Genomic DNA, 57,671 nt, shown 5'->3' on the forward strand with positions numbered 1-57,671 from the left:
ACGGACCTCGTCACCGACGCCCTGGCCGCAGCGGTCCGGACCCGCGGCAGCCTCGCCGGATCGATCATGCACACCGACCACGGAGCCCAGTACACGAGCAGGGCATTCGCCGAAACATGCAGGTCAGCAGGGGTCCGACGGAGCATGAGCGCGGTCGGCTCCAGCGCGGACAACGCTCTCGCGGAGTCCTTCAACGCGACCTTCAAACGCGAGATCCTCCAGGGCCGAAAGAGCTGGCCCAACGAGCGCCAGGCCCGACTCGACGCCTTCCGATGGCTCAACCGCTACAACACCCGACGCCGGCACTCCAGCCTCGGACACCGCAGCCCCATCGCCTACGAAACCGCACTCGCAACACAACCAACTACGCTGGTACCAGCCGCATAAACCGTGTTCAGGATTTCGGGGTCAAGGCCCGATCACCCGCTCGTAAATACCAGGCAGGTCGGAACTCGGCGCGGCCTGACAGCGGCCACGGGGACGAGGCCGGTCCGGCACGCACGACCCTGGATGGCAGCCGACAGGTCGACGCCAAGGCGCTACAGCCAGTCACGTTCGGGGCCGAGCCACCTGTATGGGCCGTCCGCCTGGCAGGTGGCGGCCCGGTCGGTCACCGTATGCAGTCGGGGCCAAAGAGGCCCCTTCCGCCGACGCGAGGAGATCAATGTGATCAGGAGAGCAGCACTGCTTGGCGTGGCAACAGCCGTCACGTTGCTGTTGCCCGCCGCAGCACAAGCGAGTGCGGCCGCTGTGACGAACGGTTGCACCGTGAGCGGCCAGCGCGTCACTTGCGTCAACTACGGCGGCATCAACCAGCAAAGCGACCTGCCGCGTTGGTCTGCCTACCAGTACAACCAGAACGGAATCAAGATCAACAGGTGCACTGCACGCTACCCCTGGAGAATTACCTGCATCAACTACTGAGCCTGAAAACGCACCGCGTGGCGCTGTCACATTGTCAGCGCCACGAACGTTTGACGAGAGGTTTCGGGGAACACAGATCGCGCTGGTTGACCTCGCCGGGCGGCAGGCCGGCGACGTCCTTTCGGGCAGGTGGTAGCTGATCCACGGGATCGGCCGAGTGCCCAGGACGCTGGTCCGGCACCTGGAAGCCACGATCGGCGATGGACGGGCGACAGCGACAACGAACAAGGCAGTGAAGTTCGTCCGGCTCCCACACATCCACCTCGTCGGCGGGACAGACTGCGCAGCCGAGGATGCCGGCTGTCGGCCACGCCGCGCCCTGAGCACGGCACGCGTCGACCGCACTGACGGCCGTCGGCCCGGCCGGAGTCACCTCGGCAGCAGTGGCCGGCTGGGTGGACTTGGTCGACCCACCGCCCGAGCAGGACCGGGTCTGCCTCGCCCACGCGGCCACCAACGCGGCCGTGGTGGCCTGTTACACCGCCTCCCTGCACGCCTCGGCGGCCACTCGGCGAAGGGGCGCGGCTGTTCACCGGCCGGCTTGCCGCGGCTGGTTTGACGAACGACCCCTCCGCGGGCACCACACCACCAAATGGGCCACGGCCCTGAGCGATCCGCCGGTCACCACCGCCCTCCACGCCATCCACCGCGACCCTTCAGCCCCATGGACAGTGGCGAAGCTCCCCGCGGACGCCAGGCTCTCCCCAGCACCCTTTGCCAAGCGCTTTGCGCGGCTGGTCGGCCCGCCTCCCCCCGGCCCACCTGACCTGGTGGCGGATGACCACGGCAGCACGACTGCTACGCACATCGGACGCTCCGCTGAAATCGGCCGCCGCCCAAGTGGGCTACGCATCCGAGTTCACCCTCGCCCACACGTTCAAACGCGCGCACGGGACCCAGCCGGGAACCTACTCCAGTAAGGGGCTGACCCGGAGCCGCCCCACCTGGGCACATTCAGGCGTACAGGGCCGGGACTCTCCTGTGCACGCCGACACCAGGCCGCACTCCACCTCGCCGCCATCCTCATCCGGGGTATGACAACGACCACGGAACCGGAACCTAGACCCGTTCCAGCGGGCGGTGCGGGGGTGGCGGGCACTCGACCTGGATGGAATCGTCGGGGCGGACGGTCCCCCCACGGCGGACCACGGCCATGACGCCACTCTTGAACGTGAACTCGCCGGACACGGGGTCCATGGCGAAGACCTCACCGAGTAGCCCCTTGCGAAAGTCGTTGATCTTCGAGCACGGGTTGCGCAGACCGGTCACCTCAAGCACCGCCTCCTCCCCGAGATGGAGCAGGGCCCCGGTGGGCAGGCCCAACAGGTCGATCCCGCGCGTGGTGACGTTCTCGCCGAGCTGACCTGCAGAGACCCTGAAACCCTTGAGCGCGAGTTCGTCGAAGAGTTCCTCGTGCATCAGGTGGACCTGGCGAAGGTTGGGCAGGTTCGGCTCGTAGGTCATGCGGAACTGGTGGCGGATCGTCTCACCCGCGTGAACGTCTCCTTCCACTCCAAGTCCCGTGAGCAGCCTGATGGAAACGCGGTTGGGCTTGCTGAACGAGTACCCCTCGTTGCGGCTCACCGCGGTCACCTGACCGGGCATCATGCCCTCCACTTGTCGTCTTTCTGCGGCCGGTCGATCCTAGCGGCGGTGCAAGAAGCCTGTGAGGGAGGGCGTGCAGTGAGCGGACCTCAACGGGCGGATGAGACGTGCCCGCATCCTGATCGACGCCATCCCGGCGCAGAATGCCGAAGAGACACACTCCAGCCCCGCAAGCCTGGGCGGGCACGTCGATGTCGACTTGCCCGCCGCTCCCTCTCCCCCTTTGGCTCTGAAGCCCGGGTACTGGCGGTCCCCTGAACGCTGTTCGGCCCCCCACTGCACCAGGGTGCGGCGGGGCCGAAGTCGGTCCAGCCCCCGGAGCGCTCTGGGCACAGGCCCTGACCCGCACACCCATGTCGGCACGGACTGAACCCTGAAGCCGCACCCGTGAACGGGCCACTGCTTTGTGCGGTGGCCGGGCTGTGGGAGTTGGCAGGTGCAAGGATGCCGCTATGACGATCATGACGAAGGGGGCCAACTCCCCTTTGCCCGGAGGCCCGTTCCGCATTGCCGTGGCGCGTGAGGCACGGCCGGACACACCTGCGGTGGCCGCCATGGCGGTGCTGCTGGGCGGCACGGGCCGGATCCGCGGGGTGGCTGACGTGGTGCTCGGGGACCGGACCCCGCACCCCTCACACTCGGTCCGCCACTGCGGCGGGGCGGCCGTCGGCGAGCGCCTCGCACAGGTGCTGGAGGTTGACGAGGAAGCGGTAGAGGCCGCCGTACTGCGGGTCCTGATCGTCGTCCTCGCGACGGGCGGGACGTTCGGCACGGTGCCGGGGCTGTCCATGGAGGTGTTCGTGGTGAGGGCCGGTCGGTGGCGCGGTACGAGGTCGCCGACGCGGGCGCGGAGAGCGCGCTGGTCCTCGGCGAGTTCTACCGCCGCGACGGGGCCCGGCGCTTTCGCGCGGTGGGCCAGAGTTACGACCACGGACCGGACGGGTTGGCCGCCGCACGGCATACCCGAGCACGCTCTTCCGGCAGCATCGGTGTCGGGCCCCGCGATGACCGAGGTCCGCAAGGACGACGCCGCACTCGATCGGAAACGAACCGGCCCGAGCTGGAGATGCCCATGAGCAGGTCGCGGGCCGGGTCCCAGCCGCGAGGCAGGCTTCTCTCGCGGTTTCCCTGGCGAAGTTCCTGAGGTCGGGGGTGGCGGGCCGGGACTCCCAGGCCGTGCCCACGTCCGACCCCGAGGTGTTCCACGAGATGCACGGCGAAGGTGACCGGGTCCTCTCCCGCGGCCGGCCGACCCCCAAGGGCCTTCTCATCATCGAGACGACCGTGCCCGGGGACGGGCGCTTCACCCTCACCGCCCTCGAACGTGACTGCTCGGACCGGGTCCTCATCGACACCACCACGCCCCTCCATCGGGCCGCACCCTGGCCGTCCGCGACGGGCGCGCCCTGCGGCTGCGCGTCACCGCGGAGGGCGCCTGGAGCCTGCGGGTCCTTCCGCTCGGGGCGGCCCGCCGGCTCGCCACCACCCTCTCGGGTACTGGCCCTGACGTCCTCCTCCTCGAAGGACCGGCCGCCGACCTGACCCTGGACCACCACGAGTCCCAGAAAGCTCCCTTCAAAGCGGCCATGGCCCGACCGGACCAGCTGGACCCCTGGTTGCGTACAGCGCTCACCGACGGCGACGGCCGGGCCGAGGCCACACACCAGATCCCGGCCGGGCCGCTGCTCGTCCTCATCTGCGCGCAAGGTGGTTGGAGTGCCGGGCTGACCCCCGCGCCCAGCCACCACCGCACCCCCCAAGAGGCCGACCGGGCGCACGCCTTGTCCCGGGCCACGGGTCTCTACGAAGGCCGCGGCACCCTGGAACTGATGGTGGCGAACCCGGAGCCCGGCAGACAGGCGGTGGTGGAGTTCGAGCGGATCCGGGTACCCGAGCGTCGCAGCCGGCTGTGGATTTGGCGGCTCGACGAGAAGGGCGAAGTCGATCAGCTGTGCATCCACTCCACCGCCCGGCACGCCCGGGGGCAACTGCTGGTCTTCCCGGCGGGCGAGCCCGGGGTACGGCTGAGGGTCGAAGGCTCCGGCGACTGGAGGCTACGGGTTCGGCCCATCAACACGGTCAGCGCTCTCGACGGGCATGCCGAGGGGCGCGGCCAGGCCGTGCTGCGCTACGAAGGCCCTCCCGCCCTCATCCGGGCCACGTGCGAGGACCCCGAGGACACCTTCGGCTACGTTCACACCGTGCAGGCGGACGGCGACTCGCAACGCGTCGGGCGGATCGGCCCGGCGCTTCCCATGACCGGTCCGCTCGCCGTGGGATCCGCAGGCTGGTGCCACGTCGTCGTCAAGCTCGACCACCAAGCCTCATGGAACCTCAACGTATTGCCCCTGGACCAGGCCCGCACCTTGGAGGAAAAGCTCAGCGGTCACGGCTGGGAGCTCGTGGAGATGACCCGCGGCGCGGAGGTGGAAGTCCGCATCGACCCGGGAAGCGAAAGCGAATCCATCGTTCTGACCACCCTCGACGCCCACCTGCGCCCCGAACGGCAACTGTGCGCACAGCCCGGCACCCACCGGGTCCCGCCCGGCCTGATCGCGATGCGCACCGCAGAGGAATGGCGCCTGAAAATCCGCCGATGGTCGTAAACGCGAGACCTGGCACGGGCCGGCCTTCAGGGAGGTGTGGCTCCCAGGTACCGACGCCTGATCCGGACCGCCCCATCCGGGAGTTACTCGCACCTGCTATGTCCCACTGTGGGAGGATCTGCCGGTCGGAACCAACGAAAGAGGCCACGATGCGACGAGCCCGTTTCCGCACAATCCTGACCGCGTCCGCCCTGGCAGCGGCGTCGGTGGCCGCGTCCCTGGTCGCGGCGCCGACCGCGCAAGCTGCCGGGAAGTCCTGGGGGCCGATCCACGCCCGCGTCTCCGCCGGGAACGTCGCCTCCGCCAACGGGGACTTCGCCAACAACGGCGGCGTTTACGCCACCGTCGGCGCGAACTGGCGTGACCTGCGGGCCGGGGATGGGGATCCGGTCTACGTGGAGGCCGAGTTCTTCTTCCTCAAGAACGGCAAGTGGGAGAGCGCCGGGTCCAGTCAGACCTTGCGTACCGACACCAGCGCGTCCGGTTCCCTCTCCCGGCGGTTGCGCCACGACGCGCACGGGGCGCGCGCGGTGATCAAGGTGTGTGTCGACCGGACGCGGTGGGCGGACCTGTGCTCGTCGGAGGCGGTCGTCTCGTTCAGCTACTGACTCCGGGAACGACGAAGCTCCCGCCGGCCGGCCGGCGCGGGGGTCTCATCGTGCGGCTGCCAATCGCAGGGGGCGCCACGACGGGGGCAGCGGGCGCGGGGCACCTCCCGGCACGGACGGATCCGCGGCGGACGGGTCCGGGGCGTAGCCGGTGCCCGGTTCCGACACGGCAGGCACAGGCGTGGGCGCTGGCGAGGCCGCTGGGCGGCGGGCGCGGTCCGCCTCCGTCCGGGCCGCTTCCAGGGCCCGCGGTTCGTGCTCTTCCGCCCCGCACAGCAGGGCGAGGCGGTCGACTACTACGAACTCCTCCGGGACGGTCGCGCCCGAGCAGTAGCGGTGGAGGGTGGACGCTCCGACGCTCAGCCGCCGGCCCAGCGCCTCGTCACTCCTCCCGTTCCGCGCCTTCAACGCGCGCAGGAGCCCCGCGAACTCCTCGACGGCGGCGTCCTTCGGCGTTCCACCCCCCTCGACCCCGCGTCCCACCCTTCACGTCCCTGCACGTCAGCGGGGGTGGAATGATTCCGGGACGGCTGATGAGCGTCTGATCGTTGCGGTCGGCGGGCGCCGGCCCCACGCTGGTCGAGCACCGACCGAACGAACGACCCGACGGGGGACCCACCACCATGAACAAGCTCCGCACCGCACTCGCCACCGCGGCCGCTGCCGCACTGGGCCTCGCGGCCCTCGCCACAGCCCCGGCGCAGGCCGCTGCCCAGCCCGCCTTCCTCGCCGCCTCCCAGATGCCGCCGTCGTCGACGCCGTGGACCGCCACCCAGGTCTTCAACGGCGTCCCGGAGAACGGCGGCGTCCTCTGCGCCCCCTACAAGATCCCGGCGCAGAACACCCGCTACCGCGAGTTCACAACCGAGCTCGACACCAACGGCGTCCAGGTCACCACTGTCGCCCGTACCGAGGCCGACGCCGTGAAGCTGGTCGACACCCTCCGCGGGGCCCTCGCCGGCTGCGGCCCCCTGCTGGAACAGCAGAACCCCGGCCTGCAGGCCGTCAGCGCCTCCCACGGCAAGCTCGCCGTCGAGGAAGGCGCCTGGGTCTACAGCCTGGACACCGCCGACCCGCAGATCGGTACCTCCGACATCCACCTGTTCTCCGTCGGCCGCGACGGCCGCACCGTCACCCTCATCCGCTGGGGCCGGATGGGCGACCTCAAGGACGCCCCGCTGACCGATTTCCGCACCACGACGAAGACCGCCGTCAACAAGCTCCACTGACCCGAGGGCTGACCACAGCTCGACAGCGGCGCGGCCGGAACCCGGCCGCGCCGCTGTCGTGCCCACCCGCCCCGCCGACGACGACCACCTTCCGGCCTTGGGTCACCTCCAACAGCTGCCCGTCCAGCGGACCGCCGAACAGCTTCACGTACGCGTGCCCGTCCTGCGGCCCCACCGGTCACCCGGGTCCGACCCGTACGCAGCCCGCCCCACCCACGCAACATCCACGCCCCGCAGCCCGCCACCCCACCAGGCCGCACCGGGCGGTGACGCCACGGGTCTGTCACCGCGGGACGTCTCGGCGTTCAAGCCGTGTGACGTACGCAGCCTGGTGCGCTCGACACGTGGGCGCCGACGCGGCTCACTGACCGACGAGCGGCTACCCCAGACCGTCGAGATGGTGCTCGACCCGGACGGCAGCCCCTTGGTGACCTACCTCGGGTACACGGTCCGCCGGGCATGAGTGACGCTCTCGACCTCGCATCGACCGCAGGGTCGGACCGGCGCGCTACCGGAGTCGTGACCGGCCACGGGCGACCTGCGCCATTTCGCGAAGGAGCGGGGAAGCAGGCGCGGCCGAGCGCGGGTGTCGATCAAATGCACCGAGCATCTCCCACACCGGCCGTTCAGTCGTTGCGGTTCAGGGAGCCCACCACCGTGACGGGGTCGGTGATCTCGTAGAGAAGCTGGTCGCTGCCCGAGCGCGTCAAGCGGATCTTCACCTCGGTGATGCAGGTGGAGTTCTTGGTGATCTCCTCCCGGATCTGGAGGCTCCCGGGCGATTCCTTGGTGAGGATCCAGTGACCGCTGCAGCCGAGGGACGGGTAATCGACCACCGCCACCTTCTCGCCGACCTTCCCACCGGTGTAGCTCACCTTCACCGTGTACTCCTGCGTTCCGCCCTGCCGCAGCAGCCCGCTCCACTGCCCCTCGTAGGCGAACAACTTCGCCGAGGGTGACCTCGTCGGCGCCGGCGAGCCGGGGTCGCTCGGAGGTGCCGACGCCGAGGCGGTGGCCGTTGGGGTCGGCGAGCCGGCGTCGCCGAGGGGTGACGCCGCCGAGGCGGTGGCCCTTCCAGGGTCAGCTGCCCGGTCGTCGTCCCGCCGGTTGTCATCCGGCTTCACGAGCATCAGGACGACAGCGAGTACCGCGATCGCGCTGATGGCAAGAAGTACTGGTACGAGCGCGCGGTGATGGCTGCCTCCGACGTTCGGAGGAACTACGGTCTGTCCCTGGCCGGGAGCCGGAACCGGAGTGGGCATCGGTACCGGGGCCGACATGGGGGGCGGGGGCGGCGTGAGCCGCTGCCGAGAAGGGCCGTACGCAGGAGTATGAGCCGTGGGCATGGCGTGCAACCCCTGCGGAGTGTCGACCTGGGTCCGCGGCGGGTTCTGCGGGTCGGCGAGATCGAGCAAGCGGGCACTCCGGCGCCCGATCTCCGCCGTGAGAGCCGGTGGGAGCCATGTGTTCCGCGGATCACCGGCCGTGGCCGCGGCCGCCACCTCGGCGATTTCACGCAACGGCGGGCGCTGTTCGGGGTCCTTCGCCAGACAGCGCCGCACAAGCCCGGCCACCGTCTCCGGCAGTCCCTCCAGGTCCGGATCGCCCTCAACGACACGCATCATCAGTCCGTAGCTGCTGCTCGAATCACCGAACGGATGCCGGCCCGTGGCGGAGAACGCGAGCACCGAACCGAAGCTGAAGACATCGCTGGCCTCGGTGACATGCAGTCCCCTGACCTGTTCGGGGGACATGTATCCCGGCGAACCGATCACCGCTCCGGTCCGGGTGGCGACGCTGGCGTCGGCGGCCCATGCCACCCCGAAGTCGATCACCCGGGGGCCGTCGAGGGTGAGCATCACGTTCGACGGCTTGAGATCGCGGTGCACCAACCCGCTGCCGTGGATGTTCTGCAGTGCTGCGACCAGCCCGGCGGCCAACGACCACACCGACTCCTCCGGCAGCCGCCCGCCGTGGCCCGTCACCGCTTCGTGCAGGGTGACGCCAGGAACGTAGCCCGTGGCGAGCCAGGGAATGGAGGACTCGGTGTCGAAGTCGAGGACGGGAGCCGTCCACGCACCGTCGACCCGCTGTGCCGACCGCACCTCGGCACGGAACCGCCGCCGGAACTCCTGATCATGGGCCAGCTGCGCATGGATCACCTTGACCGCGGCCATCCGACCCTGGGCGCCGCGCCCGAGGTACACCAGCCCCATGCCTCCCGCGCCGAGCCGGCCGAGCAGCAGGTAGTCGCCGATCCGTGACGGGTCCTCGGCCCTCAGTGTCTCCACGCTGATCCGCCCCCGAAACAATCGACCAATGAGCACCCACATTCTGGACCGTTGACCACCCCTGCGTACCCCACTCGGTCGTATCCGTGATCGTGGGGCGGCCTCATGGCAGACCCGCCCAGCCCCGAACGGGCCCGAGAAGGATGGTCGTTCGGCCCGAACTGACAAAGGAGCTGCTCGGCCGACGGGGCCCGGGTCGAGGGTTCCTGGAGGTACATGTCCCAGTAGGCGATGGCGCTGTCCGGCTCGGCGAAACGGCGGGTCACTGACTTGAGGGCTTCGCCAGGTCCCCGCACACGCGTCGCAGCAGCCGTCGCGTCGGCGGCGGCGAGGAAGAAGACGATGTCGTGGGCCACCTGAGCACGATGGCAGCGCGCCGAGCTCTCCGGCCACAACCACCACCACCGCAGTGAACAGGGCCGGAGCCACTCACCACAGCGATTGATGGACTCGCTTGGGCGGCGCCACCCGGGGGAAGTCGTTCTCATGCCGCCGCCCCTCCGCCGCCTTGGGCCTTGGCACGGACGGCGGCTACGGCTGGTTCTTCGCGACGTTGCGCAGGTAGGTGTGGGCGAGTGCCAGGGGGATGGTCAGTACGCCGAGGAGTATCCAGCCGCCGGAGTTGCCGGAGATGATGAGGAAGAGGGCGAGAGCCACGCCGAAGACGGCGGCGGTGGTGGCGATGGTGAGGTACCGCTTGATTCCGGCTCGCTGTTCCATCGTCCATCCGAGCCGGCTCACGGGGTCCGTGTCTTCCTGTGGCGCACGGCGGCCATGCCGATCGCGGGACCGACCAGGACAGCCGCAGGGGTGCCGAAGGCGGCTGCGGGTGTCGCGCCGGTCAGGAGCATGACGGTCGCGATGACGGCGTAGAGGGCCGCGAAGGCAAGGAGGAAGTTTCTCCATGGATGTGTGGAATGGGTGCTGCTGGTCCTGCTGGACATGTTTCTCCTTCCTTGACGCCGGTGGGGGCCGCGCTCCGCGGCCCCCACCGGGTCACTGCTTACGAGAGCCAGGCCTCGACGAGGCCGGCCGTGTTGGCGCCCGCGGCCGCGCATCCCGCCGTCGCCAGGAATCCGGTCGACGGTCCGACGGCCGCCTCGCAGGCCGCTCCGACCACGACGCCGGCCGAAAGGCTTGCGGCGCCCTGCGCGGCACCTGTTATGTCGCCGTTCACCAGATCGCGTCCGATGTCGACGACGTCGAGGGCATCACCCACGTATCCGAGTCCGTCGGCGATGCTGCCGAAGCTCAGCAGGCCGCTGGGGTCGATGCGGTTGACGGGGTCGCCCTCGGCGTAGAGGTAGGGGTTCTTCTCCTGCCCGGAGGGATCCTGCTGGGTGAAGCGGCCGAGGTTGGGGTCGTAGTAGCGGGCCTGGAGGTGATACAGACCGGTGGGGTCCTGGTAGCCGCCGGCGAACCGGTAGGGCTGGGAGACCTTCTCGGAAGTCGCCGCCCGCTGGACGCCGCGGGGGCTGTAGGAGTACGTGTTGGTCTTGGTTCCGGTGTCGTCGGCGAGGGCCACGACGCTGCCGAGCGCGTCGGTCAGGTAGTAGTAGGACTTCCCCCCGGTGGTCATGGAGTTGAGGGTGCCCCCGGGTTCCCGGTTGAATCCCATGTCGACTCCGCCGGTGGTCTTGGCGGACAGACCGAGCGGCCCGTTGTGGAAGAAGGTGTCCGCGAGCTTGATCCGCTCGCTCTGGTCGGTGGAGCCGTACTGGCCGTCGTACACCTTGCCGCCCACGGTCAGCGAGGTGAGCTGGGAGTGGTCGGACCACTTGCCGGCGGTGCGGGTTCCTTCCGGGGTGGAGGCGCCCGCCGTCTCGTTGCCGATCCTGTCGTAGGACCAGTTGGTCGAGGAGCCGTCCTTCGCCGTGATCTGCTGCGCGTCGTTGAGGCTGTAGGTGGTGCCCCTGGGGCAGCCGGGGTCCACGCCCTGGGACGTCAGGTTGCCGGCCTGGTCGTAGCAGTACTGCCAGGAGGAGTTGAGGGTGGCACCCTTCTCCTCCTTGGCGTACGAGAATCGGCCGGCGCTGTCGTAGGTGTAGGTCGTCCTGAGGCCCGCGACCGAGTCGGTGCTGGTGCGGATCTTCGCGCCGTCCTTGGTCCCGTTGAGGTAGGAGTAGGACAGGTCGACCAGGGTCCCCTTCGAGGAGGTCGCCTTGATCCTTTCCGGGCGGCCGGCCTTGTCCGGGGTCACCTCATGGACGGTACCTCCGGGGTACAGCGTCTTCTTGCGGAGGTCGTTCTCGTTGTACTCGTACTTGGTGACCTTGCCGGTCGGGTCCTTCAGCTCCTTGAGCTTGTTGACCTCGTTCCAGGTGTAGTCGATGGTGCCGGCGGGGTCCTGGTAGTAGTCGACGTTGCCCGCCGGTGTGTAGGCCAGTTTGGTCTGCGATCCGTTCTGGAGCGTGCGGATGGTCTCTCGGGACAGGGCGTCGAAGTCGTAGCGGGTCACGCCCGTACCGTCGGAGCGCTGCTTGAGATTGCCGTCGCCGTCGTATTCGTACGTGACGGTGGCGTAGTTGGAGCTGTCGATCTTCTTGATCCGGTCGCGGTTGTCGTAGGCGTACGTGATGGTGACACCGCGGCCGTCCTGTGTGCCGGCCAGTCGTCCGAGTTCGTCGTAGCGGTAGGTGGTGATGCCGAGCGGGGCGGGAGGGGTGACCCGATCCAGGTTGCCCTTGGCGTCGTAGCGGAACGACGTCGTGGCGGACTTGGTGTCGGTCAGCCGGGTCGTGGCCTTGCAACGCTGCCCTTCGAAGCCGCCGCAGGTGGCGGTGGCCGGGTTGTAGTCGAAGGACTTGTTGCCGCCGCCGGTGCCGGTGACCGCGACGGACTTGGTGTTGCCCGCCGAGTCGTAGGTGTAGTCCGTCTTCTCGTTGTCCGCGTTCGTCGACGTCTTCGGCAGGTCGGTGCCGGCCACGGTCTGGTAGCCGGCCGTCGCGGTGGCGCCGGTGGGCAGCTGCGCCGAGGTCGGGTTGTTGCGGCTGTCCCAGCCGTAGTCCGTGACGTTCGCACCGGATCCACCGACGCCCATGGCGTCGCTGGAGGTGTCGACGTTGTGGTTCGCGTCGAACGTCGTGGAGCGCTCGTGACCGAGGGCGTCGGTGACCTTGGTGACGTCCCCGTCACCGTTGTGCTCGTACCTGGTGGCATGCTGCTCAGGGTCGGTGACGGTCGTCGTCCCGGCGTCCGACCATCCCGCAGCACTGTACGAGTAGGTGTAGGTGGGGCCCGTGTGGCCGGAGCCGTTGGTGGTGGTGGCTCGGAGCATGGAGGTGACGCGGTTCTCGGCGTCGTAGGTGAAGGTGGTGACGCGCCCTTCGGGTGTGGTGATCTTTTCCAGCCGGTTGGAGGAGTCGTACCCGAACGTCGTGGCCTTGCCCTCGGTGTCCGTGGTCTTGGTGAGGTTGCCCGACGGGTCGAGGTCGAAGACCGCGGTGCGACCGGTGTTGTCCTTCGCCTGCCACTGTGACGGGTTCGTCCTGAGCAGGTCGATCGACCTGCCGGACCTGGTCTCGGTGAGCTTGAACCCCTTGTGTTCACCGCCCTCGTCGTGCTGGGTGACGGAGATGGCGCCGTTGTTGCGATCGGTGACCTTGGTCAGGGTCCCGTTCGCGTCGTAGGTGTCCTTCACGCCCGACTTGCGGTTGGTCAGGGTGTAGGTCCCGTCCGCGTTCTTCTTCAGATCCTTCGAGTAGCCGGCGGGCGTCTTGAACGTGCCGTCCGCATTCTTGGTGAACGTCAGACTGTCACCGGTCGCGTCGTAGACGACGACCTCACCGGTGAACACGTGGGCGTAGCGCTCGTACTCCTGCCACCAGCGTTGCGACACCTTGCCGTACGGCGCGTCGAACGAGTTGTAGGTACGCGCGAGCCTCAGTTTCTGACCCACGCCGGCGATTTCGAAGTCTGTCGAGGCCAACATCAGGTTGCCGGTCGAATAGTTGATTCTCGCCACCAGCGAGTCGGTGATCCGGAAGTCGGAGATCCGATGCCAGGGCACCGCACCCTGGCCTTCGGGAACATGGACCAACGGGGCCATGGCACGAGCGGTTCCTCCCTCCGACTGCGCCCGCCCCGCATCCGCGGCCGCCGACCGCACACGACGCTGTTGCGCCTGACGCCAATCGGCGCGCTCCTCGGACGGTTCACCCTCCACCTGCGCCTGGACCGGTCGATTCGCCCCGACCTGCACTGCCGGCATCGTCAGGGAGGCGCTCTGCTTTCCCCAGACCGAGGCGGGCCCGGGGCCATCGGCCGCCGGCAGGGCAAGGGCCGGAAGGGACGAGACACTCAATGCGGTCACCACCATCGCGGCGGTCAGGACGTGCCTGGTCTTGAAACGGACGCGCCGAGAAGGCGTGCCGGGAACACGCGAAGTCATGCTTCCCCCCACAGGAAGTCATCACAGCGGCCCCATCGGCCACTGGAGGCTTCGTACGCTTCCACGAGCAATGGGCCATGCCCGGAAACCAGTTCGATATCCCCGCCTGAATCGGCCAATCGGAAACTGTGTCGGTTCCTCGATCGGGCGCCCAGGGAGCAGGTTGTACGCACCGTGAGACGCCCCCGGCACCGCGGCGATCTGGCCGGAACCTTTTCCTGCATTTGACGTCCGACCCGATTCGAGAGGGCCGGAGTAGCCGACACGGCATCACGGGACACCACATGGCTCCCCGGCACGGTTCTCCCACACGCCGCAGCGGTAAGGGACCTGGCCATCCCCCTTCTGCGCAGGGCCCGCCCGTTCTGCGGGCCGGGGCGGTGGCGGGGGTCTAGGTCGGGGCAGGGTCGGGGTTGGGTCGGCGAATACCTCGGGGCCCGACTCGGTCCGCGGCTGCCGGAGAGGATGTTGCGGCTGTCGCTCGGCGGCATGGCGGCAACGGTCGGAAGCCTGTACGCGGTGCAGGACGCGACCGGCCTGTGACCGTCGGCCTGACCGGCCTGAGGATCCTTCGGGGCCTCGTAGGCTCGCGGGTGGGCATTCACACGATCGGTGAGACCGCCGACACGTTGGGAACCTCGATCGACACCGCCCGCCGTTGAGCCGACGCGGGCCGCTTCGTGTCCACGAAGGGGAACAAGCACCTGGACATCGGCCGTTCCGGCACCAGCCGCGAACTCCGGCCCGACCACGACGGACAGGAGCCCACGCCGGGCCGGGCACCGAGCCCCTCCTTCACGCGTCACACATCGACCAACGGGACTACCGTCGCCAGGAAGAACGACAAGGCCGCCGGTACGCGCACACGCACACGCACCTCGATACCGACCGGACTGCTCTGGCCGGCGCCTCCGCTCGGCTGGAGGAACGATCGCCCGGGTCCGTTGCCTGCGCTACCCGGCCCGCCGGGTGTTCCGACGCCGATGCGGACGTCCACGTCAGAGATACGGGGGATCGGCGTAGCCCGGGCCGGCTTGGGGCACGGCGCCGACCAGGACAGCGACGATGCCCAGCGTGCGGACAGCTCGGGTCAGCAATCCTTCGTCCGGTCCGCGACGATCCTCGTGATGAGCCAGGTGTCGCCCTCCAACGTCGCTTGGGACGTTACCGGGTACTTCAGACGCTGCTCAGCCGGCTGAACCGCCTTCCCGGAGTTCCTGTCGACGGGCTTCCAGTTGGTCGAGTCGAAGCAGTCGAAGAGCGTGGCGGTCCTGCTCTTGATGTCGACGGAGGTGACCTTGGGGCTCATCTCCGGCCGGCCGGTGAACTTGATGTTCTCCGACGTATTGACCAGGGCGGATCCCTTCAGGTCGGCTGCTGCGTCTCCCTTGGCGAACTTCGCCAATTCCTCGGTGCGCAGCTTCCCGTCGGCGGCCGTCTTGATCTGAATCTCGCGTGTGTTGGTGTAGGCGGCCAGGACCTCGTCCTTCGCGGCCTGGTCGGGGTCGCTGGGCAACGCCTTGGACGTCGACACGGAAGGAGTGGCCGATGCCGCGCTCGGCGCGTTGCCGGAGCTGCAGCCGGCCAGTGCTCCAGCGGCCACGGCGCACGTGAGCACAGTGCCGGCCATACGCAGGGCGTGGGTTCGGGTCATGGTGGACGGTGCCATCGGTGGATCCCCCTTGAGTGTCGGTTTCGGGCGCGAACGTGTGCGCCAAGAAGGCAGTGGGCGAGGGGGAGTTCCTCCAACGCGATCCGCCTGCCATGGACGGACTCGTCCGGCCAGGACCCGGCGAGCCTACAACCGCGTTCGCACGGCGCGCTGGGCGCGGTCCGCCGCGTGTGGCCTGGCCCGCCCCTTCCCCAGCATGGCGCCCGCCTCCAGGGCGATCGCCAGTGAACTCCACGGAGGCGTGTCCGGGGCGCTCCAGTGGGCGACGCCGAAGAACAAGCCGGGGATCACCAAGGCGACCCGGCTGCCCCACAGCTCCTCCAGCGCCTGCAGTGCCAGGCCGCGGAACATGAGCTCCTCCGTCACCGCGGCTGCGGCCTGCTCCACGACCGTCTTCGGCGTGGGTCAGGGCGTTGGCGAGGACGGTGTTCGGAGAGACGGGTTGGGTGGACACGGTTTCTCCCTCGGGATCGGTGGACCGTGCGCGGGGCAATGCTGTGGGTCAGCGGGCGTCGGCCTGACGAAGCGTCCGGTGGTCGTCAACGACCCATTCGATCCCGCCGCCCTAGGGGCGCAGGAACACCGCTTCGGGGATGAGCCTTCGCGTGCCGGGCGCGGTCCAGGAGTAGGAGGGCGTCGGCTCGGTACAGGCGGTGGCCGGGCTCGGTCAGGAGGGCGGCCGCCTGCTCGGCACGCCGTGCGGCGGGCTCGAAGTCGCCGTCCTCCAAGGAAGTCTCGGCCAGCAGGAGCAGCGCCCTGGCCTCGAAGAGCCCGTACCCTCTGCGACCTGCCGACTCCCGAGCCTCCTCCGCGCAACGTGCCGCGTCCGCCGGGCGCCCCAGCCGCAGGCTGCTGTCGGCCAGACCCAGCAGGGCCCGGAGCTCGGGGGTGCGGGCGTTGCAGCGCCGGGCCAGGGCGCGCGCCGTCTCGAAGTGGCTCAGGGCGACGCCGTGGTTGCCGACGCTTTGCGAGAGCAGGGCCCGCCCGACGTACAGATAGGACTCGGCGCGGGCTTCACCGGTCGCCATCTCGAAGCCTTGGTCGATGTGGTCGAGGGCGCCCGACCGGTCGCCCGACCGGATCATGGTCAGTGCGAGCCAGAAGTAGGTGTAGGGGATGTCGACCTGGTTGCCGAGCTGCTGCTGGATCATGACCGCCCGTTCCAGGGCCGCGCGGGCGCGCTCCGGGTGGCCGCTCTCGTGCAGCACCGCTCCGAGATTGCGCTCGGCGAGCGCCGCCGCCGTCAGGAAGCCCAGCTCGTCGTAGAGGACCAGTGCCCGGGTGAGCTGCTCCTCGGCCTCGGTCAGTCGGCCCATCTCGTGGAGGATCGCCCCTACGTTGCCCGCGGCGATGGCTTCGCCGGCGCGGAAGCCCGTGCTGCGGCCGAGTTCTCCGCACAGCTCGCCGTGGCGCAGGGCCTCGTTCAGATCTCCCACGTACCACGTGGCGAGGCACAGACTGTTGTGCGTGGCGTTCTGCCCCTGGGTCGATCCCGTAGTGCGGTACAGCGCCAGAGCGCGCCGGTCGTGGGACATGGACATGTCGTAGTCGCTCTGGTTCAGGTAGGCGCACGACAGGCTGCGGTGCGCCGCGGCCTGGCCGTTCAGGCTGCCGTCCGCCTCGGCCGCGGCGAGGCCCGCCGAGCCCACGGCGAGCCAATCGACAGCGTAGGACCGCCGCATCATGTACGGACGCAGGGCGTCGGCAAGCGTCCACGCGAACGTGCGCGGTCCTTGTTCCGCGGCGTGCTGCACCAGGGCCACGGCGTTTGACCGTTCCGCGTCCATCCAGTCCAGGGCTGTGGCGGCGTCGGCGAATCCGACGCCTTGGCCGTCGCACTCCACCGGGAGGCGCAGAGCTTCGGGTTGCAGCAGCCGCACCGCGTTGTCGGTGCTCCCCAGATACCACGAGTGCAGCCGCTCCAGGGCAGCCGGCTCCTCCTGCTGTTCCCGCACCCGCTCGGCGGCGTAGGCGCGCAGCAGGTCGTGGAAGGAGAACCGCCCGGGCGCGTGCTGCTCCAGCAGGTGGCTGCGGACCAGCTCGTCCAGCAGCGTCTCGGCGACCCGGAGGTCCAGACCCGCCAGGGCCGCGGCGGCCTTGAGCGGGAGGTCGCCGCCGGGAACCACCCCGAGGAGGCGGAACATCCGGGCAGCGGCGGGCGAGAGCGTGGCGAAGGACATGTCGAGCACGGCGCGGACAGCGGTCCCCTCGTCCCCCGGTAGCTGGAGCATCCCCAGCCGGTCCCCCGTCAGCCGGGCAGCCTGCTCGGCGAGGGAGCGACCGGGGTGGACTGCGAGGTCCGCCGCGGTGATCGCGACGGCGAGCGGCAGGTAGGCGCAGGCGGCGGTGAGGGCCGCGGCGGCCCCGGGCTCCGCACGGACCCGGTGCGTGCCGATGATGTTGAGGAGTACCTCTTCGGCTTCGCCGGGTTCCAGCACCCGCAGGGGCAGCGGCGTCGCGCCCTCCCGTGCGACGAGTCCTGCGAGCGAGTCCCGGCTGGTCACCAGGACCAGGCACTCCGAGCTGCCCGGAAAGAGCGGGCGCACCTGGTCGGCGCTGTGCGCGTTGTCCAGGACGACAAGCATCCGCCTGCCCGCGCACAGGGAGCGGTAGAGGGCCGCGGCCCGGTCGGCCTCGACGGGGATGTGCTGGGCGGCCACGCCGAAGGCCTGGAGGAAGCCGCCGAGCGCGTCGATGGCCCGCAGCGGCCGGCCGGCGTCGTGGCCGCGCAGGTTCACGTACAGCTGTCCGTCCGGAAAGGAGTCGCGCCGGCGGTGTCCCCAGTGGACCGCGAGGGCCGTCTTTCCCGCGCCGCCCTGTCCGGTGATCAGGGCGATCCGTACCACCCCGGTGGAGACGGTGCCGGTGGCGGGCAGCATCGCGTCGAGTCGGCGCAGCGCGTCGGCGCGCCCGGCGAACGCCTGGCTGGAACCCGGTAGTTGGGCCGGCGGAGGCTGGTCCGTGGCTGCCCCGGCCTGGCGACGCTCACCCCGCGGGTCCGCCTCGGTCCGTGGCACACGGACGTCCATGAGAGCGGGATCGCCGGCCAGGATGCGCCGGTGCAGCGCGGCCAGTTCGGGGCCGGGCTCAAGTCCCAGGTCGTGAACCAGCTGGGTGCGGGCCTGCTGGTAGGCGGTAAGGGCATCGCCTTGGCGTCCCGAGCGGTACAGGGCGAGCATCAGCTGGCCGTGGAGCCGCTCGCGCAGCGGGTGGCCCACGATCGCGGACCGGACCTCGCCGATGACATCGGCGTGCCGGCCCAGTCGGAGGTCCGCCTGGACCCGGTTCTCGAAGGCGACCATGCGCAACTCGTTCAGCCGGGGTGCCTCCACCTGCGTCAGCCGATCGGCGCGACTGCCTTCCAGTGCCTCCCCCTGCCACAGCGCCAGCGCCGCACGCAGCCGGGCCGACGCGGTCGCGTCGTCCCCGCGTTCCGACGCCTCCGTAGCGCCTCGGGTCAGCCCTTCGAACTCCCGCAGGTCCAGCACGCCGTGGTCGAGTCGGAGCACGTACCCGCCCGGCTCGGTGGCCAGCACGTCCCGACCGGTGCCGCAGTCGGCCAGGGCGTGCCGCAGCCGCTTCACGTAGTTCTGCAGGGTGGTGCGGGCCGTCGAGGGCGGCGCCCCGCCCCAGATCCCGTCGATCAGCTTTTCGGCGGGCACCGGGCGGTCGGCGTTCAGCAGGAGCAGGGCGAGCAGATCGCGCTCCTTCGGCGCCGTGATCGCCACGGGCTCCCCGGCGCGCTGGACGTCCAGCGGCCCCAGGACCCGATAGTGGAACACCCGCACCCCTCCCCTGCACCCGTTCGGGTGTAGGGAGTTTACGGGAACTCCCCTCTTGAGCCTCACTAGCGATCCGCTAGTGGCGCCTTCGCATGCTGGCCCCACGTTGACCACGCTGCAATGGAGTTGCCTTCATGACCACGTCCGCGTCCGATCAGAACAGGCTTCGCGTCGCCCTGGTGGAGCGCAGTCCGCTACTGCGGGCCGGCATCAGGGCCGCACTCGACGGCGCGGTGGGCATTGACGTCGTCGCGGAGACCGATGAGGCCGGCAACGTGGTCCCCATGGTCCTGGGGGCGGCTGCCGAAGTCGTCCTGATGGACCTGGACCTGCCCGGGTCCACCTCGGTGGAGCTGTGCAGAACCCTGGTCCGCGATGCCAAGGTGCGGGGGGTCCTGGGCATGACGGGCCGTTGCGACGATGCGGGGCTGCTGCGGTCCGCCCTGCTCGCCGGGGTGCGCGGGTACGTGTCCAAGTCGGCCGGGGCGCACGAGATGGTCGGGGCGGTGCACATGGTGGGGAACGGGTTCATGGTCGCCGGGGATGTCGCGGCCCAACTGGTGACCGGCCTGTTGCGGGTGCCCGGCCGGCCGGCGGAGCAGGATCCGGTGCCCATGCTGACCCGGCGGGAACGGGAGATCCTGGACCTGGTGGCCCGCGGATACGACAACCGCCGGATCGCCCGGGCCCTGACCCTGGCCGAGAAGACCGTACGCAACCACGTGTCGGCCGTCTTCACGAAGATCGGTGTCAACTGCCGTGCTCAGGCGGTGGTCTACGGGCGGGAGGCCGGCATGGGGCTGACGGGAGGGCCGGGGCCGGCAGGTCAGTGATAGCCGGCCGCCTGGAGGTCGAACAACGAGGCGTACAGGCCGTCGGCGGCCATGAGTTCCTCGTGCGCTCCCTGTTCGAGGACCCGGCCGCCGTCGAGCACCACGATGTGGTCTGCGGTGCGGACGGCGGAGAAGCGGTGCGCGACCAGCAGCGAGGTGGCCCCGGTGTGGACCCGGCGCAGGACTTCGAACACCTCCGCCTCGGCGGCGGCGTCGATGGCGGCCGTCGGCTCGTCGAGGATCATGACCGGTGCGCGGCGGAGCACCGCCCGGGCCAGGGCCACCTTCTGCCACTGTCCGCCCGAGAGTTGGTGGCCGCCGGCGAACCAGCGGCCGAGTTGGGCGTCCAGCCCGCGCGGGAGGGCGGCGAGGATCTCGCGGGCTCCGGCGGTGTCGGCTGCTTCCCACAGCAGCCGGTCGTCGTCCAGCGCGGACAGCTTGCCGAATCCGATGTTCTCCCGGACCGGCGCCTCGTACTGCTGGTAGTCCTGGAAGATCATCCCGATGTTCTCCCTGAGTTCCTCGATGTCGAAGTCGGCGAGGGGTCGGCCGTCGAGGAGGATGCTGCCGCCGGTGGGCTCGTAGAACCGGGTGAGGAGCTTGAGCAGGGTGGACTTCCCCGCACCGTTTCGGCCGACGAGCGCCACGCAGGATCCCGCCGGCACGGTGAAGGAGACCCCGTCGAGGACCGGCCGCTCGTCCCCCGGGTAGCAGAAGCGGACGTCGCGGAACTCGATGCCGCGGTGCAGCACGGGTGGGACGGGCAGCCGGCCTTCGGCCTCGGCCGGCCGCTCCTCCATGTCGAGGAACTCGAAGAGGTGGCCGAGGAAGAGGCAGTTGTCGTAGAACTGCACGCCGCCCGTGAACAGACTTCGCACCGATGCCTGGATCAGCGTCACGCCCGCGATGTACCCGGCGAGGACGCCCACCTCGCCGGTGGACAGCGCGGATCGGACGGCCAACAGGATTGCCGCCACCATGGTCCCCGCGCTGAGCAGGCCGAACAGCGCGCCGTAGGCAGCCCGGCGGTGCTCGATGCGCCGGTCCGCCTCGTAGAACTCTTCGACCAGCGCCCGCGACCGGCCGAGGAGCATGGGCACCAGGCCGAACAGCCTGGTCTCCTTGTAGGTCCGGTCGTTGGTGAGCAGATGCTCCAGGTAGGTGAGTCGCCTGCGACCGTCTGCCCGGGCATGCTCCACGGCGTGGGTGCGGCGGCTGAAGTACAGGTTCACCAACGCGGCGGGTACCGGTGCGAGGCAGATCGCCAAGGCCACCGGCACGCTCGTGCCGAGCAGCACGGCGCCGACCGCGAGGAAGGACACCGCGGCGGAACCGGTCGCGATCAGCTGGGTGAGGACCTGGAAGGGGCGGTACGCGGACTCGCGGGTGGCGCGCTGGAGGCGGTCGTAGGTGTCCGGGTCCTCGAACTGGCCCAGGGACAGTCGCGCCGACTTCTCCATGAGGGTGAGCCCGACCGCCTCCGGCAACCGGCTGCGCAGCAGGGCCTGCTGGTGGTCCTGGAGGACCGCGAGGAAGTGAGCCACGACGGCCGCGCCCGCCAGGCACCCGCCCGCCGTGAGCGCCGGCGCCGTTTCGGTCCCCTGGCCCACCGCGTCCACCACGGCCTGCACCATCCGGGCGGTGAAGTACACCTGGGCCGCGGGAAGGAGGGCGGAAGCCGCGGAGAGAAGGGACACCGAGAGCACCTGCCGGGGGCTGATCCCCCACAGCAGCCGCAGGGCTCTCCCTGCGAGCCGGATCACCGTCGTCCCTCGCGCGCGCCGGGGCGGCCCTGGACGGCGCGCAGCGCGAGCGCCCTCAGATGGTGGCTGCGGACCTCGCGATCCCTGTCGAGGCCCACGAGACGGATGCTCTGCATGTGGGCGAGGCTGTCGAGGATCCGCTTCTCCGTACCGATCAGACGGCCGGACTCGGCCAGGCTCCGGACGAGTCGCCCCGCGTCGGCGACCGCGTCCGCCTGCAGGGCGATGGCCGTGCCCAGTGCTTGCGCCCATTCCCGTGCGAGCGGGTCGGGGCGTTCGTCCCACGGCGCGATCAGATCGCACAGCGTGTGGCGCATGGTGCGGAACCACTCGCGGGTGGCTGCCGGGATCTCCTTGCCCGCGAGCCCGTGGCCTCCGGCGGGTGCGCTCCCCCATTGCTGGTGGAGCGCTTGGAGCGCGTACGTGTTGACGATGTCGGTGTCCATGCCGGGACGACTGCGGAGCAGGCCCAGCAGCGTGGTCGTCATATCGCTGCCCGCTTCGAAGACCGCTTCGACGGCGTCCATCACTAGCGGACCCCCGTACCGCTCGGTCTCCCGGTTGTAGGAGACGACCGCAAGGTCCGCGGCCGTCCCGACGTCGACCAGCCCCTTCGCCCAGCCGACGAGCCGGAGCAGCGGTGCCGAGGCGTCGGCCCCGGGAGCCCGCCTCACGCGTATCCGCAGGTGCGGGTGGGGGTCGCCGTAGCGGATGAAGAACCACCGGTCGATCAGGCCCTCCTCGCGCAGCCCCCGGATGAGCTCGGGAAGGCTGCCGCTGAGGATGTCCTCGTGCCGGGCGGCCGCCGCGTAGAGCTTCACGTGGGCCCAGTCGCCGCCGGCGACCTGCCGCTTGGCACGGGCGGGGTCGGCCGCTGGTTCGCGGGCCGCCGTGAGGGCGGCCGGTGGCAGGGCGCGGACCGGCTGCTCCACCGCCGTCTTCCTTGCCAGCAGCGGTACGACGATCTCGTTCGCGTACGAGTGTCCGTGCGCGTCGCGGAGCCAGGACGGCTGGGTGGGATCGGCCACGGATTCCTCCAGCACCAGAGCGCCGACGCCACCGGGTCCGTAGGCGGTCCGCAGCGCGCGCTGGACCTCGTCCACGCACAGCGGGTTCTCCAGGTCGAGAAGGATCCGGTGGTCGAACAGGGTCAGGTGGGCCCAGCGGGGCACCTGCCAGGTCTGTCGCCATTCCTGGAACGCGCCGAAGAACATCTCACGGTCCACGGAGGCGTCGGCACGACCCTGGGGGAAACCCGGGACGTCGGAGCCGAACCGCCATCGAGCGGGTTTGAGGACGATCCGTCCCCGGGTCACGCGCGGCAGGAACGGCGCCCGATCCAGGACGCCCCAGGTGAATTCGGCGAGCGGGGCCCAGCCGTCCTGCGAAGCCTCCAGCAGGAAGCGGCACACGTTGGGTGCGCTGACCCAGTTGGCCAGGTGGCTCTGCGTGACGCGCAGTTGCAGGCCGAGTCGGGCCGACCGCAGGTAGAAGCGGTCCTCGGTAGCCCCCACCAGCACGTCGGAAAGGTCGATCTGCTCCACGTCGTCCCCTGTGGGTGAGGCGTTGACACAGATCTCGTAGCGGCGGACCGACGGGTGAATGGCGACGTTTCCACGCCGCCCGTCCAACTGGGCGTAGTTGAGCTCGGCGAAGACGACGCCGGTGCCATCGGCGCCCTGGCAGAGTTCTTCCTCGGCCGTGGCGTACTCCTGCAGCAGCTTCTGGACGTTCTCGCCGAGCAGGTCGAAGAACCGACCCCCGTAGCAACCGCCGTCCCGCATGGAGGCCGGACTGAGGACGAATTTCCAGTCGCCGCCGTCCAGTCGCTCCTGGGACGACGCGACGATCTGCCCCATGATGTCCAGCGAGGGGCGGACGTCCGCGCCCGAGCCGCCCTCGTCCCGCGGCCGCCATGCCTTGAGGAAGGCATCCGTGATCTCCACCTCTCCTTTCCCTTGGTGCAGCGCTGCTGCGGCGAGGGACGCCAGTGCCGCCTCCTGCTCCCGTCGCTCCTTCGTCGGGGAGGGGACCAGGGGCAGTTCGCGCTGCGGAAACAGGTACGTCTCGGGTGCGTCGAGGCCGGTCTCGGGATCCAGCAGTTCCAGGACGGGGACCTCCGCCCCCACCCCGTAGCGCTCGCTGAACTCCGCGTGGTACGAGGTGAGATGGTGGAATCGAGGCCGCTGCTGCCCCAGTCGTAGCAGCACCTCGGCGGCGTCGGCCGCATCGGCGGCCACGTCGGCGGAGAGGGTGCTGCCGCTCAGGTCGAGCCGTGCGTCCGCGTGCAACGGGCTCTCCGCGTAGCCGGGCACCACCACCCGCTGGTGCGCGTGCAACTCCGCCAGCAGGCGGCTGCTTTCCTCAGCCGGGGCGTTGTCCGCCGCTGCCGCGAGCTGCCGGGTCCGGCGCAGGACTCGGCGGTAGCGGCCGGCGGCGGCAAGGCCTTCGATGTGGTCGAGGACCGCCTGTTCGGGACAGGGATGGGTCAGGGCGGGCCGGAGGTCACTTGTCAACATGCCCAGGTCCCACAGCTGGTTCACCAGCGCCTCGATCTTCTCCGGCGGCGCCGCCGGGAACTCCCCGGCCAGCGCGCCGGTCAGCTCGTTCCAGCGCGGCCGGGCGGCGGCCCTGGCCAGGACGACGTCGACGGCCCGGGTGGCGCGAATGCTGCTCGACTGCAGGTCCTCCGGAACCGATCCCCGGGCCACGGCCAGCGTGATGCGTCCGCCGGAGCGCTGGAGCAGCGGATTGACCCCGACCGTCAGCTCGCCCCGCAGCCCCGGGTCGTTCTCCATTTCGCCGACCAGCTCCATGAGCCAACCCATGTCCGCGCGGGTCCTGGTCGCCGCCGGTTGCTCACCGGCTCGGGCCAGCGTGCTGACTTCGCCGAACTCCCCTGCCTCCACCTGGGCGAACAGACCGTACGGCGTGGACCGGGAGCTCATTCTGGACAGGTAGCGCAGCAGCGAGGAATGCACCCGCTCGGCGACCCGGCCGTCAGCTCCCCGGGCATGCTTCTCCAGCACCTCCGCAAGGCTGTGACTGGCCACGCGCACGGCCTGCCGCACCAAGGGCTGCTCCCCCAGCGCCCAGAGATGGTCGCGGGCACCCCTGCCCCGACCGTCGAGTGCCTCGACGTACCGGGAGACGGGCAGCGCCGGCGAGCGGACCAGGAAAAATCCGGCAGGGGTGTACAGGCTCATGGAGTCACTCTCTTCCGCAGGTGGGTCAGGCGATGAGCAGGGCGCGTTGCCACCGCCGTGTGGGTACGCGCCCGGAGACGGTCCACAGCACCGCGGCGACACCGGCCGCTCCGCACAAGAAGTCCGGGTCGTCGATCTGCCGTCCAGGCGTCTCGAAGTTCTGCACACCGAAGGTCAGGTCCTCGGAGCAGTGCGCGAGCAGCCGCTCCGTCAGCACGGTGAGGGAAGCCGGGGCCTGGACGCTGTCCGTCGTACGGGCGAAGACCTCGCAGATCGCCAGCAGGCCTGCCAGACCGTGGCAGATCGTGGGCGCGAAGTTGTGGATGTGCTCTTCGGACCGTCGCAGTGCCGCGTCGAACGCGGCGACGGCGTAGCTCCGCAGCCCGTTGTCCTCCAGGGCCTCGGCCGCAATGAGCAGGGCAGCGGTGATGCCGGGAGCGCCGTAGCACCAGGCCGTCCTGGCGAGGTGCCGGGCCTGGGTGCGGCAACCTTCGGGATCCAGCGGTACGCCGCTCGGCCAGTTGACCCCGAAGCTGTCCTCGATGGCGGCCGACGACAGCAGGGCGATCCCGTTGCCGATCGCCTCACGCAGGCCGGGGCGGCGGTAGCCGGCTCCCCAGGCCAGGGACAGCGCGGCGAGCGGACCGGGGATGCCGTGGGCGAGGCCCAGGTTGATGTACCCGTACGGATACCTTTCCAGATCCCTGGCCAGCGGGTACTCCTCGGGCGGGATGACCCAGCGGGGCTCCCTCGCCGTCGGGGCGGCGGGGGTGCAGAGCCGGACCAGGTCGTCGACGAGCCCGTGGACGGCGTCCCGCAGTGCGTCATCCGGTTCGGGCACGGACACCAGGTGTCCGAGGGTGCCTGCCGCTCCTTCCAACACGTCGTACGCGCCGATGCTCACGTGGCCGCCCGCAAAGGAGTCCTTCCGAGCGTGCAGCTGGTCGGCGAGGCGGGTGTGCAGACTGCCGAGTGGGCGCTCGTAACGGCGGTCGCCGGCGGCGAACTCCGTCAGCGCGACGGCCAGGCCGGCCGAGCCGTCGACGATGCCTTGCCCGTCCAGCGGCCTGTCGTGCGTGCTCTGCACCGCTCGCGTCAGCGCCTCGTGTGCGGCCCGGCGCCACTGGTGACCGGATTCCGGATCCGCTTGCGAAGCCAAGCGCAGCAGGAGGGCGAGCCCCGCGTCACCCGCGAGCAGCGAGCTTGCCCGTCGCGGGCCCGAACCGTCGGGGTCATTGTTCGAAGCGGCCACGCCGGCGGCGACGTACCGGGGATCGGCGAGGCGTGAGGTGATCAGGCGGGCGGTGCGGCGCGCCTGCTCCGCGAGGGGGCCGGCGATCATTGTCCACCGTCCCGGGCGTAACCGAAACTGTCGAGGAGGTGGCCGAACCGGGTCTCGAACCGCTCCACGTGAGCCTGGGAGAAGGTCTCCCGCCAGCGACCGATGCGGCCTTTGTTGAGGGTGAAGGACTGCGGGTTGAAAAGGAGGTCGGCCAGGGACGCGGGGTCCACGTCGTGGTCCAACCAGTCCGCCACGCGCTGTATCGCGGTCAGCTGCGCCTCGCGGGTTCCGCCGCCCTGCGGGCCGACGAGGTCCTCGAAGGAAACGCGGCAGACGTTCGGGTGGTGCAAGAAGCTGATGGCGGCCTCGAAGTCGGACAGCAGGGGCATCCGGGGGTCGGACAGCGCGTAGTCCAGCTTCTTTCCGTAGTCCTCGATCGACTCCATGACCGGACCGAAGATGGCCGACTCCGGGTACCTCAAGAACCTGAGCCCGTTGCTCCGGGAGAAGAAGTCCACGAGCGAGACGAGGACGTCCCTCGGGTCCCGGTAGTTCAGGATCACCTTGGGCGAGCCGGTGCCCACCCACTCGGCCAGGAACGAATTGTCCATCCGCCAGATGTCCACCGAGTGGAAGATCCAGCTGACACCGGCCGGTGTGGAGGAGAACGGGGCGGTCCAGATGGCGGGGCTCATCTTCGGGCCGAAACGCGCCTCGGGTGCGATCGCCTCGACGTGGGCCAGCGGCGCCACGGCAAGGCGCGTCTGCCAGGCCCAGGCCAGCTGGAGCCAGGCCTTGTCCGTGGTGCGAATGAAGGCGTCCCGGTCCCGCTCGTGGTCGAGTTTCTCGAATTCGGCAGGGTCGAGGAACCTCTCCGCCATCTCAAGCCGCTCGCGGATGCTGAACGCCGGGCGGCCCGCGGCCGGTGGCACCGGTTCGCCGTAGACACCGTAGCCGAGGTGCACGAGCAACTCCTGCACCAGATGTGTTCCAGATTTCCGCGGAGATATGACGAAGACCCGCTCGCTTGACAATTCAGGCATCCCTTTCACACGAGTACGGCGGCCCGCCCGGAGCGGGCAGGCCGCCCTGGAGATTCTCAGCAGACGGTGCAGCTCTTGCTGGCGAGGCTGCTGCAGCAGAATTCGCACGTCCCCTTGCAGGAGTGCCAGTTGCTGAACCCGCCCTCGATCGATGCGCCGTCCGAGCTCACCGCGATGCGCACGTCGAGGTCGAACTCATCGAGGTCGAAACCCTGAACGGTCGGCTCTACCAGAGAAACTGACATACTCTCTCCCAGAATTAGTGTGTTACCGGATTGATCGAGACGATCTTCTCCGAAAACCTGTCCCGGATTCCTGATGCAAATGTCCCGAACATGTCCCCGAATTGTCCCGGCCTTCCTCAGACCGCGAGCCCGGCCGCAGCCAGTTCGGAAAGGCAGGCGTCGACCTGCGTGCGCGCGGACTCGGAATCCAGCCCTGCCCTGCGCCCGTATTCATCCCGTACGGATCCCACGTCCCGGCCGTCGCACAGCGAATAGATCAGCCATGAGCGCGCATTGAGCCAGTGCATCGCGGCGGTGTTCGTGTTCACCACGAGCAGTTCCCCCCGCTCGGGCAGCGGCCGGGCCATCGCGCGGGCGGTGCGGCGCACCACCACCTCCTCGGCCACCGAAGGCGGTCGTACCGGGATCACGGCAGGCACCCCCTCGGGCGGTGTGATGCCGGAGTCCTCGTGTACCAGGTGCAGGGCGTCGAGGAGCCAGTGCAGGAACCTCCTGCCGTCTGCCGTCAGGCGGTCCTCGGGCAGGGCCAGCACGTACCCGGCCAGGTAGCGGGCGCGTTCCAGACTCGTCCCGTGGGTGCCGTTGCGCGCCGCCTCCGTGTCCGGGCTCACCTCGTCGACGACCTCGCCGGCCGGAGGGTCGCCGAACTCGGCCCGAAGCCTGTCGTCCGCGTGCCGGGCGGCTTCCTGGAACACCAGCATGTGGACGTAGAAGTGGAGCGCCACGAGTACCCGTACGAGCCGCCACGGCGTCTGCCGCCACGGGATCGGCACGGACAGATCCGCGTCCCGCAGGAGCGCGCCCGAGCGCAACGCATCGAAGAGCTTGAGGTGGACGCCCTCGTGCAGGAGCGTCTCCGCGGCCGTCCACGGGTCCGTCAACCGCTCCGGGGCCATCAGAATGGCCGACGGGAGGGGGTCGCCGCCCGAAAGTGACTGGAGCGGGCCGTCGGCCGACTCCCCCCGGGTGAAACCCACGACGGAGACGTGCCGCAGCACGCTCGGCCCGACCTGCGGGAGCAGCCGTGTGAGGAGGTCGGCTCCTCGCGACAGCCGCTCGCACATATCGGGGGTCGGGATGACCGGGTCCGCCGCCGGCCCGCCCTCGATGCTGCCGTCGTACAGCCGGCGAAGGCGGGCCGACAGCTCGCCCGGCACCCGGTCGGCCGGGCTCATCTCGGTCCACAGCCAGGCGGGTCCGTGTTCCGGCCACGGCCTCACGTGCGGGGTGGCCATCCGCTCGCACGGCCCCAGGCCGTCCGAGTGGAGAGGCAGGCGGGCCGCCAGGTCGGCGAGTCCCAGGGCGTCGGGACGGCCGTTCTCCAACTTGACCATGTCGTCCTCGAACGCGTTGCGCAGGACCGGGTCGCCGAGCAGGGGAAGCAGTTCCTCCCGGCTCAGCAGCGAAAGCCGCTGCAACACCTCCGGATGGCGGGTCTCCTGTTGCGCCATCAGCCGGAGGCCGAGGACGAAGCGGGCCACGTTGCGCTCCGCGATGGCCCGGGAATCACCGAACCGGCTGTCGGCGACCAACAGGGCGTCCACGCGGCCAACTTTTTCTCGGGATGAATGACGTGGGGTCTCAAGCGACATCGAAGCACCGTCCAGGGAAATCGGAGAAGAGGATACGGAGAGGAGCAAGGCCCGAGGTAAACGGAAAACACGGACCGGGGGCGCCCGAAACTGGCACCCCCGGTCCGTGTCCAACCTCAGGCGGCGGCGGGCGTCGCCCAGTACGCGGGAACCCAGGCACGCTCCTCCGCCGCGTCCCGCCCAATCTGCGGGACGCTCTCGACCGCCAGCCAGTTCTGCGCAATGGCCGGGAATTCGATTTCCAACTGCGGCATCAGAATCTCCTTTCGTCAGCTCCCCCCTGGAGCGACGTCGTAAGGATCTCCGAATACGGTCCCGACCTTCATGGGGCAGCTGTCCCGTCGTTGTCCCGTGGCAGTCCCGTGGCAGTCCCGGGCAGCCAATTCACTCCCCGAGACCGGTCGCAGATTGGTCAGGACATGGACGAATCCGGTGCCGCGCCGGTGGATCCCCGGCACGGTCAACCGGCCCGGCGACGCCCGATCTCGCCGGCTGCCGGCTCCGCCGGCTCGCCGCGTCATCGTCGGTGGTCCGGCCCGGCCCCGGCATCTGATCCCGGGCTGCGGCGACTTCCGCCGGGAGCATCAGAGGCCATTCGAGGCTGAGCCTGATCGTGCCTTCGGCGCCGACCATCGGACAGCACATGGCCAACCTCCGGCGCACCGCCACCAAGGAACCCGGCTCCGGTGCTGGACCGGCACCTGCCCGTCTGTGTGCTGCGAGCCGGGTGCCGGCGGGTGATGCGCCTCACATCCACGACTTCTTGGGTCTGAGTCCCCGCGGGTCTTTCGAACCCGTTCCGAAGGGCTGGAAGCAGGAAGGACAGCAACAGCCCGCCAACCCACCCTGGAAGATCCAGTGACGCGGCGGTATGTCCGGGTGGCTGTACCCGAGGGCCTCCCCGGCGGGCAGTCCGCAGAGCGCGGCGAGCTCCCCCACCCGTCCGACGGGTGTGGCGAGGACGTCGGCAGACTCCTGCCGTACGCGGGCCGCGACTGCGGGGACGCGGAGGCTGTAGGGGGTGGAGGCCGGCAGTCGAAGCCGACAGGGACGCTGCCCCAGTGTTCCCAGTCCATGATCGTGAGCCGGCTGCCTGTGAGGTTGACCCAGTGCAGGTCGCTGTGCCCAGTCACCCGTTCGATGCGGTCCGGGGCGTCGATGCCGAGGAAGAGCGGGAACGTACGGCGCATCCTCAGCGTCCGCACTGCCTCTCGTTCCGTCCGCACCCCGGCCAGCACGTCCAAGGCCTGGTTCAGTTCAGCCCACCACCCGTCAGGCAGGCCCGGGTTGGCGAGGAGTTCGGGAGTGTCCGGGGAGATCACCTGGGCTTGCTTCGCTTTGACGGACATCGGAGATCAGGGGCTTGGGCCCGTCAGGCCAGGCTGTTACCCACCGGCGGCGCCGGGTTCTCCTGCTACGACGAACAGGGCCGTCATCGCGGCCAGCGCGCTCGACAACGACCGCATGGTGCCCTCGCCGAAGCCTGGAACTCCGGCGCCTCCGCCTGGACCCCAGCACGACACGAGGCCTACGCCAACGGTCATGGACAGGCAACCAACCTGGTCTCGGTCACCACCCGCTCCAATCGACAGATAACCGATAGAGACCCCGCCGAATGGTTGCCCCGGACGAAAACGCGCTCTGCCGCTACGCCTCCGAAGGGACCGCCACCAAGCTCCGCTGGAACCTGACCATCGACCAGAGAGCGAGCAGGACACGCTCCTACACATCGCCGCCGGCTGCGGAAACGGCACCCTCGTCCACACCCTGCACCGTAACCGCGCACACTTCGGCCCCCGTTGCGGCGTGTGGGAGAGGAAGGTGCTGCGCCGAGCGTGCCTGCTGGGCGCGCCGGGGAAAGGCCGGCGGAACAGGCCATTCCATGGCGCATTGAAGGCATCTCGCGAGGAACACTCCACTCCCGCTCTAGCTTGATCGCGTTCCGACAAGCCAACTCGGGAGGAATTCACCATGCGTAAGAACATCGCCGGCCTGGCCGCGGCGGCCGCGGCCATCGCACTCACGGGCGTCACGGTGCCCACCGCGACCGCAGGCGAGATCGGGCCCTGTGGCACCCAGTCGACCGGATTCCTCGTCGTGGAGAACAGCCGGCAGCAGTTCAACGTGAAGTATCGGATCCTGAACTGTTCCAAGGGAGCGGTCAAGGCCAAGCCGGGGAAGCTCACCTCGTGGCAGGGCGGACAGTGCCAGACCGTTCCGGGCTGGGGCAGCGCCACCTGGTACCTCGACAAAGCCGCATTCCCCGTCGGCGTCGAGTACTGCTGATCCCCTCGTACATCGGTGCGGGCCGTGCGCTTGGGCCCGGTCCGCACCTCGAAGGGCTTCGACAGCCCGGCCCGCCCGCGCTCGCACACAAAAGCGGGGGCGGCGCGCCGCGGCAAGGGGCTTACACGGGCCACCGCTGCCGAGAACGGCCGGCGTCCTGACCTGAGCGAATCAACCGGTGGTCCGCTCTGCTTCACCCGCCAAAAGGGCCCTCTCACCGTCCATCTCTCGCTCAGCTTTCCCGATGCGTACAACATTCCGGGCGAGACTCAGGCAAAGTCGAGCGAGTACACGATCGAGCTGACAGCCAGCCACGACGGCGCCGCCTGGTGCTGACCGGAACCGAACCGGAGACCCCACGCCTTCCAGCAGCTGTTGCTCCCTGCTCGACGTCGCCCATTGAGTCCGCTTCCCGCGCCATGGGATGCTCCGAACAACAGACCCGCCCAACACCGAGTCCGGCCGCCGACCACCCGGCCGAGTGCCCAGCAAGGCCGAGGCCTGGCAGCCGACGTCGCCACGGCGGTGGCCGGCGCCCGGGCACCCGCCGGGAGTCACCGTCCGCCCCGGCCGCCGTTCGTCCTGGTGTGTGGGGACATACTCCGATGTCCGTCAGAGGTACGGGGCGGCAACTCCCCACAGGCCCAGGGCAAGGATCGCGAGCGACGCTCCCCCGCCGAGGACGTTCTTCACCACGGTCGTGTAGAGAGGTTCCGCAGCGGCGCTGAGCCCGCTGTTCTCAGGGTCGTAGACAACGTGGATCTCTTGCGTGGCACGGCCGGATCCATAGGTGGTGTTGTGCTCGTTCCCGCTGCTGTCGGTGTACGTGTACCAACTCGCCCGCTTGCCGTTCGGGTGGTAGTGCCGGGCGGCGACGACGGTGATGCCGCGCCGACGCAGGACCAACCGGTTCCGGACGCTGATCCATACGAGGAGGGTGAGAAGTCCTCCCAGAAGAACCGCCGGCACAGCGAAGAAGGCGGCCATTCCCATCCCGTCGCCGTGGGTGGAACCGGTCCACCAGACGTAGCCGACGAACGCCGCGAGGAGGACCACGCCACCGGTCCACACCTGCCACACCTTGACGATCCTCCCGCCCTCCTCGGTCGTCACAAGTGCGCTCCCGGCCGGATCCCGCCGATCGGGCAGGGCGGTGGTCAGAGCGGCGAGAAAAGCCGACGTGGCGTATGCGTTGCCGCCCTGCAGTCGGCGGCTCACCCCGTCGGTGAAAACGATCTGCAGGGCCTTGTCGCCGTCCGGGCGGACCTCCTGGACGGCAACCAACGGAATGTGTGTGATGGTCCGGCCCTCCGTCGTGGTCAGCCGATCGGGCCGCAAAACCGTGTACTGGTCACCTTTACTGAGGACTTGGGGAGAGAGCATGCATTGAATGACCCGCGGGCCAGCCCGACGGTTGCAAGGAGCGATGATCACGAACTCGTATCGGCCTGCGGAATCTCCTACCGACCTGTCCCGCGCGAACGTCATCGCCTACCGCGAAGGAACCGGCAGCAAGCAGGACCGAACACCAACCCGAGAACCAGAACAACCCGACCCACACCCACGGCATCCCACACGCAGAAACCAACAACCAATCAACTACCCACAAGAACCCAAGAAGGAGAGAGTCCGGAGACTCACCACCCGCAGAACGGCACCTGACCAGCCACAACCCGAAACATCACCGAAGCACCTCCCACTCATGCTTCCCCCTCCAGGTACTTCCCCCCTCCGTCGAAGAAGAGGTCCGGGGGCAAGCCATGTCGATACGCCACCGAAACGGACCGCCGCCGCCACGTTGTCCGGGGCGTGGTCAGCGCGACCGCGCGGACCGTACAGGCCGAGACCGGCGATCAGGAGCGGGCCCCCAGCTCGATCCGCAGCCGTCCAACCGGTCACGTCGAGCAGCAGGCCATCGAGCGGGCCTCCGCCCAGTTCGACGTAATCGTGCCCGGCCGTCGGGCCTGCCGGCTCCCCCGGCTCCGACCCGTACACCCGCGGCTCCCTCCCACGTTCCATCCCGCCACGCTCCCACCACAGGCCGTTCCAGTGGGGCCCCTTGCGAACAACGGCGCCAGGGCTGGTTCCCGCACGACTTCTGGCGGACGAGGGCCAGGCCCTCTGCCGGGCGGGCCGCCCCGGCCCGCAAGTCGGCTCCGCCGGGGGCGCCACAGGCGCCCCCTCCCGGAGGGACAGGCCCGTGACCTCGCGGGGTGCGGCGAGGTCACACGGGGCACCGGGTGCGGACCCGGCGGCGGCTGTCATCGTCTTTCGACGCCCGCCGGACGCGCCGTGCACGCGGCCTGCGGGTACCCGCTCCGCGGTGTGGGGACGGCGCGCCCGCGGCACAGGGCGCGGAGGCGTTCGGCGATCGACGACGTATCGGAGTCACGGTCGGCGGCGACGTCCATGACCAGGTCGTGCGCCGCGTCCTGGTCCACGTCGGCGAGGTCCGTCCCGTTCGCGGCGAGGAAGGTCGCGACGGCGAGCCACGCCATGCTCTTGTTGCCCGCTCGCAGGGGCCTGTTCGCCAGGAGCGCGTCCATCAGCGCGGCCGCCTGCTCGTACGGAGTTCGGTAGTGGTCCCGGTACCGCTGCCGGTGCACCGCCGAGACCAGCAGCTGACGCCCGCGCAGCGGGACCCGCCCGTCCGGGACGGGGCGGGCGGACGACGCGAGGTCGAAGACCTCGGTGACGGTGAGATGACGGACGGCCCGACGGTCGAGATCGGCGGGGGCCGCATCGGCAGGGGCGGGGGCGGGGGCGCCTGGCGGGACGACAGCCGAGCCGTCGACGGGAGCGGCAGCGGGTACGGCGGCGGCTGGGCTCTGGTGGCGCGGGTCCTGGTCGGCGCCCTCGGGGTGCCCGCCGGGCCCGGGTTGCGGTGCCGTTACGGGGTCCGCGCCCGTTGCCGCGTCCTCGCCCAGCCGGCGCAGGAGCGACGCGTGCTGTTCCGCGAGCCCGGCGGACAGGGCGCGGACACGGGCGCGTTCCCGGTGGAGCAGCATCCGTACGGCGACCAGGACGAGTTCCTCGGGACTGCGGCCCGTGGCATCGCCGAGGTCGGAAAGACTGGCGCCCTCGGCATGCGGGAGAGCGACGGTGAGGTTGGGCAGCGGGTTCCCGTCGAACACGCGAAGCGGCGCGGGAACGACGCTCGGGCCCCGGGTGGGATCCACCACGGAGGCCGGATGCGGTGTCGTCATCGGAGCAAGCCAAGCGACGGGTCCGCTCGCAATCCCATTCATTTGCGGCATGCGTCACAAAGCCCGGGCGGATCGCGCCCCACGCCCTCACGAGCGCCGCGGCCACCATCGGCAGGAAGACCACGACGCACGCGGTCGGGCGCAAGGCGCTGCCCTCCGCGCCGGGTCTGTGAACAGGCACATCCAGGCAGCCGGCCATCCTCGCGATAGGCGCACGGCAGCAGCGGCTTGGTCACCTCGCGACGGCCATGATCGTCATCGCCGTGCCGCATCCGCCCGCACAGCCCTCCCATCCTTGCTGACGCCCGTCCAGTGCCACCACCGCACCCGTCCACACCTCGGTTGAAGTTCCCCGTGAAGAATTCGGGTTCAACCTTTTCCTGGCGGCAGCACTCAGGACAGGGGACAGACACGAATGAAGGGGAGGGCCGATGCCGCCAGGCACCGAACACGACTCCGGGCACGACGTCAGACATGGCTTCAGGCCCGGTATGGGCGAAGGCCTCGACTTCGAAGTCTTCGCCCGAGCCAGTCAGCGCAAGCTGTACCGGACCGCGTACCTGTTGTGCGGGAACGCCGATGGCGCACGCGATCTGACCCAGACAACCCTCGCGAAGCTCTTCCAGCACTGGCGGAAGGCATCCGCCGCCGAGAGCCCCGACGCGTACGCCAGGACCGTACTGACCCGGACGTTCCTCGCCGAACGGCGACGTCGCCTGCGGGACCTACTGGCCCACCGGCATGCCGACAGGCAGCCGCTGCCCGAACACGCCGAGCTGCGCGTCACCTTGCTCGCCGCTCTTGCCGAGCTGCCGCCTCGCGCCCGGGCCATGGTCGTCCTGCGCTACTGGGAGGACCTCAGCGTCGGCACGGTCGCCGAACTGCTGCGCTGCAGCGAGGGAACAGTCAAGAGCCAATGCTCACGTGCCCTGGCGAGGCTGCGCACGCAGCTCGGTGAGGCCCACGTCTACGCCACCGAGAACTGAGGAGACGTCATGGATAGCAACGAAGACCTCCACGAAGTCACCGACGACAGGACCGTCACCCTGGTTCGGGAAGCGATGGCCCTTACGACCACCGACCTGCCCTCGCTCCCCGACCTCGTGGGCGCGGCCCGAACCCAGGGCCGGCGACGCCGGGCGCGCGCCCGGATCGCGATCGGCGGGGCGGTGCTGACCGTTGCCGCGCTCGGCGTCGCCGGGGTCGTGGCACTGCCGGCCGACGTGAACGGCCCGCAGGTATCCGGGCAGGTAAACGGGACCGCGTCGCCGCCGTCGAGTGGTGTGCCGCTGCCGCCGGTACACATCGAACCGTCCCCGGGCGGTGACTCGATGGCAGATCTGCCGTCGGCCGAGCGGGCCAAGCAGGAGAACTTCCAGAACCAGGCCGTGCCCGTGCTCCAGAGCCTGCTGCCGGGGACGGTCGGAACGGTCCGGCGGACGGACCTCAGCGTGAACATGTACCAGGGCACGAAGGACGGCAAGACCTTCACCATCATCTTCTCGGTGCGTCCGTCGGGGCCGGACACCTCCGCCAAGGGCCCGGACTGCGTGACGGCGATGGGCCAGGTCTGCAAGACAACCACCCTGCCAGGTGGCATCGAAGCCATGTCCGCGACCTTGCCGAACAACAACGGTGGCGTCAGCGAGACCCGGCTCCATTTCCGCTACGGCACGAGCACCGTGTCGCTGGTCATCAGCCCACACGACAATTCAAACACCTCCCCACCGATCACCAACGATCAGCTCCTGGACGTCGCAAAGTCCTCCGCCTTCCTCGACCTCGTCAAGACCGCCGACGCCAACCCGGTACAAAAGGAACAGAAAACCGTCCCCCTCGGCTGACGGAGCGGAACCTCTACCGGACGGGGTCAGCCACCCGGTCATCAATACCGAGCGGCTGGACCGGAAGCGGATGCGGGGGCCACGAGCCCTACCGGCAGAGTGAGGGGCGCTCTTGAGGTGCCGTACGAGCACGTCGAGGGCGCTTACCCGCTCGGCTGGTGGCTCTCCGATCAACACCGTGTGTACCGGGCGGGGCAGAAGTCCGGGGAACATGCGGACGAACTGGAGGAGCTGGGGATCGTGTGGGACACCGCCGATGCCAGGTTTGCCTGGTACTGCAACGGTCTGTGCCGTGGCTGTTGGGCACACCCGGGCGATCCGCGCCACCGCCGCAACAACAACCGATGGCCGTCCAGGTCGACCGGGGCGAGGCCGGCGAGCGGAGATCGACGGCCAGCCGCGACGGTGCGCGCCGCCCGCCACTCCCCCCGGCCACACCACCGGATGGCCCTGCCGCGTGGGCGTGAGGTGGGCTGCAGGAGGAGGTCACTCCGGGCCTGTTTGCCACGATGCGGTCAACGAGTCCGGACAGCCGCCGCGCGGGGTCCGCGGGGTGGGTGTTTAGTCGTTGATGCCCAGGTGCAGGAGGACGATGTCCGAGTCGGCAGAGGTCTGCCACGGCTCGACGTTCGAGCGGACGTCGTCGATGGTCCAGCCGCTGTTCCCCTCGTTGCGGGGTCGCCGACGTTGCCGAAGGAGCCGGAGCCGACGAAGTCGGGTGCGTAGCGGGACTGGCCTCCCATCAGGTTCCGTAGCTCGGAACGGTATCCGGCTCCGTGCGAACCGTCCGCGCCGGCGGTGATTGAGTCACCCAGCGGCATGATCCTCACGAGCGGTGGGGCGGGCTGGACGGCGGCAGCCGGTGCGGCGCCGAGGCCGAGTGCGGTGGCTGCGCCCGCCAGCAGGACGAGGCCGAGTGGAGCGGTGATGCGCTGTGTCACGGGTGAAGGGCCCTCCAGGGAGTGAATGCGATCGGCGGCGTCGGCGGCGGCCGGGCTCGACAACATCGGAAGACGAAGGAACCCGCCACCCGCCCCCTGCGCGACGGCGAGGGCGGACGGCGGGCTTGCCTACCGGGATCAGGCGCCCCTGGCGCCCTTGCCCAACCGTTGCAGGCGAGGACGGAGGCGCTGTTGCCCGGGCCGGCGAGGACGTAGTCGGCGTTGAAGTCGACGAACTGCACCTTGGGGGTGGTCGGTGGTCCGTCCGTTCATGTAGTCGGTACGGCTGTCGCCGTCCCAGTCGGCGAAGCGGACCTTGTCCGGCTCCGCGGTGAGGCCGTTCGCGAACTGGCCCAGCGCCTGCCACGGGGCGACCTTGTCGCGGCCGCGGTTGATCCAAACATTCACGGAGCCATTGGCGTTGATGACAAGGTGTCGGCCTTTCCGTCCTCGTCGAGGTCGGCCCAGCGCACGCGCTCGCTTCCACCTGCCTCGTTCACCGAGCCGGAAGGACGCGGGTCGGCAGGAAGGTTCCGCTGGCCCAGAGGGCGCCGCCCTTCCCTTCGCCGCCGTCCTTCTTGTAGACGACCAAATTGCCGTCGCTCTGGAAGGTGAGGTAGGCGCCGGCGTTGCCGAAGGTGGCGGTGGACCAGTAGGAGTTGCCAGCGCCGTCGCCGCCGCCCTTGCGGTAGGCAACGAGATTCCCGTCGCGCTGCATGGACAGGTAGGAGCCCTCCCCGCCGGCGACGTCGGAGCTCCACACCTGCTTGGCCTGAACCTTGTCCCAGATGTACAGGCGGCCGTCGGAAGCCATGACGAAGATCTTGGTAGGGCTGTCGACCCAGAACCCGGCCGCGGAACGGCCCTCACTGGCGAGAATGTTCGGCCGCAAGGCGCTCTCCGACGACCACAGGACGGCGCCGGTGCCCTCGCCGCCGTCCTTCCGGTTGACGACGAGATCGCCGTCGTTCCGGAAGCGCAGGTAAGCGCCGGTGTTGCCGAACGTGGCGGTCGACCAGAGGTGGCCGCCCTTGCCGTCCCCACCGTCCTTCTTGTACACGACGAAGTTTCCGTCGGCCTGCATGATCGCGTAGGCGCCCGGGTTGCCGTACGTGTTGGACGACCAGAGCGCCGCGCCCTTACCCTCGCCACCGCTCTTGTGGTAGATCACGAGGTTGCCGTCGGCCTGCATGGACAGCTTCAGGTCCTTGCCGACGAGGGTCGTCCCCGACTCGATGGCCTGGCCGGGGTGGACCAGCAGCGGATCGGTGACCGAGGCGATCCACTGTCCGAGGTCGTCGGTGCGCGCGGAGAGGGCACCGGTGCGGGTTTCGGCGAGGTCGGCGCCGAGGCAGCCGCCCTGCCAGGAACGGCTGTTGACTCCGACCAGCTCGCCGGCCGCGTTGAGTAGCGGGCCACCGGTGTCACCCTTGCAGATCGCGTCGGATCCCTTGCCGGTGATCTTCAGGGACGTGGCGTCGGTGGAATCCACCGCGAACGCGCCGGTGTGGAGCTTGCCGGGCACCCACTCGGTCCTCGTCCGGCCGAAACCGGCGGCCGTGACCTCCGCGCCCACCGCGGGGACGGTAGTGGCGGGCCGGACCGGCGCGGCGCCGCGGGCGGGTGCCGCCAGACGGGCCAGGGCCACGTCACGGTCGGTGCGGGGAACGAGTTCGGACACCTCGAGGTGCCGGCCGTCCGCGAGGGTGACGGTCGACTTCAGGGCCGGCTTCCCCGCCGGGACCTGCTGGCCCGGCACGGTGGCGAAGCAGCTGGCGGCCGTGGCGACCCACCACTCGTTGACGAGCGCCGCGGTGCAGGCGCGGCCGCTCGCCTCGCCGCCGACGTTCAGCCTGACGGCGGAGGCGTACTGGCCGGCCGCGGCCTCGGGACCCGAGACGGCCTGGGCCGGCCCGGCGGAGGTGAGGCCGACGGCCAAGGCGATGGAGGCGGCGAGCAGACCGGTCCTCCGAGCGGGGCGCGGACGGGGTTCAGACATGTGGGCTCCTTTGAACCGGTGGGCGGACGTGTCGACAGCGCTGGTCACAGGTACCAGCTCTGCGTGGCGAAGGACGGGTCGGCCGCGTGCTGCCACTGCTGGGCGAGGGCTCCGTTGTCCTTGCTGGAGTTGCTGATCTCCAGGGTCTTGCCGCTGTTGACGTTGCTGATGTTCAGGCCGACGGTGCTGCCGGCCTGCTTGATCGTCCACTGCATGGTGGGGATGTCCTTGCATGTGTACTGCTGCGCACGGGCCCCGTTGTCCTTGCTGGAGTTGACGATCTCCAGGCACTTGCCGCTGTTCACGTTCACGATCTGGTAGACGTCCGCGGCGGCCGTGGGGCGGAACTCCCACTTCGCGCCGGCCTGGCTGCCACAGGTCCACTGCTGGGCGGCGGCGCTGTTGTCCTTGCTGGAGTTGACGATCTCCAGGCACTTGTCGCTGTTCATGTTGCGGATCAGACCGCCCGCGGGCAGCGGCAGGGGAGAGGGCCAGGCGTTCGTACCCAGGGCGATGGCACCCTGTCCGTTGCCCTTGTAGAAGTTGAAGCGCTGCTGGTCACTCCACAGACCGCCGAGGTCGGTCCTGCCGTCGCCGTTGAAGTCACCGGACAACACGACGGGCATGTTGTTCCAGGTGTTGTCCGGCCAGATGGAGGCTCCGGCGTCGAGACCGCCGGCCGTATTGCCGTTGTAGCGGCGCAGGGCCCCGTCGGAGGTGATGGCGACGATGTCGTCGCGGCCGTCGTTGTTCAGATCACCGGCGGTGATCTTCTTGATGCTCAGCCAGGAGTTGTCCGGCCACAGCTTGCGGTGCTGGTTGGTCAGCACCCCGTCCGCGGTGGTGGAGTAGGCGTGCAGCGACCCCTTGGCATCCCCCGTGCCCCAGACGGCGATGAGCCCGTCGCGGTCGGAGCCCGCCGCGCGGTACCGCTCCAGCTGGCGCATGGCGTCCCAGTTGGTGCTCGCGTCCGCCCACATCGACTTGCCGGCGGCCAGACTGCCGTCGGACCGCCCCGCGTACAGGCGCAGGGCTCCGTCGCTCCAGACGGAGGCGATGTCGGTGATCCCGTCGCCGTTGAAGTCACCCCCGATGATCTTCTTGGCCGAACCCCAGCTGCCGTCGGCCCGCCACAGCGGGCGGCCGTACTCGAAGGTGCCGTCGGAGCGGCCCGCGAAGGTGTGCAGGTTACCGTCGCTGGTGACGGCGGCGATGTCCGTGCGGCCGTCCTGGTTGAAGTCGCCCGTACCCATCACCTTGGTGACGTTGGGCACCACCGACGCCAGGCGCACCGCAGGAGTGGTCCCGCGGACCTGGTCCACCCAGGCCGCGACATCGTCGACACGGACGTCGAGCGCCCCCGTACGGATTTCGGCCGCGTCCGTGCCCAGGCAGCCGCCCTGCCAGGAACCCGAGTTGACTGCGGCCAACTCCACGCGGCCGTCCTTCGCGCGCATGGCCGGACCGCCGGTGTCACCCTTGCAGACCACCGCGTCGCCCGATGCGTTCAGCCCGAGTACGCCGCCGTCCACAGAGGCCACCGTGAAGACGCCGGTGTGCGCCTTGGCCGGCACCCATTCCGTCTTCGTCCGCCCGAACCCCAGTGAGGTGAGTTGCTCACCGACCACCGGGGCGGTGGTGGCGACCTTCACCGGCTCCAGTCCGACGACCCGCCAGGCGAGCTTCACCATCACCAGGTCACGCTCCGCGTGCGGAACGAGCTCCACGGCCTCGACCACGGTGCCCGTGGAATGAGTGAGGTCGGTGCGCCCCACGGTGACGGTCGTCTTCAGGGCCGGCTTGCCGGCCGGCACCTGCGCGGAGCCGTTACGGAAACAGGAAGCGGCGGTGAGAACCCACCCGGCGTCGACCAGCGAGCCGGAACAGGCCGCCTTGTCACCGACGTTGAGCTTTGCCGCGAAGGCGTAGCCGGTGCTCGGAGCGTCGCTGCCGTTGAGTGCCGCGGCGGGGACCGCGGTGAGCAGCCCGCCTCCCGCAGCGGCGGAGAGCAGGGCGACAGCCCACGTGGTGCGTGAACCCTTTACGGGCATGTTGATCCTTACGGTGTCGGGTCGCGCTGAGAACCGTCCGCGCCGGAAAGGCGGTCACGGCGCGGACAGGTCGGCGGTGTGGGGTGTCAGCGGGTGGTGGTGGCGGTGAGGTCGGTCGGCGAGGTGGGAGTGCCGGGAACCTGGCGCCAGGCGGTCCAGTTGCCCAGCGTGGTGTCGAGGGTCGTGCCCTGGACCTTGCCGCCCGCGCCGATGGCGTAGACGTGGGTGTTGCCGGCGGCGGACGCACTGGAGAGGCGGGTCAGCCCGGTGCCGCCGATCTTGGTCCAGGACGGCTTGAAGGCGCCGGCGAGGTAGTCGCCCGCCTGGCCGTAGAGGGCGCCGTCGGAGCCGATGACCTGGATCTGGACGGTGGCTCCGACACGGGAGACCGTGATGTCCTTGGCGCCGGTGATCCCGCCCGGGATGTCGCCCCAGTTGTTCCAGGTGCCGCTGCGGATGTCGAGGTCGCGGCCGTAGACCTTGCCGCCCGCGATGCCGTAGAGACGGACGTAGGGGCCGGCCTTCACAGAGGTGAGGCCGGTCAGCCCGGTGAATCCGGGAACGGCGGCCCAGCGGTCGTTCCAGCGGCCGGCGTTGTAATCACCGACCTGCGTGTGGAGGTCGCCGTTGGATCCCACGATCTGCACGTACAGAACGTTGTCGATCATGCTGACAGCAAGGTCCTTGACGCCCGCGGCGCCGCCCGGCACCTCGGTCCAGGCACCCCAGACGTTGGTGGACGGGTTGTACTCACGGTCGTAGACCCGGCCGCCGGCGACACCGACGTAGCGGATCGTACTACCCGTGTCCACACTGGTCAGGTTGGTCACCGGGAGGCCGCCGACGGTGTTCCACCGGGCCCCGAAGGCGCCGGTGGCCAGGGTGCCGGTCTGCAGGGACAGTGCGTTGTCCACGGTCGCGGCCAGCGTCACCTTGGAGGGGGCTGCCAGGATCGCGGCCGACACGTCGGTGGCGCCGGAGATGCTGCCCCGGAGCTCCTGGAACGCGCTCCAAGAGCCGGTACCGGTGTCGAGCCGGACGTTGTTGACCTTGCCCGCGGCGTCGGTCGCGTACAGTTCGACGGCGTTGCCCGAGGGGGCGCTCGTGACATTCGTCAGGCCACTTCCGCCGACCCTGCTCCATGCGTCGTTCCAGCGGCCGGCGTCGTAGTTGCCGAACTGGGTCCACAGGGCGCCGTCACCGCCGACGATCTGGACCTGGACGTTGTTGCCGATCATGCTGGAGGCGATGTCCTTGACGCCGGCCGCGCCACCGGGGATCTCTCCCCAGGGCGACCAACTGCCATTGCGGGTGTCGAAGTCGCGGCCGTAGACGTGCCCGTCGGCGACGGCCTGCACGCGCACGAGGGGACCAGCGGGCGCGCTGGTGACGCGGGTCAGCCCGGACGCGCCGACCGAGGTCCACGCGTCGTTCCAGCGGCCGGCCCTGTAGTCGGCCACCTGCGAGTACAGGTTGCCGTCGGCGCCGGCGATCTGCACGTGGACCTTGGAGCCGACCCGGGAGGCGGCGATGTCCTTGGCGCCGGCGGCGCCACCGGGGATCTCGCCCCAGCCGGACCACCTGCCGTTCGCGGCCAGGTCGAGGTCCTGGCCGTACACCCGGCCCTCGACGATCGCGTACGCGCGCACGGTGTCGCCGTCGCGGACGGTGACCACCCGCGATACGGCCTTGCCGTCGACCTTGGCCCAGGACTGGCCGTACTCCCCGTAGCCCAGGTCCCCGGACTGCGACCACATCGCACCGCCGCCGCCGGCCAGCAGGGACACCTGGTTGCCGGTGCGCGGCGCGGTGGCCGAAGCGAGCCACGCGCCGATGTCGTCGGTGCGGGCGGCCAGGGCGCCGGTACGGGTCTCAGCGGAGTCGGTGCCGAGGCAGCCACCCTGCCAGGAGCGGCCGTTGATGCCCACAAGCTCGCCGTTGCCGTTCAGCAGGGGGCCTCCCGTGTCCCCCTTGCAGAGGGAGTCGGTTCCCTTGCCGGTGATCGAGAGGGTGGCCGCGGCGGAGGAGTTCGTGGTGAACGCTCCGTTGTGCACCTTGCCGGGTACCCAGTCCGTCCTGGTCCGCCCGAAGCCGGCCGCGACCAAGCCGACGCCGGCCGCCGGGGCGGCGGTGGCGAGCTTGACCGGAGCGACGTCGGTGACCGGGGCGGCCAGGCGGCCCAGGACCAGGTCTCGATCGGTAGCGCTCGCGGAGACTTCCACGATGTCGCGGCTCTGCTGGGCGAACGTGGCGCTGGTCCTCAGCGCGGGCTTCCCGGCCGGGACCGAGGTGCCGGGTGTGGTGGCCAGGCAGCTGGCAGCCGTCAGAACCCATCGGGGATCGACCAGGACCGCAGTGCAGCCACGGGGGTTCATCTCATTGCCGATGGTGAGGGCTGCGGTGAAGGCGTACCGGCCGGCCGGTGCTTCGGGACCCGTGACGGCCTGGGCGGGGACGGCCGAAGCGAGGCCCGCCGCGACGGCGGTGGCGGTGGTGACGAGCAGACCAGTCGCACGCGCGGGGAGGGGACGAGATTCAGGCATGGTCTTCTTTCGGAGCACGGAAAGGGGCGGATCCCCGGCGGCGATTACTTGGAAGTCCTGATCTCCAGAAGCATGAAATCACGGCCCTGGTCGTCCGCGGTCTCACCGACAGCCGTCCACGCGTTCTTGTCGACGGTGAAGGACTTCTGCTCGGTGCCGGTAGACATCTCCACCTGCGCCGCATAATTGTTGCCCTTCACTCCGAAGACGGACGGAATTTCGAGGCTGAGGTAGCCCTTATCCCCGGTAACACGGAAGCAGATCTTCTCGTTCTTGTGGGAGAAGACCTCCATCAGCTCGGGCGCTCCCGTGCACTCCGCAAGGAGGATGTGGCCGTCTCCGCTCTTGAGCTTGATCTTCTGTTCCGCGAGGATCTTGTCGGCGTTCGGATAGGAGAAGTCCTCGATGGCGTAGCCCGGGCCTTCATCGGCGATCGCCTTCGTAGCGATGGAGTCCCCGGTGGAGCCGCCGGTCACACCGCCAGCGATGGCTGCCCAGGTCAGGGCACCTGCGGCCACAGCTGCACCGGCGATACGCAGGATTGCGGTACGTGCCATCATTTTCATCCTTAGTGTCGATTCAAAGTGTTCGCGAGCATGCCTGAGTGCGCAGCGAAGGAGAAGGATCGTTCGGTTTCTCATGCCCCCGGTCACGGCTTCCCGATGTCATCGGAATAGAAATGCGGCGGCGTTGCGCACTTGCTGGCGATCTTTCGAATGAAACCAAGCCACGTGTCATCCAACCAAGAGAATAAATAGTTGCGTAACCGGACATATCCACTGTTGATCACGTGACTTGTGTCACGTAGTGGAATGGTTGCGACGGTTTTGCGAAAAATTGGCGGTGGGATTCGGCCATCTTTAGGTCATGGTGCCCGTTGGGTTCCACCCAGGTGGGTTCCGGGCGTCTGCGCTGCATAAGGTCGAGTCATCGCCGTCCCGGTGAGATTTCCGGGCATGATTTGACCTCGACATCGAGGAATCGCAATCAGAGAGGTTCTTCTGTGCAGGAAACGTTTTGGAGTCGGCGTCGCTTCACCACCGCCCTCGCCGCGAGTGCAGCCGCCGTATCGACACCCCTGCTGTTCACCACACCGGTGCGGGCAGCCACCCGCGCCACCTCCGTCACCGGCGCCCCCGCCGGTGACGCGCTGGCGCTTCCGGACACGGACCGGGCCAAGGCCGTCAAGGCGTGGATCCTGGGCGGACGTTCGGCCAAGGAAGCGGCCGCCTACGCACTCGCCGGAACCGACGGGGAGATCACGACCTTCCTCACCGAGCAGCTGCCCAAGGCCACGCGGATCGACAACCGCGTCGCCACGTTCACCTACCTGGGATACGGGGGCAAGAGCGTCCGGAGGGACGCGAGCGCCGCCCTGGGCGGTGGTGACGAGGCGATATCCACGTTCGTCAAGGACGGCTTCCGCTCATCGGTCACCGAGGACATGCGTGTCACCGCCCTCTCCGTCATGGCCAATGGCGGAAAGAGCGTCAAGCGGGACGGCAACGCCGCGCTGACCGCCGGTACGGACCAGGCACTGGAGCAGTTCCTGCTCAACGGCCAGTACAACGCCAGGCTCGAGGACATGCGGGTGGAGATCCTCCGCAGCCTCGCCGCGGCCGGCCCGGAGCTCAAGAAGTACGCGAACCGCGCCCTGAGCGGCACCGCGGACGACGTGCAGTGGTACCTCGACACCGGCCAGCACATCGCGCGGGCACGCGACCAGGAGGCCGCCACCATTGCGCAGTTGGTCGCCGTCGTCGAGCGGGAAAGTGCCCGGGCCCGCGAGCAGACCGACCTAGCCGTCGAAGCCTCCGAGCGGGCGACGACGGCCGCGAGCAGGGCCAAGGAGAAGGCCGAGACGGCTGCGGCCGAAGCCGAGAAGGCACGGGACGACGTCCGCAGGTCCGCCGAGGCGGCCCGCCAGGCCGCCAGCGCCGCGAGCGGCGCCGCCTCCGCCGCCCGCACGGCCATCCGCGCCTCCTCCGCCGCGGTCCAGGCGTCGCAGCGGGCGTCCTGGGCGGCCACGGCAGCCTCCCAAGCTGCCGCCGCCGCAGGATCGGCCGCCACCCGCGCCTACAACGCCGCGATCGCCGCGTCGAAAGACGCGTCGAAGACCAACGAGGCGAAAAACGCCGCCGTCGCCGCCCGCGACGCCGCCGCGAAGGCGTACTCCGCCGCCAAGGCCGCCGACGACGCCGCCGTCGCCTCCGAGCAGTCCGCGAACGCCGGTCTCGCCGCCGCCGACGCGGCCCGTGACGCCGCAGCCGCGGCCAAGGCCTCCGCCCAGGCAGCAGCATCCTCCGGCGTCGCCCAGGGCGAGGCGGCCGAGGCCAAGCGCCAGGCCGACATCGCCTCCAGCGCCGCCAACCAGGCCACCAACGCCGCCTCGACGGCCCAGGCACTCGCCTCGACCGCCGCCACAGCCGCACGCAAGGCGAACGTCGCGGCCAAGTCCGCCGCCGGACACGCGGAGAAGGCCGCCGACGCCGCCGAGGAGGCCGTCAAGTACGCCGGCCAGGCCATCGACTTCGCCAACAAGTCGACCGCGCACGCCAACGAGGCGGTCAAGGCGGCCAACCTCGCGACGCAGGCCGTCGCCGACGCGCTGGCCGTGGAGAAGAATGCCCGGGCCGCCGAGGCCGCCGCGTTGGCGGCCGACAAGCTGGAAGGCATGAAGGAAGCCGCGCAACTCGCCTTCCTGGACAAGAGCGAACGCGCCGCCGCGCTGAACAAGCGCACCCAGGCCCAGCAGACCGCCCAGGCCACCAAGGACCTCATCGCCAAGGCGGAGCAGGCCCTCGGCAACGACGAGCTCACCGCCGCCGCCACCATCGGCCGCCAGGCAGCCGTCGCGCTGCTGGACTCCAAGGGCACCTGGACCCGTCAGGCAGCCCGCTTCGCGCTCGCCGGGTCCGACTACGACGTCCATTCCTGGATCGACATCGACCGGCAGATCGCCGAGTCCCAGGACAACCGCGAGACCATCCTCTTCATCGCCCAGGTCTCCGAACCGGCCGTCGCGAGGGCCGCGGTCCAGGCGCTGGCCGGCGGCACCCCTGCGGAAGGGGACTTCAACACCTCCGGTGTCATCAGGTCGCGTGCCGACGACAACCGGGTCAACATCCTGAAGATCCTGCACGAGAAGCCCGGCAAGACCGTCACCAAGGCGGCCAACGACGCACTCAACGCCAACACCCCGGAAGCCCTTCAGAAGTTCTTCGACGAGGACCTCCCCAAAGCCGTCGCGGAGGACGACGCCGTCGCCACCATGAAGGTCATCGCGAGTGGTGACGCGTACTCCAAGGCCTATGCCCAGGTGGCCATGGAGGGTCCCGCGTGGATGCGCCGGAACTTCATTGAATCCGTCCTGCACCGGGCAGCCCAGCTGGACTACGACTCCCTCAGCCACGCCGCCGCCATGCAGGCGACCATCGCGGCAGCCGCCAAGATCGCCCAGGAGGCGCAGCGGGACGCGGCCCTCGCCTCCCAGGTGGCGGCCGTGGCCCGGGACGCCGGCCAGAAGGCGCAGGAATGGGCCCAGATAGCGCTGGACTCGGCGAAGCAGGCCGACGACTACGCGACGAAGGCCCGCCAGCACGCGGACGCGGCGGACAAGTCCGCAGCCGACGCCCAGGCCTCGGCAAACAAGGCCAAGGACGCGGCCGCCACCGCCCAGAGCGCCTCCCGCGCCGCGAACTACTCGGCCAACCGCGCCATCGACGCGGCCCGCAGCGCTCAGGCCTCCGCCTACAGCGCCCAGGCCTCGGCCGCCAACGCCCACCAGGCCGAGCTCGCCGCCGGCCGGGACGCCAAGACCGCTGCCACGGCCGCCGCCGACGCACGCCAGATCGCCGCGGACAAGCGGACGGCCGAAGTGCGGGAAGCGGCGCGTGTGGCCGCCGAGCAGGCCCAGAAGGACCGGGATGCCAACCGCAACCCGTCCAACACGACGAACAACGACCAGGTCAACCCCAAGGGGAGCCAGCCCGGCAAGGACGAGTGGTGGAACGACGCCAAGTGGTGGGCTGACAGCGCCGACAAGGTGAGCACCGCCGCGGGGCTCTTGGCGGCGGGCTTCGCCGTGTCGTGCGTGTTCTTCCCCGCGGCGCCCGTCCTGGGCAGCATCGCGGCCGTTTGCCTCGGCGTCTCCGTCCTCGCCGCCGGAGTCAGTGCCATCGCCAGCGGCATCGAATACGGGTTCACCAGCGGCGAATTCGTCTCCTCCGCCGGCCGCGCGGCCCTGGGACTCGTCACCCGCGGCGGAGGGCGCGCGGCAGCCGCCGTGGCCAAGCCGGTCGTCAAGACCGTGGAGAAGGTCGCCGGGACCGCGTCCAAGGTGCTCTACGACCTCGTCCACTGACAGCTGATCCACCAGGACCGCCCCCGCTCATGCCGGGGCCACGCCCCCGGCCATTGGGCCGCGGGGGGCCGACCTGCGGTGAAACGTTTCTGCTGGTCGGCCGCAGATCCCTGGGCGGCCGCAGCACGTCCATTCACCGCCCCGGGCGACAGAACCCATTTCGGCTCGACTGACCAAGGAGTCGGCCGGATGTCGCTCGGGGCGCCCTCCCACCGAGAGAAGACATGCATTCACCACGCTGGAGACGAATACTTCCCGGTCTCCTCCTCGTATTGAGCCTCACCGCGACCGGCACCGCCGCCGCCGAGGTCCCCGCCCCGGGCGCCGGCAGCAAGGCGGGCAGCGCCGACCCGGCCACCCCGGCGGGCGCTCCCACCCCCGGCAAGCTCCAGCCCGCCATGCTGACTCCCGGGGAGAAATGCGAGCCCACGCCCGCCGGCTCCCGGGAGCGCAAGGCCGGAGCCGTGGAGGGCTGTGTCACCACCATCGCCGCCCCAGCGCCCCAGGTCTGGCGGAAGTTCCTCGCCGCCGCACCCTCGGCGGCACCCACCGCCGCCGCCGACACGGGCAGCTGCGCGATCGCACCCGCCCGGACCTGGTACCACAACCGCTTCGCCTACTGCGTTCACGGTCTCACCGTGTTGTACACGCTCAAGGACACCAACGGCTCGGAGGTCGGCACCGGAACGCTGGACGTTTCAAGCAGCGCGTCCCTGCCCGCCAAGGGCACGACGTGGAGTGAGCTGGTCAGGGTGACCATGACCCGTGCGACCGGGACCGTCAAGTCCCTGAACGTGCGGTTCAAGCCCGCTTGCTCGGCCGGGTGCAAGGTCACCAAGTCCCCCCGGTGGACCGGCAAGACGATCATCCCGGACCAGATCCTCTCCGGCGACGTGTTCTACGAATCCACCCCGGCTCCCGGGACGCAGGTCGACTTCACGACGTCGTACGAGTTGTACGTGTCCTCTCCCGGCGCACAGATCGTCGACCCGAGCGCCTCTTGGAGCAACCCGGAGAAGGTCCGCTGCGACGACGCCGTCCGGGACACGGCTGCCACCGGCACGCCCGACCCCGGCTGTGTCGTGCCCGGATTCATGCCGGTCGTCAAGATCAGCGACCAGCCGGCCCCGTCGGGCGCGGGTGCAGCGGCGGCCGGCTACCTGTGGGCCCAGAGCAACCTCGCCGGCTGGGGGCGCGACAAGCCGCTGACCCGGGCGAAGGGGGACGTAGCCGGCCGGACGGCCCGGACCTGCGGAACCTTCCTGGTCCGCACGGACCTCGTCGCTGATGACAGCTGCGGAGAGTTCCCCTTCTCGGTCACCCGGGAAGGGGGTGTCGACGGCGCCCAGTGCGCCGAGATCCTTCCCCGCAGCAGTACCGGCGGCGGATGGGTCACCGATATCGTGGATGGTGGGCCAGGCAGCCCCTGCGCGCGCGCCCACGTTCCGCTCGCGGACAAGCAGGCCGGTGAGGCCCGGCTCGCCGAAGGCTTCGAAAGCCAGCGAGTCGTGGATGGCGACCAGTTCAAGGTAGAGATCTCCGGATCGACCGCCGAGCCACAGGCCGTCTGCCTCCAGAAGATGCCTACCGGGTCGTTCACCAGCGGCAAGGGCTGGATCAAGAACACCACCAATCCGGTTCCGCATGTCAACAAGACCACCCCCATTCCGGGCCCGGCCGGCGAACGGGCGGCAGCGGCACAGGCCTGCGTGGGCATCAAGCCCCCGAAGGGCACCGAGGCCGAGGGGGACATCACCGGTTGGCAGGACGCAAACCTGTTCCGCGACGCCCACTCGCCCGGGACCGGGCTCGCCCGGTGCCATCTGATACCCAACATCCTCGGCGGCCTGGGCGGAAAGGACGACGGTGCGAACCTCGTCCCCTGCTGGCAGGTGGGGATGAACACCGGAACGCCCAGCATGCGGAGTTACGAGGCCGTGGCTCAAAAGGCGGTGAGGGAGTTCAAGGATGGCGGCATCCTCGGGCCGAACGACGCCATCTTCTACCAGGTGACGCCTCACTACGCGAACGCCGACAGCACGATTCCCGACAAGGTCGTGATGAACGCTAGGGTCGAGCGGTCGGACGGAAAGACACAGCCGCTGTTCCCCCAGGTCGAGATCCTCAACACCAAGCGGAACACCGGACAGCTGAACCTCGGAAACTAGTCCCATCCGATCAGTGCCATCGGGAGCCAGAATGAGCCGTACCACCCCGCCGCGGCCGGTCGACGTAACCGCTGCCTTTCCTCAACTGGCCCCGCTGGCCCGTCCGGCGATCCGGCTGCATCCACGCCCCGGGTCTCCCACTCCGCACGACAGCTCGGTCGGCGGGCCACTGCTGTGGCCCGCCGACGAGCCGTGGCCGCACTGCGCGCAGCCGCACGGGTGGCCGGAAGAGGACCTGAACGCCATGCTGCCCGTGGCCCAACTGTACGTGTGGGACGTGCCCCTGCTGCGACCGCCCGGGCGGGCCGATGTGCTCCAGGTGCTCTGGTGCCCCTTCGAGCATGAACCGGACTACAAGCCTCCAACCGTGCTGTTCTGGCGATCCACAGCCGAGGTCACCGACGTCCTCGCCGAACCGCCGGAGCCGATCGAGGAGGAATACGACGGCTACAGGCCGCAACCGTGCGTGCTCGCGCCGGAGCGGGTCACCGAGTATCCGCACCACATGGACTTGAGCAAGGAGCTGCGGCAGCAGCTCGAAGACTGGGACAATTGGCGCGCTGCCGGAGTCGCCGTGGACGGCTCTTGGGGCCGCCATCCTGATGCCTTCTACGGGAGCGAGTTGTCCGTCGCCCCGGGCTGGAAGGTCGGCGGATGGCCCCGTTGGGGCCTCACCGATCCCGTGGCCCGCTCCTGCACCGCCTGCGGCGCCACGACGGTGCCGCTGCTGACCATCGCGTCGAGCGAATGGGACAGGAGCAACACGGGCTGGGTACCGTACGAGGACCGGGACGTGACCTCCCTCGATGACGCCGACGCGGCGAACCCGCCCAAGGTCGAGGTCTCCAGGAGTAACCGCCTGCAGCTCTACGTCTGCCCGGAGTCCCCGGACCATCCGTACACCGACCTCATCCAGTGAGCCGTTTCGGCTGTTGCCGCCGATGTCCCACCTCTGGTGACGGGGCGTCCCTTACGCTGCGGCGATGGAACGCTTGACCGACGTGCCCGAGAACGACGAGAGCATCGATGTCGCAACGTCGGAACGCGCATTCGATGCGAGAGGGCGCGGTCACTGCCATGGGGCGAGCGAGTGCGGTGACCGTCGGTCGATGTCCACCTCCGAAGCCATCCTCGGCACCGCGCCGGGCGCCGAGCCCTGCGACGCGAGCGCGCTCTGCCCGGGCTGATCCCCGCCGACAGGGCATCCGCAGCAATGCAGAGCCTCGCGGAACAGGACTGGTCGACCTCCCTCCAGCGCACCCGCAGCCAGGTCCGGCCGTCCTGCATGCCAAGATCTTGGCCTCCGAGCGCCGCATCGCCCTCCCCACCGAGTGCATCAGCTCCCTCAAGATCTACAAGGAACAGCAGCGGGAAGAACGGCAGGAAGCCGGACCGGACGGGCCGACAACGGGCTCGTCCTCACCACCGGGGCCGGCCGCTCATGATGGGATGACCACATGATCGCCACAGTGCTCTGGGAACGCGAACTGCACCAGCGGGGCCGTGCTTCCGGATTCGTCGTGGGGCCGGACTGTGTTGTTCTCCACGAGCGACACACCCGGCTGGTCTGCTTGGAGCGCGCCGACGGCACGGTGCGCTGGGACATCCCGCTCGGTACTTGGCCACGCAGCATTGTCCTCACGGATGACCGTGTGCTGGTGCTGCCGCAGACACCGAACCTGCTGTCCTGTCTCGATCTGCGGACGGGTGCGTCGCTGTGGAGCGCCCCGACACCGGGGTTTACGGGAAACCTTACGGTTCACTCGCACACCGTTGTCATGGGCGGTTGGCGCGGCTACACACCGATGAGTGGCTTGGACCTCGCCGACGGGAACGTCCGCTGGACAACGCCGTCGCCGGTGACGTCGGTACCCACCCTCCCCTGGGCGGGCGGGGTGCTGACCGGCAGCGGGTACGAGGCGACTCTTCTCGATCCGGCCGATGGGAGTGACCTGGCGCGGTGGCGTCTGCCGGACCCGCTCGCTGAATCCGACACGACGACGTTCGTGTCGGTGGATGCGGAACGGGTGCTGGCTGTCTGCGCTGCCTCGTCGCTGGTGGCCTTCGGGATGGGTACGGACGAGCCCACCCGGCTCGGACCCTACGATCCGTTCGGGCCGGTCGGATACGTCCACGGGTCGCTCTGGATGCTCAGGGCCGGTAAGGGTTTCCTCGCGGTGGATCCCACCGACGGAACCCCCTCATGGTCGGTCGCGACAGATCTCCGGATGGTGGCGGCCGCGCTGCCGTACGGCGATGACTTCTGGTCGGGGACGTCAATGGCGGCATCCGGAGGTTGGGGCCGGACGGCCGGATCGTGGAGGGGTGTTCCCTGGCTCGACGCCTGGACGTCCTGGCCGCCGCCGACGACGGCGGGCTGTTCTTCGCGGCGAAGGGCACCTTCGGCGCATTCGCCCTGACGAACCGGGAGCCAGAATCCTGCAGTCGCCCGATCACCCCCAGATCGGCACAGGTCATTCCAGGGGTCGCGCCGCCGGCAGCCACTCGGCCTCGCCGTCTCGCAGGATTCCCCTGAACGTCAGCGCCTCACGGCCTATGCCCAGCGCGGCAAGCAGGATGTCGATCGCGGCTTCGTCGTCTTCCGTGTCCTTGATGACGGACACGATGGTGTCCGTCAGGCTGCTGTCATTCAGGCGGTGGAGGGCAAAGTGCACGCCCTGTATCTGGATCACCGCGACATCGACGGAGCTGATTTCCTCCCAGCCACGTTCCGTCGTGAGTTTCAGCCGACCCGCCACCGCTTCCAATGATGGTGCAAGGCCTGCCACTTCTCGAAACAGGCCCGCGATGTACCACCACATGCTCGTCTGCCACGCGGGATTCGGGTTCGCCCACGCCGAAACAGGTGCATCCAGCCAGTCGGCCTCCGGGCCAGGCACATTGAAGTTCAAGATTTTCCACCCCCGCTTTCGACCGCGCACCCTACTCGGTTCGCATAAGGGCCGTCCCGTAAAACGATCTCCGTCTCAGCGGCGTCGGGGGTAGTCAGGGTGTTCGCCGTAAGGGGACGCGAGGTCGAGCAGGTCGTCGCAGGGCCAGGTCTCGCCGTCGTACTGGCAGTCGTCGCGGTTCTCCCACGGCAGTTCGGGATCGCCCGTGGCAGGACTGGGTGCATGGCGGGCGAGCACGCGTCGCTTGGCCTTGACCTCCCGGAGAACGCGAGCCGGGTCGTGCAACGCGACGTGCAGGGCGATCGTGGGATGGAAGCCGGGAAGTTCTCCTTGGCAGAAGTCGACCGTGTGCCCGTGAGCGGCCCACTCCCCACAGCAGTTGTCACCGTCGCAACGTCGAGCCAGATCGGCCTCCTCATCCAGCCGTGCGTGCAGGAACGTCACAAGTTCTTGGCTCATGAGGTCATCCTGGACCCTGCGCCAGGCCCGGTCGCCTCAATTCCTTACGGTGGGCAGGACCCGGCCGGGGAACGTACTGCTCCGGTCACCAGCCGACCGCTGTGCCTGGTGACGTAGTCGCCGCCCTGAAGTGGTGAGGCCCCGTTAGCCGGTAGGTCCGGAAACTCATCACCCGCAGAACGGCACCGGGCCGGCCACAACGCGAAACATCACCGGAGCGCCTTCTCCCCTCTGGTTCCCCGGTGCGGCGGGCACGATCCCCGGACACGGGACAGCGGACGCGCGGCGCGCGAGGCGCACGGCCGTCCACTCGGCATCGGCCTTTCGATGCCTGATCATGGCGTCGATCGTGACGGACGGGGCCGACTGCTCGCACCGGGATTTCGTCGCACCCGGTTCAATCACACCGGGATGTCCTCCTCGCGCAAAGAACGGAGACAGAAGCTCGACCTCCTGACGGACGTTGCCATCGTCGACAGCGGCGTCTCGCGCCGGCGTGCCGTGGAGGTGCTCGGCTCCTCCGACCACCTCATCGGCCGGTTCGCACCTGACGTCCTGTCCGTTTCGCTCGGCACCAACGACGCGCGCGCCGGCCCGGCCGGACTGCCGGGGTTCCAGGACGTCACGCGGCGGATCATCGACCGTACGGGCGCGGACACCTGGATCGTTCAGCACGCCCCGGTTCTGGTCAGCATCGCCGGCCGGGAGGCCCGCGCCACGCTCCCGGCGTACGCCGAGGCCGTACGGGAGATCGCGAAGGAACCCGGGGCGCTGCCGGCGGACCACGAGGCGTACGGGAACGAGCACTTCGACGGGGCCGACCGATCACGTGGCTCGACGACCCCGGCCCTCCCCCAACGCCGCCGACCACCTCCGGACGGCCGGGCACACGCTCCGGGTGCTGTGCCTGAGCACCCGAGGCCGCGGGCCGGAGCCGTCTCCGGGTGCCGCGTTCCTCGGGTGCCGCGGTCTTCGGGTGCCGCGGTCTTCGGTAGCGTCAGCCGCCGGCCGGGGCTTCGACCGGGGCGAAGGTCAGGGGGTGCGATACCGCGTGCGGGCCTCGGACGCGGGTGCCGAAGACGACCACCTCGCAGCCCGGCGCGACCCGGCAGTCGATCGTGCGCCCGACGTTGGTGGTGAACGTCGTCGACACCTCGATCGTCTCGTCCAGCCGCCCCTGGTCGGTGGTGGCCGGCGGGCGGCCCCGGGTGCGGCAGTCCGAGTATTCCGTGGAGCCCGCGAGGCACTCCATGACCACCGAGTGGTATTGCGGCTCGTACCCGCGCCCGGTGACCCGTACCGACTGGCCGTCCACCAACCCCCGGGACGGGTCGACGCGGACGGTGGGGGCGGCCTCCAGTTCACCGCGCGGCCGGAAGCCCAGCGGGACGGTGGTGAGGACTGCGCCGGTGGTGTCCGTCAGAGCCAGCCGGCACGGGTTCGCGGCGGTGGCGGTACGACAGTCGAAGGTGCCGGCGCCCGTGGCGACCTGGGCGTAGAGCTTCTTCGGCGACGGCCGCAGGGTACCGTCCGGCAGGACGCGGAACTGTCGCGCGGTGTCCTCGTCGCAGGCCCCCACCACCGTGTCCGGCGCGCACATCTCGACCCACACGTACGCCTTGGGCGGGCCGCCCTTGACCGTGAATTCGACGATGTCCCCGTCGAGCAGTCCGTTCGTCCGCTTCACCACCAACTGCGGCGCCTCGGGAACGGCTTCCGCCACCCCGCTCACGGCCGTCCCGGCCCCGGCCAGGGCCATCACCAGCCCGGCCCTTCCGAGTAACCTCCACAGCCCCATCGCTGCCCCCTCTTCCGACACACCTGTCAGGTCGAAGGGATCCTCCTGTCCCCCGGACCCGTCCGCAAGGACGCGATCCGGCCGCCGCGCGCGCCGGGAATCACCCGGTGGTTCGGTGCAGCCGTGGCCAGGGGAAGGGCTGAACCGCGGAGTCAGCCCTTGTATTTGGCGCCGTCGAATCGGCCTGCGCTTCATCGCACTCCTCGACGGCGTCCACCAACTCGTCAGGGCTCCGATCGTGCTGGTCCGGGACGTGCTGGTCCGGGACCGCCTGAACAGCACGTCTCCCGCAGGATGCGCGACCTGGTGGCAGAGCGGGAGTGATTGACCGTGTTCCTGCTGCCCTCCCACTCACCGGACCTGAACCCCGTCGAGTGGGTAGGGGCCCACGTCAAACGCAGCCTCGCCAACCTCGGCGTCATGGCCCTCGACCGACTCGAAACCCCGTCCGCAACCGCCTCGGACGGCTTCAATACCGGCCCCACACCCCCTTGACGGCTTCATACAGTAGCCGGCACCGGCCTCACCCTCGATGCAACAGCCTCACCCCGAAAAGCCGAAGTCCGTAGGCGCCGCCCGAGCCCTGACCCGCAGACGGCACAAGCCGAAGGCCCACGTCCGGCGCGACACCGACAGCCGGAGCGCCGGTGCCGGGAGCCCGCCGAGAACCTCACGCCGTATAGGCGTACGCCGAGCTGCGCGGACCCCTGGCCGCCCCACAACACGCGACCACGCAGGACCGCCTCGGATACCGTGTTCCCCTACGGGGCGCCACAACGGATGTGACGCCCCCCACCGGAGGTAGTCAGCGTATGAGTTCAAAGCGCAGTAAGAATCCAGCCCTGCCCGTACTTGACGACGCGTTCCGACTCGCGTCGGTCAAGGACGCCGAAGAGTCCACGCGTGACTTGACCGCGCGGCTGGCCACCACCGAACTGCGCCGCGCTTCCCACCCGGGCCGACTCACCTGGGAGCCCACCGATCAGGCCGAGCCCGTACCGGTCCCGCCGACTGTGGTCGACGGTGACGGAGACCTGTGGCTGCGGGACCGGGGCACCGGCACCTGGACCATGCCCGAGTTCAACCCGAAGGAGTTCCCGGCCCGCTGTGGCGAGGTTCTGACGTGGAGCCAGCTTGCCGGCGAGTTCGGCCCGCTGACCGCGCTGGCCGACGACCGTCGCATCGGCGGCGGCCGGCGCTGACCGCGCAGCCTTCCGGGATGACCGCGCCCCTGAAGTACCCGTTACGGGTGGCCCGGGAGCTGCATATCACCGCCGAACTCGACGATCGCGATGAGCGAATGAGGGTGGTTGTGGCGGGCAATGCCCGCACCTCACCGGGGGCTGCGGATGATCGCCGGGGCGAGGCCAACGAACAAGGCCTGACTCCATCCTGACCGCACCCAGGGTGAGCCACCGTCAGCGTTCGTCCGAGGGCGGACGCCAAATCGCAGGCTCATATCCCCTTCGACACGCAATCGGCTGCGGATACTCCGTTACCGGACTGCCGGACGAGGTGCCGGCGCGGTTCCCGCTACCCGTTCGTCCGCTCGGTCGGTTGTGGTGTGGGGTTGAGGTGTCCGGTGTTGCCGGTGGCGTCCCGAGCCCTGTCCCCGGGTAGGACTTCACGGCACGGACCGGAGGAAGCCTCTCGAAACGCCGAGTGCGGCGGCCGCCGGCACCTCGCGCCGCCGTACGGGATCTTCGTCGACGCATGCGACCTCGAAGCCGGCCACTCTACGGACCTCAAATCCACCTACTTCCCGGAGTGGCCGGACAAGGGAGGTTTCGAAGGGCAGTCCGGAACGCCGTCCCGCTCGACGGTCATGCCCATGTCTGCCTCCTTTTCCTCCCTTCCCGTGCTTCGAGGCCAGGGCGGGGCCGTCCTGACTGCCGAGGACTTCGGATTGGTCCTCGACCTCCCGCGCGAGCATGGTCACCCTCACGCCGACGGGCTGGGCCGGATGCGCGCAGAGGGCCGCTCGATCTGATCGAACTACGGGCGAAGGGGGCGCGGTCAGCCGTCCACAC

Annotated in this window: 48 protein-coding genes and 3 pseudogenes; 23 read left to right on the top strand and 28 right to left on the bottom strand. The window is 69.6% G+C overall.

The window, feature by feature from the left end; translation table 11 throughout:
* The 3 genes from ACZ58N_RS20020 to ACZ58N_RS20030 form a co-directional block, all read left to right on the top strand.
* Positions 1-387, top strand: a 387-nt coding sequence (locus ACZ58N_RS20020; protein ID WP_471161465.1) for a transposase, incomplete at its 5' end; no start/stop codon positions are given.
* 279 nt (positions 388-666) lie between these two features.
* Positions 667-924 (top strand): hypothetical protein, encoded by a 258-nt coding sequence (locus tag ACZ58N_RS20025; protein WP_471161468.1) that lies wholly within the window; start codon positions 667-669, stop codon positions 922-924.
* A gap of 777 nt (positions 925-1,701) precedes the next feature.
* The gene (locus ACZ58N_RS20030) at positions 1,702-1,962 is read left to right on the top strand and encodes a helix-turn-helix transcriptional regulator (RefSeq protein ID WP_471161471.1); all 261 of its coding nucleotides are present in this window, start codon (positions 1,702-1,704) and stop codon (positions 1,960-1,962) included.
* Between the two features lie 21 nt (positions 1,963-1,983).
* Here ACZ58N_RS20030 and ACZ58N_RS20035 read toward each other — a convergent pair whose 3' ends face one another.
* The gene (locus ACZ58N_RS20035) at positions 1,984-2,529 is read right to left on the bottom strand and encodes an MOSC domain-containing protein (RefSeq protein WP_471161474.1); all 546 of its coding nucleotides are present in this window, start codon (positions 2,527-2,529) and stop codon (positions 1,984-1,986) included.
* An 817-nt stretch (positions 2,530-3,346) separates the two neighbouring features.
* On the opposite strand from ACZ58N_RS20035, the gene ACZ58N_RS20040 reads away from it, so the two are divergent.
* The 4 genes from ACZ58N_RS20040 to ACZ58N_RS20055 all read left to right on the top strand — a co-directional run bounded on the left by ACZ58N_RS20040 (position 3,347) and on the right by ACZ58N_RS20055 (position 5,743).
* Positions 3,347-3,673: a TerD family protein gene (locus tag ACZ58N_RS20040; protein ID WP_471161477.1), complete on the top strand. Its 327-nt coding sequence runs from the start codon at positions 3,347-3,349 to the stop codon at positions 3,671-3,673.
* Between the two features lie 32 nt (positions 3,674-3,705).
* The gene (locus ACZ58N_RS20045) at positions 3,706-4,071 is read left to right on the top strand and encodes a hypothetical protein (RefSeq protein WP_471161480.1); all 366 of its coding nucleotides are present in this window, start codon (positions 3,706-3,708) and stop codon (positions 4,069-4,071) included.
* A gap of 44 nt (positions 4,072-4,115) precedes the next feature.
* Entirely contained in the window at positions 4,116-5,135 is a 1,020-nt protein-coding gene (locus ACZ58N_RS20050; RefSeq protein ID WP_471161483.1) for a hypothetical protein, read from the top strand.
* A gap of 149 nt (positions 5,136-5,284) precedes the next feature.
* Positions 5,285-5,743, top strand: a complete 459-nt coding sequence (locus ACZ58N_RS20055; protein WP_471161486.1) for a hypothetical protein — start codon at positions 5,285-5,287, stop codon at positions 5,741-5,743.
* A 45-nt stretch (positions 5,744-5,788) separates the two neighbouring features.
* On the opposite strand, the gene ACZ58N_RS20060 is transcribed toward ACZ58N_RS20055, so the two are convergent.
* Positions 5,789-6,226, bottom strand: a complete 438-nt coding sequence (locus ACZ58N_RS20060; RefSeq protein ID WP_471161489.1) for a helix-turn-helix domain-containing protein — start codon at positions 6,224-6,226, stop codon at positions 5,789-5,791.
* 140 nt (positions 6,227-6,366) lie between these two features.
* Here ACZ58N_RS20060 and ACZ58N_RS20065 point away from each other — a divergent pair, with 140 nt between their 5' ends.
* Both ACZ58N_RS20065 and ACZ58N_RS20070 read left to right on the top strand, forming a co-directional pair.
* Entirely contained in the window at positions 6,367-6,972 is a 606-nt protein-coding gene (locus ACZ58N_RS20065) for a hypothetical protein (RefSeq protein ID WP_471161492.1), read from the top strand.
* Positions 6,973-7,069: 97 nt separating this feature from the next.
* Positions 7,070-7,435, top strand: coding sequence for a hypothetical protein (locus tag ACZ58N_RS20070; protein ID WP_471161494.1), 366 nt, complete (start codon positions 7,070-7,072; stop codon positions 7,433-7,435).
* 163 nt (positions 7,436-7,598) lie between these two features.
* Here the strand turns inward: ACZ58N_RS20070 and ACZ58N_RS20075 are convergent, their stop codons facing one another.
* The 7 genes from ACZ58N_RS20075 to ACZ58N_RS20105 form a co-directional block, all read right to left on the bottom strand.
* Positions 7,599-9,263, bottom strand: a complete 1,665-nt coding sequence (locus ACZ58N_RS20075) for a serine/threonine protein kinase (RefSeq protein WP_471161497.1) — start codon at positions 9,261-9,263, stop codon at positions 7,599-7,601.
* 531 nt (positions 9,264-9,794) lie between these two features.
* Complete coding sequence (locus tag ACZ58N_RS20080) at positions 9,795-9,983, bottom strand: hypothetical protein (RefSeq protein WP_471161500.1); 189 nt, start codon at positions 9,981-9,983, stop codon at positions 9,795-9,797.
* 17 nt (positions 9,984-10,000) lie between these two features.
* The gene (locus ACZ58N_RS20085; protein ID WP_471161503.1) at positions 10,001-10,207 is read right to left on the bottom strand and encodes a hypothetical protein; all 207 of its coding nucleotides are present in this window, start codon (positions 10,205-10,207) and stop codon (positions 10,001-10,003) included.
* 59 nt (positions 10,208-10,266) lie between these two features.
* Positions 10,267-13,581, bottom strand: coding sequence for an RHS repeat-associated core domain-containing protein (locus tag ACZ58N_RS20090; RefSeq protein ID WP_471162028.1), 3,315 nt, complete (start codon positions 13,579-13,581; stop codon positions 10,267-10,269).
* Positions 13,582-14,743: 1,162 nt separating this feature from the next.
* Positions 14,744-15,187: a hypothetical protein gene (locus ACZ58N_RS20095; protein WP_471161505.1), complete on the bottom strand. Its 444-nt coding sequence runs from the start codon at positions 15,185-15,187 to the stop codon at positions 14,744-14,746.
* Positions 15,188-15,451: 264 nt separating this feature from the next.
* Positions 15,452-15,712, bottom strand: a complete 261-nt coding sequence (locus tag ACZ58N_RS20100) for a lysostaphin resistance A-like protein (protein ID WP_471161508.1) — start codon at positions 15,710-15,712, stop codon at positions 15,452-15,454.
* A gap of 152 nt (positions 15,713-15,864) precedes the next feature.
* Positions 15,865-19,107, bottom strand: coding sequence for an AfsR/SARP family transcriptional regulator (locus tag ACZ58N_RS20105; RefSeq protein ID WP_471161511.1), 3,243 nt, complete (start codon positions 19,105-19,107; stop codon positions 15,865-15,867).
* Between the two features lie 134 nt (positions 19,108-19,241).
* On the opposite strand from ACZ58N_RS20105, the gene ACZ58N_RS20110 reads away from it, so the two are divergent.
* Entirely contained in the window at positions 19,242-19,940 is a 699-nt protein-coding gene (locus tag ACZ58N_RS20110) for a LuxR C-terminal-related transcriptional regulator (RefSeq protein WP_471161514.1), read from the top strand.
* Here the strand turns inward: ACZ58N_RS20110 and ACZ58N_RS20115 are convergent.
* The 7 genes from ACZ58N_RS20115 to ACZ58N_RS20145 all read right to left on the bottom strand — a co-directional run bounded on the left by ACZ58N_RS20115 (position 19,934) and on the right by ACZ58N_RS20145 (position 29,325).
* On the bottom strand, positions 19,934-21,703 hold the full coding sequence (locus tag ACZ58N_RS20115) for an ABC transporter ATP-binding protein (RefSeq protein ID WP_471161517.1): 1,770 nt from the start codon (positions 21,701-21,703) through the stop codon (positions 19,934-19,936). The genes ACZ58N_RS20110 and ACZ58N_RS20115 overlap by 7 nt on opposite strands.
* Entirely contained in the window at positions 21,700-24,909 is a 3,210-nt protein-coding gene (locus ACZ58N_RS20120) for a lantibiotic dehydratase (protein WP_471161520.1), read from the bottom strand. Before ACZ58N_RS20120 ends, ACZ58N_RS20115 begins: the two co-directional genes overlap by 4 nt.
* Before the next feature lie 25 nt (positions 24,910-24,934).
* Positions 24,935-26,251, bottom strand: coding sequence for a lanthionine synthetase C family protein (locus tag ACZ58N_RS20125; RefSeq protein ID WP_471161523.1), 1,317 nt, complete (start codon positions 26,249-26,251; stop codon positions 24,935-24,937).
* Positions 26,248-27,234 carry a sulfotransferase domain-containing protein gene (locus ACZ58N_RS20130; RefSeq protein ID WP_471161525.1) on the bottom strand — a complete coding sequence of 329 codons (987 nt, stop codon included), beginning with the start codon at positions 27,232-27,234 and terminating at the stop codon, positions 26,248-26,250. The genes ACZ58N_RS20125 and ACZ58N_RS20130 overlap by 4 nt, the downstream gene beginning before the upstream one ends.
* Before the next feature lie 56 nt (positions 27,235-27,290).
* Positions 27,291-27,479 (bottom strand): FDLD family class I lanthipeptide, encoded by a 189-nt coding sequence (locus ACZ58N_RS20135; RefSeq protein WP_471161527.1) that lies wholly within the window; start codon positions 27,477-27,479, stop codon positions 27,291-27,293.
* Positions 27,480-27,595: 116 nt separating this feature from the next.
* On the bottom strand, positions 27,596-29,023 hold the full coding sequence (locus ACZ58N_RS20140) for a PqqD family peptide modification chaperone (protein ID WP_471161530.1): 1,428 nt from the start codon (positions 29,021-29,023) through the stop codon (positions 27,596-27,598).
* A gap of 164 nt (positions 29,024-29,187) precedes the next feature.
* Positions 29,188-29,325 carry a hypothetical protein gene (locus ACZ58N_RS20145; RefSeq protein ID WP_471161533.1) on the bottom strand — a complete coding sequence of 46 codons (138 nt, stop codon included), beginning with the start codon at positions 29,323-29,325 and terminating at the stop codon, positions 29,188-29,190.
* A 1,717-nt stretch (positions 29,326-31,042) separates the two neighbouring features.
* On the opposite strand from ACZ58N_RS20145, the gene ACZ58N_RS20150 reads away from it, so the two are divergent.
* Together ACZ58N_RS20150 and ACZ58N_RS20155 are read left to right on the top strand one after the other, a co-directional pair.
* The gene (locus tag ACZ58N_RS20150) at positions 31,043-31,357 is read left to right on the top strand and encodes a hypothetical protein (RefSeq protein ID WP_471161537.1); all 315 of its coding nucleotides are present in this window, start codon (positions 31,043-31,045) and stop codon (positions 31,355-31,357) included.
* Positions 31,358-31,381: 24 nt separating this feature from the next.
* Positions 31,382-31,693 carry a hypothetical protein gene (locus ACZ58N_RS20155; protein ID WP_471161539.1) on the top strand — a complete coding sequence of 104 codons (312 nt, stop codon included), beginning with the start codon at positions 31,382-31,384 and terminating at the stop codon, positions 31,691-31,693.
* A gap of 276 nt (positions 31,694-31,969) precedes the next feature.
* Here ACZ58N_RS20155 and ACZ58N_RS20160 read toward each other — a convergent pair whose 3' ends face one another.
* The 3 genes and pseudogenes from ACZ58N_RS20160 to ACZ58N_RS20170 all read right to left on the bottom strand — a co-directional run bounded on the left by ACZ58N_RS20160 (position 31,970) and on the right by ACZ58N_RS20170 (position 34,563).
* Entirely contained in the window at positions 31,970-32,641 is a 672-nt protein-coding gene (locus ACZ58N_RS20160; protein ID WP_471161542.1) for a hypothetical protein, read from the bottom strand.
* Between the two features lie 519 nt (positions 32,642-33,160).
* Positions 33,161-33,376 (bottom strand): annotated as a pseudogene (locus ACZ58N_RS20165) (hypothetical protein); the annotation flags it as partial.
* A gap of 242 nt (positions 33,377-33,618) precedes the next feature.
* Positions 33,619-34,563 carry a hypothetical protein gene (locus ACZ58N_RS20170; RefSeq protein WP_471161544.1) on the bottom strand — a complete coding sequence of 315 codons (945 nt, stop codon included), beginning with the start codon at positions 34,561-34,563 and terminating at the stop codon, positions 33,619-33,621.
* A 491-nt stretch (positions 34,564-35,054) separates the two neighbouring features.
* Here ACZ58N_RS20170 and ACZ58N_RS20175 point away from each other — a divergent pair, with 491 nt between their 5' ends.
* Positions 35,055-35,549: a SigE family RNA polymerase sigma factor gene (locus tag ACZ58N_RS20175; RefSeq protein ID WP_471162031.1), complete on the top strand. Its 495-nt coding sequence runs from the start codon at positions 35,055-35,057 to the stop codon at positions 35,547-35,549.
* Between the two features lie 9 nt (positions 35,550-35,558).
* Entirely contained in the window at positions 35,559-36,407 is an 849-nt protein-coding gene (locus ACZ58N_RS20180) for a hypothetical protein (protein WP_471161546.1), read from the top strand.
* Positions 36,408-37,486: 1,079 nt separating this feature from the next.
* Here ACZ58N_RS20180 and ACZ58N_RS20185 read toward each other — a convergent pair.
* From ACZ58N_RS20185 to ACZ58N_RS20205, 5 genes are all read right to left on the bottom strand, one after another.
* Entirely contained in the window at positions 37,487-37,756 is a 270-nt protein-coding gene (locus tag ACZ58N_RS20185; RefSeq protein WP_471161549.1) for a hypothetical protein, read from the bottom strand.
* A gap of 88 nt (positions 37,757-37,844) precedes the next feature.
* On the bottom strand, positions 37,845-39,347 hold the full coding sequence (locus ACZ58N_RS20190) for a trypsin-like serine protease (RefSeq protein ID WP_471161551.1): 1,503 nt from the start codon (positions 39,345-39,347) through the stop codon (positions 37,845-37,847).
* 44 nt (positions 39,348-39,391) lie between these two features.
* Positions 39,392-41,398 carry an RICIN domain-containing protein gene (locus ACZ58N_RS20195; RefSeq protein WP_471161553.1) on the bottom strand — a complete coding sequence of 669 codons (2,007 nt, stop codon included), beginning with the start codon at positions 41,396-41,398 and terminating at the stop codon, positions 39,392-39,394.
* A gap of 86 nt (positions 41,399-41,484) precedes the next feature.
* A complete protein-coding gene (locus tag ACZ58N_RS20200; protein ID WP_471161555.1) occupies positions 41,485-43,941 on the bottom strand; it encodes a trypsin-like serine protease in 2,457 nt (818 codons plus the stop codon).
* Between the two features lie 44 nt (positions 43,942-43,985).
* A complete protein-coding gene (locus ACZ58N_RS20205; protein WP_471161557.1) occupies positions 43,986-44,498 on the bottom strand; it encodes a hypothetical protein in 513 nt (170 codons plus the stop codon).
* Between the two features lie 446 nt (positions 44,499-44,944).
* Between ACZ58N_RS20205 and ACZ58N_RS20210 the strand changes: the two genes are divergently transcribed.
* From ACZ58N_RS20210 to ACZ58N_RS20235, 6 genes and pseudogenes are all read left to right on the top strand, one after another.
* Entirely contained in the window at positions 44,945-48,304 is a 3,360-nt protein-coding gene (locus tag ACZ58N_RS20210; RefSeq protein WP_471161559.1) for an ALF repeat-containing protein, read from the top strand.
* 272 nt (positions 48,305-48,576) lie between these two features.
* The gene (locus ACZ58N_RS20215) at positions 48,577-50,472 is read left to right on the top strand and encodes a DNA/RNA non-specific endonuclease (protein WP_471161561.1); all 1,896 of its coding nucleotides are present in this window, start codon (positions 48,577-48,579) and stop codon (positions 50,470-50,472) included.
* A 31-nt stretch (positions 50,473-50,503) separates the two neighbouring features.
* Positions 50,504-51,391, top strand: a complete 888-nt coding sequence (locus ACZ58N_RS20220; protein ID WP_471161563.1) for a YwqG family protein — start codon at positions 50,504-50,506, stop codon at positions 51,389-51,391.
* A 64-nt stretch (positions 51,392-51,455) separates the two neighbouring features.
* Complete coding sequence (locus tag ACZ58N_RS20225; protein WP_471161565.1) at positions 51,456-51,659, top strand: hypothetical protein; 204 nt, start codon at positions 51,456-51,458, stop codon at positions 51,657-51,659.
* A 59-nt stretch (positions 51,660-51,718) separates the two neighbouring features.
* Positions 51,719-51,908, top strand: a pseudogene (locus tag ACZ58N_RS20230) (site-specific integrase); the annotation flags it as partial.
* A 21-nt stretch (positions 51,909-51,929) separates the two neighbouring features.
* Positions 51,930-52,892 (top strand): outer membrane protein assembly factor BamB family protein, encoded by a 963-nt coding sequence (locus tag ACZ58N_RS20235; RefSeq protein ID WP_471161567.1) that lies wholly within the window; start codon positions 51,930-51,932, stop codon positions 52,890-52,892.
* Between the two features lie 54 nt (positions 52,893-52,946).
* On the opposite strand, the gene ACZ58N_RS20240 is transcribed toward ACZ58N_RS20235, so the two are convergent.
* From ACZ58N_RS20240 to ACZ58N_RS20255, 4 genes are all read right to left on the bottom strand, one after another.
* Complete coding sequence (locus tag ACZ58N_RS20240; protein ID WP_471161569.1) at positions 52,947-53,384, bottom strand: hypothetical protein; 438 nt, start codon at positions 53,382-53,384, stop codon at positions 52,947-52,949.
* A 75-nt stretch (positions 53,385-53,459) separates the two neighbouring features.
* Positions 53,460-53,843, bottom strand: coding sequence for a DUF6221 family protein (locus ACZ58N_RS20245; RefSeq protein WP_471161571.1), 384 nt, complete (start codon positions 53,841-53,843; stop codon positions 53,460-53,462).
* Between the two features lie 168 nt (positions 53,844-54,011).
* A complete protein-coding gene (locus tag ACZ58N_RS20250) occupies positions 54,012-54,518 on the bottom strand; it encodes a hypothetical protein (protein WP_471161573.1) in 507 nt (168 codons plus the stop codon).
* A 322-nt stretch (positions 54,519-54,840) separates the two neighbouring features.
* Complete coding sequence (locus ACZ58N_RS20255; protein ID WP_471161575.1) at positions 54,841-55,641, bottom strand: neocarzinostatin apoprotein domain-containing protein; 801 nt, start codon at positions 55,639-55,641, stop codon at positions 54,841-54,843.
* A 169-nt stretch (positions 55,642-55,810) separates the two neighbouring features.
* Here ACZ58N_RS20255 and ACZ58N_RS20260 point away from each other — a divergent pair.
* The 3 genes and pseudogenes from ACZ58N_RS20260 to ACZ58N_RS20270 all read left to right on the top strand — a co-directional run.
* A pseudogene (locus tag ACZ58N_RS20260) lies at positions 55,811-56,190 on the top strand (transposase); the annotation flags it as partial.
* A gap of 263 nt (positions 56,191-56,453) precedes the next feature.
* Positions 56,454-56,843 carry a hypothetical protein gene (locus ACZ58N_RS20265; RefSeq protein ID WP_471161578.1) on the top strand — a complete coding sequence of 130 codons (390 nt, stop codon included), beginning with the start codon at positions 56,454-56,456 and terminating at the stop codon, positions 56,841-56,843.
* Between the two features lie 17 nt (positions 56,844-56,860).
* The gene (locus ACZ58N_RS20270) at positions 56,861-57,037 is read left to right on the top strand and encodes a hypothetical protein (protein ID WP_471161581.1); all 177 of its coding nucleotides are present in this window, start codon (positions 56,861-56,863) and stop codon (positions 57,035-57,037) included.
* The last annotated feature ends 634 nt before the right edge of the window (positions 57,038-57,671 follow it).

The sequence above is a fragment of the Streptomyces sp. NPDC040432 genome (assembly GCF_055595445.1).

Excerpts from the sequence above, each read along its gene's own strand:
- ACZ58N_RS20030 (WP_471161471.1), top strand. The coding sequence starts at position 1,702 with ATGACCACGGCAGCACGACTGCTACGCACATCGGACGCTCCGCTGAAA.
- ACZ58N_RS20035 (WP_471161474.1), bottom strand. The coding sequence starts at position 2,529 with ATGCCCGGTCAGGTGACCGCGGTGAGCCGCAACGAGGGGTACTCGTTC.
- ACZ58N_RS20050 (WP_471161483.1), top strand. The coding sequence starts at position 4,116 with ATGGCCCGACCGGACCAGCTGGACCCCTGGTTGCGTACAGCGCTCACC.
- ACZ58N_RS20055 (WP_471161486.1), top strand. The coding sequence starts at position 5,285 with ATGCGACGAGCCCGTTTCCGCACAATCCTGACCGCGTCCGCCCTGGCA.
- ACZ58N_RS20065 (WP_471161492.1), top strand. The coding sequence starts at position 6,367 with ATGAACAAGCTCCGCACCGCACTCGCCACCGCGGCCGCTGCCGCACTG.
- ACZ58N_RS20080 (WP_471161500.1), bottom strand. The coding sequence starts at position 9,983 with ATGGAACAGCGAGCCGGAATCAAGCGGTACCTCACCATCGCCACCACC.
- ACZ58N_RS20085 (WP_471161503.1), bottom strand. The coding sequence starts at position 10,207 with ATGTCCAGCAGGACCAGCAGCACCCATTCCACACATCCATGGAGAAAC.
- ACZ58N_RS20090 (WP_471162028.1), bottom strand. The coding sequence starts at position 13,581 with ATGGTGGTGACCGCATTGAGTGTCTCGTCCCTTCCGGCCCTTGCCCTG.
- ACZ58N_RS20110 (WP_471161514.1), top strand. The coding sequence starts at position 19,242 with ATGACCACGTCCGCGTCCGATCAGAACAGGCTTCGCGTCGCCCTGGTG.
- ACZ58N_RS20120 (WP_471161520.1), bottom strand. The coding sequence starts at position 24,909 with ATGAGCCTGTACACCCCTGCCGGATTTTTCCTGGTCCGCTCGCCGGCG.
- ACZ58N_RS20125 (WP_471161523.1), bottom strand. The coding sequence starts at position 26,251 with ATGATCGCCGGCCCCCTCGCGGAGCAGGCGCGCCGCACCGCCCGCCTG.
- ACZ58N_RS20130 (WP_471161525.1), bottom strand. The coding sequence starts at position 27,234 with ATGCCTGAATTGTCAAGCGAGCGGGTCTTCGTCATATCTCCGCGGAAA.
- ACZ58N_RS20135 (WP_471161527.1), bottom strand. The coding sequence starts at position 27,479 with ATGTCAGTTTCTCTGGTAGAGCCGACCGTTCAGGGTTTCGACCTCGAT.
- ACZ58N_RS20145 (WP_471161533.1), bottom strand. The coding sequence starts at position 29,325 with ATGCCGCAGTTGGAAATCGAATTCCCGGCCATTGCGCAGAACTGGCTG.
- ACZ58N_RS20150 (WP_471161537.1), top strand. The coding sequence starts at position 31,043 with ATGCGTAAGAACATCGCCGGCCTGGCCGCGGCGGCCGCGGCCATCGCA.
- ACZ58N_RS20170 (WP_471161544.1), bottom strand. The coding sequence starts at position 34,563 with ATGACGACACCGCATCCGGCCTCCGTGGTGGATCCCACCCGGGGCCCG.
- ACZ58N_RS20175 (WP_471162031.1), top strand. The coding sequence starts at position 35,055 with ATGGGCGAAGGCCTCGACTTCGAAGTCTTCGCCCGAGCCAGTCAGCGC.
- ACZ58N_RS20180 (WP_471161546.1), top strand. The coding sequence starts at position 35,559 with ATGGATAGCAACGAAGACCTCCACGAAGTCACCGACGACAGGACCGTC.
- ACZ58N_RS20190 (WP_471161551.1), bottom strand. The coding sequence starts at position 39,347 with ATGTCTGAACCCCGTCCGCGCCCCGCTCGGAGGACCGGTCTGCTCGCC.
- ACZ58N_RS20195 (WP_471161553.1), bottom strand. The coding sequence starts at position 41,398 with ATGCCCGTAAAGGGTTCACGCACCACGTGGGCTGTCGCCCTGCTCTCC.
- ACZ58N_RS20200 (WP_471161555.1), bottom strand. The coding sequence starts at position 43,941 with ATGCCTGAATCTCGTCCCCTCCCCGCGCGTGCGACTGGTCTGCTCGTC.
- ACZ58N_RS20205 (WP_471161557.1), bottom strand. The coding sequence starts at position 44,498 with ATGGCACGTACCGCAATCCTGCGTATCGCCGGTGCAGCTGTGGCCGCA.
- ACZ58N_RS20220 (WP_471161563.1), top strand. The coding sequence starts at position 50,504 with ATGAGCCGTACCACCCCGCCGCGGCCGGTCGACGTAACCGCTGCCTTT.
- ACZ58N_RS20225 (WP_471161565.1), top strand. The coding sequence starts at position 51,456 with ATGGAACGCTTGACCGACGTGCCCGAGAACGACGAGAGCATCGATGTC.
- ACZ58N_RS20235 (WP_471161567.1), top strand. The coding sequence starts at position 51,930 with ATGATCGCCACAGTGCTCTGGGAACGCGAACTGCACCAGCGGGGCCGT.
- ACZ58N_RS20245 (WP_471161571.1), bottom strand. The coding sequence starts at position 53,843 with ATGAGCCAAGAACTTGTGACGTTCCTGCACGCACGGCTGGATGAGGAG.
- ACZ58N_RS20255 (WP_471161575.1), bottom strand. The coding sequence starts at position 55,641 with ATGGGGCTGTGGAGGTTACTCGGAAGGGCCGGGCTGGTGATGGCCCTG.
- ACZ58N_RS20265 (WP_471161578.1), top strand. The coding sequence starts at position 56,454 with ATGAGTTCAAAGCGCAGTAAGAATCCAGCCCTGCCCGTACTTGACGAC.
- ACZ58N_RS20270 (WP_471161581.1), top strand. The coding sequence starts at position 56,861 with ATGACCGCGCCCCTGAAGTACCCGTTACGGGTGGCCCGGGAGCTGCAT.